Source organism: Bacillus sp. ISL-4 (genome assembly GCF_018613275.1).
GTDB lineage: Bacteria > Bacillota > Bacilli > Bacillales > DSM-1321 > Peribacillus > Peribacillus simplex_E.
The window spans coordinates 115,344-173,014 of record NZ_JAGGQN010000012.1 but is presented as its reverse complement, the minus strand read 5'-3'; the positions used below and the strand labels follow the sequence as shown (position 1 = coordinate 173,014).

The following is a 57,671-nucleotide window of genomic DNA, read 5'->3' as shown; positions in this document are numbered from 1 at the left end:
TAAGAGGTGTGGACATCTCACTCGGACCTGAAATGAAATCTACTGGTGAAGTAATGGGGAAAGATAGCACCCTTGAAAAGGCTCTATACAAAGGGCTGGTCGCTTCTGGTTTCAAAATTAAGGGGCATGGTTCGGTGTTATTGACGATATCTGATAAAGATAAGCAAGAAGCGCTACTTTTAGCAAGACGTTTCCATAATATCGGTTTCAAGCTGATAGCAACCAGCGGAACCGCTGCCTTATTGAAGCAATCCGGCATCCCGACTGCGATTGTCGGTAAAATTGGCGAAGAAGGTACAAACCTGCTGGATGTTATCCGGAATGGGGAAGCACAATTTGTCATAAATACTTTGACAAAAGGTAAGCAGCCGGCCCGAGATGGTTTCAGAATCCGACGTGAATCGGTTGAAAATGGAGTGACATGCCTAACATCACTTGATACGGCAGAAGCTATTTTAAGAGTGATAGAATCCATGACTTTCTCGGCAGAAGCAATGGGAAAAACGGAAAAAAGTCGTGAGGTGAGCTATATATGATCAAGAAGGAAAGAATGAAGGTGTTAAATCATAAGGAACTGGCCCCATCCATTTTTGAACTTACTCTGCAAGGTGAATTGGTTTCAGAGATGAATCAGCCAGGCCAGTTTGTCCAAGTTAAGACAACAGATGGCACTGAGCCATTGTTAAGACGCCCGATTTCAATTTCTTCTTACAACAACATTGAAAAACAGTTCACGATGATATACCGGGCTGAAGGTAAAGGAACGACGCTGTTATCACAGCGTAAAGAGGCGGAAGCGGTCGATATCCTTGGACCCCTTGGCAACGGATTTCCCGTTCATGAGGCCAAAGAGGGCGAAACGGCATTATTGGTTGGTGGCGGGATTGGGGTCCCGCCGCTGTATCAATTATCACGGATGTTGGTTGCGAAAGGTGTTAAGGTAATCCATGTATTGGGCTTCCAGACCAAGTCAGCCATTTTTTACGAAAAAGAGTTTAGTGAATTAGGTGATACCCATATTGCCACAGTGGATGGTTCATATGGGACAAAAGGATTTGTTACGACTGTAATAGACAACTTGGAGCAAGAGTTTGCAACGATCTTTTCATGCGGGCCTACACCAATGTTAAGAGCGTTGGAAGCGGCCTATCGTGAGAAAAAGCTTTACCTGTCCCTTGAGGAAAGGATGGGATGCGGCATCGGTGCATGCTTTGCCTGCGTGTGTCATACAGGGTATGATCCAACTGGTTTCAGTTATAAAAAGGTATGCAGTGATGGACCCGTATTCCGGGCAGGAGAGGTGGTATTATGAGCAGGCTTTCAGTTGAATTACCAGGATTAAACTTGAAAAACCCGGTCATGCCAGCATCTGGATGCTTTGGATTCGGCCGTGAATACAGTCAATTTTTCGACTTGGATATTCTTGGGGCGATCATGATCAAAGCGACCACCCCTGAGCCGAGGTTCGGTAACCCGACTCCGCGTGTTGCGGAAACCTCTTCGGGAATGCTGAATGCCATCGGTCTGCAGAATCCAGGTTTAGAAAAGGTCATCAGTGAAGAATTGGCCTGGCTAGGTGGGTATGATGTTCCCATCATCGCCAACGTTGCTGGTTCGCAAATAGCTGACTATGTAAAGGTAGCCAGTGATATAAGTAAGGTGGGGAATGTAAAAGCACTTGAATTGAATATCTCTTGTCCGAATGTAAAAGAAGGGGGCATTGCTTTCGGTACGGTGCCGGAAGTTGCCAAAGAGGTGACCAAGGCGGTCAAGGAAGTGTCTTCCGTCCCTGTATATGTGAAGCTTTCACCGAATGTCAGTAATATTGTGGAAATGGCCAAAGCCGTAGAAGAAGGCGGGGCCGACGGGTTGACAATGATAAATACATTAGTCGGCATGCGATTGGATTTAAGAACTGGCAGACCGATCCTTTCGAACAGAACGGGTGGGTTATCTGGTCCTGCAATAAAACCTGTTGCGCTCCGGATGATTTATGAGGTAAGCCAGCAAGTATCGATTCCAATAATCGGAATGGGCGGCATCGCTACAGCGGAAGACGTCATTGAATTTTTCTATGCGGGTGCAAGTGCTGTTGCGGTGGGAACCGCAAACTTCGTGGATCCCTTTGTATGTCCGACAATCATCGAAGAATTACCGAAATTGCTGGATGAGCTGGGATTTGACCATATTTCAGAATGTACCGGAAGGAGCTGGAAGCAGAATGAAACAGTCACTAATTATCGCGCTTGATTTCCCTGACTTCATTCAAACAGAAACATTCCTGAAACAGTTCCACTCGGAAAGACTGGCTGTAAAAGTGGGGATGGAATTATTTTATCAGAATGGACCATCAATAATCTCTTTCGTAAAAGAGCAAGGCCACGATGTGTTTTTGGACTTGAAACTTCATGATATTCCGAATACGGTCAAAATGGCCATGACAGGATTGGCAACTTTAGGGGCTGACATGGTCAATGTACATGCGGCGGGTGGACAAAAGATGATGGAAGCAGCCATCGAAGGCCTGGATAAGGGAACGTCCGCTGGTAAAAAACGGCCATTATGCATAGGGGTTACCCAACTGACGAGCACGTCACAAGAACAAATGAATGTTGAGCAAAACATTGCCGGATCCCTGGAGGATTCGGTCCTCCATTATGCAAAAGTTACTAAACAGGCAGGATTGGATGGCGTCGTCTGTTCCACACATGAGGTAAAAAACATACATGAACGCATCGGTCATGAATTCTTAACGGTCACACCTGGAATCCGAAATGCAGGGGGACAGACGCATGATCAAAAGAGAATTGCCACGCCTGAACAGGCTAGGGAATTTGGGGCGGATGCCATCGTTGTAGGGAGAGCCATAACGGGGGCGGAAGATCCATTACGGGCTTATTTGGATATGAAAGCAGCTTGGGAGGGAATATCATGTTAAATAAAAAGATAGCGGAACATCTATTGGAAATAAAAGCAGTGTACCTACAGCCGAATGACCCCTTTACTTGGGCATCTGGAATTCAATCACCCATTTATTGTGACAACCGTTTAACCCTTTCATACCCAGAGGTTCGCAATGAAATAGCGGAAGGATTGAAAGGATTGATTGAACAACATTTCCCTGAGGCTGAACTGATCGCAGGCACAGCAACTGCCGGCATTCCGCATGCAGCTTGGGTGAGTGAAAAATTAAATGCACCGATGTGCTATGTTCGATCCAAAGCCAAGGAGCACGGAAAGGGCAATCAAATCGAAGGCCGCGCTGTTCCAGGACAAAAAGTGGTGGTTGTGGAAGACTTGATTTCAACCGGCGGAAGTGTGATTACTGCTGTTAACGCGCTGAAAGAAGCAGGCTGTGATGTTCTAGGAGTCGTTTCGATCTTTACTTATGAATTGGAAAAGGGAAAAGAAAAATTCGATGCTGAGGGCATTATTAACCATTCGTTGAGTGACTACTCGACTTTGATAAAAGTCGCTAATGACAAAGGGTACGTCACGGCAGATGAATTGGAAAAGCTAAAAAAATGGCGGGAGAATCCGGCTGATACAGCTTGGATTTCTGCATGAAAATAAATAGAGGTGGCCCAATCACAAAGGATTGGGCCACCTCTATTTTTTTACCTTTCAATCCTTTACAGCTTCCTTTAGGCGTATGACAGTATCGGCATCAGGAGTAATATATACGGTCTGCTGCTGGTCGTAGATCACGAACCCGGGTTTGGAACCATTCGGTTTCTTAACATGGCGAACTTGTGTGAAGTCAACGGGTACTGAGCTCGATTGCTGTGCTTTACTGAAGAAAGCTGCTAATACGGCTGCCTCTTTTATCGTTTTTTCACTTGGCGATTCATTTCGAATCACAACATGTGAGCCAGGTATATCTTTGGTATGAAGCCATATTTCATCACGGCGTGCAAACTTATTCGTTAGATAATCATTTTGTTTATTATTCTTCCCGACAAAAATGAGATCTCCATCTGTAGCATAATATGTTTCAAGCTGCGGTTTTGCATTTGCAGGCTTTTTCATGCCTTTTTTCTTTTTTTGCCTAATGTATCCTTCCTCCTGAAGTTCTTCGCGAATCTCCTCTATATCTCTCGGTGAAGCTGATTGGAGCTGCTGATGCAAGGCTTCAAAGTAGGCCAATTCCAATTTTGTTTTTTCGATTTGTTCTTGGACGACTCCGACTGCATTTTTGGACTTTTGGTATCTGGAGAAGTACTTCTGTGCATTATCAGATGGATTTTTTAATGGGTCAAGCGGGATGGTGACCATACTTTGTTCTTCATCATAATAATTGACGACTTCTATTTCCTTCATGCCTTTTTTCATTTGATATAGATTAGCTGTAAGCAGCTCACCGAACAACTGATACTGTTCTCCGCGTTCCGTATCTTTTAATGTACGTTCGAGCTTCCCGATTTTTTTTGAGTTTTTTTCTATTTCATTAGTAATGAAACGTTCTACATCCTGGCTCTTTTGCTTAACCCGATCTCTTTCTGCCTTTCCGAAGTAATAGCGGTCGAGCATCTCACTCAATGAAGGAAACGTACGTTGATTCCCAGTCAGATGCTCTAGTGGAAGCATATAAAAAACTTCTTTATTTCCATCTTGTTTGATCATCGCAGTATAGTTTTGCTCCGAGATTTCTTGGATAATCTTTAAAAAAGCTGATGGAAGGGTCGTGCTGTTGGCAAGTCCAGCCAGGTAAACGGCTTCCTTTGCAACTAATGGTGAAACTCCAGAAAAATGCTCAACAAGCTGCCGATCCAGCTTTCCTGCATTGAAGTCAATATTCTTCCTTATATCGTCCTCGGTAGCCTCGAATGGATTCTTCTTTTCTTGTGCGGGCGGGGCCAAATATTCCTGGCCAGGCAATATCGCCCGATAACTGTTAACGGCATGTGAAACATGCTTAATGCTGTCCAAAATCATATTTCGTTCTTTATCGACTAAAACAATGTTGCTGTGACGCCCCATGATTTCGATGATTAACTGCTTTTGAGAGACATCACCAAGCTCATTGCGCCCCTTCACTTCAAAAATGATCATTCTATCAAGTTCATATTGATAAATATTTTCTATCGTATAGCCTTCGAGGTGTTTCCTAAGAAGCATACAGAACATGGGTGCCTCTTTGGGATTTTCATAACTCTCTTCGGTCATTTGCACCCTCGAATAACTTGGGTGGGCTGATAATAGGAGCTTATGGTTCTTACCTCCAGCACGAACAACCAGTATTACTTCATTTTTATAAGGCTGATGTACCTTATTGATTCGTCCACCTTTTAATAAAGAAGCGATTTCTTCCGTCATCGCTTTCGTGAATAATCCATCAAATGACATTCTATTTTTACTTCCTTTACATAAGATTTTCTAAGAACTCATTTTGGCTGCCCATTTTAGCTAATCCCAATTTTTTAGCGAACTGGGTGAAAAGCTGGGGTTGTTAGTTCAGGTAAATTGAATGGCTGCTTTTTTTGGTTCCAGAGATTAAATACAAATTTGGTCCATTCATCATGATTAGCGGTCGTTCATTCATTAAATTATCCGGATCGTTCTTCTTTCCGCAATTCTGTTTAATTATAGCATTATTTTGGACGAGTCTGAATAATCATGGAAGAAGAGCAGGTTGTTTTATGTATCGATAAGCAGGCAGGTGTTGGATGAGTAAAGCAAAAAGCGCCTGTTGAGATGTATACAGGAGCCTATTTCATTCTATTCAAAGGGATGTGTGATACTTGATGGAGTTCAAGGAGATGAATAATCAAGAAATGGAGAAAGCGCTTCAAACAAACGTTACACACGGTTTGGACGATGATGAAGTAAAGGACAGGCTGCGACAGCATGGCTTTAACGAATTGAGGGAAGGAGAAAAACAGTCAGCCATTCTTTTATTTTTCGCCCAATTCAAAGATTTCATGGTCATAGTTTTACTTGCCGCCACCTTAATCTCCGGGATATTGGGTGAATATATCGATGCGATTGCCATCATGGCGATTGTTTTTTTGAATGGATTACTTGGGTTTTTTCAAGAACGGAAGGCCGAGAAATCCCTGGATGCCCTAAAGGAAATGGCTGCGCCGCAAGTTAACGTACTTCGGGATGGCAAGTGGCTGAAAGTCCCATCGAGAGAAGTCGTAGTAGGGGATATCCTGAAGTTTTCGAGTGGTGACCGAATTGGTGCCGATTTACGGATCATCGACCAGTCAAGCCTTGAAATAGAAGAGTCTGCACTTACCGGCGAGTCACTCCCGGCCGTTAAATGTTCTGATCCATTGATGAATGAGGTTGAAGGTATCGGTGATCAGGAAAATATGGCTTTTATGGGAACGATGGTATCAAGAGGAAATGGGGTCGGAATCGTAATCGCTACAGGAATGAATACGGCGATGGGCAAGATTGCGGATCTCCTGCAAACTGCAGAAACAAAAGAAACACCGCTTCAACGGAGGTTGGAGCAGCTAGGCAAAATTTTGATCGTCACAGCTTTAATATTAACTGTAATCGTGGTCCTGACTGGCGTCATTCAAGGGCATGACCTCTATACGATGTTTTTGGCCGGGGTATCTTTGGCTGTTGCGGCGATTCCTGAAGGCTTGCCAGCCATTGTGACCGTAGCATTGTCTTTGGGTGTTCAGCGTATGATCAAACAAAAAGCGATTGTCCGCAAGCTTCCTGCCGTAGAAACGCTTGGCTGCGCAACGGTGATTTGCTCAGATAAGACAGGTACACTGACACAAAACAAAATGACGGTGACGAAGGTCTGGAGTGGAGGGAAAACTTGGGATGTCGGCGGTACTGGTTATAATCCTGTCGGGGAGTTTTCCTTAGAGGGAGTTTCAGTTGCCCCGAAAAACCATAATGCCTTGCTTCAAATAATTACATTCGGCATGCTCTGTAATAAAGCCGAGTTAAAGGAGAATGGTAAACGATATATTTTAGATGGTGATCCGACAGAAGGGGCGATGTTGGTCGCGGCAATGAAAGCGGGCTTGACGAAAGAACACTTGTCTAAGAGGTTTACGATAGTCAAGGAGTTTCCATTTGACTCGAGCCGCAAAATGATGAGTGTCATAGTGAAGGATGATAAAGATAATCATTTCGTCATCGTAAAAGGGGCCCCTGATGTATTGATTGCCCAGTCCGACACGATTCTTTGGGAAGGAAAGTCGGAAATATTGAATCAGAAGAGTAAGGAAAGGGTGCAAGAGGACATGAATGGGCTTGCCTCTCAGGCACTTCGAATGATTGCTGTTGGTTATAAACCCCTTTCAAAAGGAACGATTTTGCTGCATGAAACCGAAGCTGAGCGCAATTTGACCTTCATGGGACTGCAGGGCATGATCGACCCCCCACGTCCGGAAGTGAAGCAGGCAGTTAAGGAATGCCGGGATGCCGGGATCAAAACTGTCATGATTACTGGCGACCATGTAATAACAGCAAAGGCAATAGCTAAAGAACTTGGTATTTTAAAAGGAAAAGACCGTGTACTAGAAGGACGGCAATTGGCCGACATGGAAGTCGGGGAACTTGAGGAAGTTGTTGAAAGTGTTTCAGTATTTGCCCGCGTTTCCCCGGAACATAAGTTGAAAATCGTAAAAGCCCTGCAAAATAAAGGACATGTCGTTGCAATGACAGGGGATGGTGTCAATGATGCTCCTGCGATAAAATCAGCGGATATTGGTATATCCATGGGTATCACGGGTACTGATGTCGCTAAGGAAGCTTCTTCCTTGATATTGGTTGACGACAATTTTGCCACTATTAAATCGGCCATCAAAGAAGGCAGGAATATTTACGAAAACATCAGGAAGTTCATCCGTTATCTGCTTGCGTCCAATGTTGGGGAGATTTTGGTCATGTTTTTTGCGATGCTATGTGCCTTGCCATTACCTTTGATACCAATCCAGATCTTATTCGTGAACCTTGTTACCGACGGACTGCCTGCGATGGCATTGGGACTGGATTCCGCAGAAGAAGATGTAATGAAAAGAAATCCAAGAAATGCTAATGAAGGTGTTTTTGGAAGAGGGCTTGGCTGGAAGATCATCTCTCGTGGTTTTCTGATCGGGATTTCTACATTGATCGCATTTTATGTGGTATACCGTGCAAATCCGGATAATCTTGCTTATGCACAAACGATTGCGTTCGCTACCTTGGTACTAGCTCAGCTAATACATGTATTCGATTGCCGAAGCGAACGTTCGATCTTCTCGAGAAATCCATTCGGTAACCTTTATCTAGTGGGGGCGGTACTGTCCTCCCTATTATTAATGGTAGCCGTCATGTATGTGCAGCCTTTACAAACGATCTTTCATACAGTACCGATTTCGGGAAGGGATTGGCTATTAGTTATAGGGATGGCATCCATTCCAACTTTTTTACTGGCTGGAACCTTTTTAGCAAGAAAAGCACAATGATATATGATATAATCTTTAAGGTGGTAGAGTCATGCTCTATTGCCTTTTTATTTTTGTAGTATTTTATTTGTGAGCTTAAGTTTTCGTGCTGTAGCTAATATATAATGAAAGTTAAAGGCCAAATTACTACATTATGTTTGATAGGATGTGGAACCATGGTTACCAGTATGACGGGCTATGGAAGAGAAGAAGCGGAAAACGAACAGGTCAAGGTTTTTGCCGAAATTAAGACCGTAAACCATCGTTTTTGTGAATATACGATTCGGATGCCGCGCCAGCTTTTGGTTTTGGAAGAAAAGGTGAAGAAGAAGGCGAATCAATACATAAGAAGGGGACGGGTGGAAATCTTCATTTCAGTGGAAGGTGAGAGCCTAGTTTCCAAAAAGGTGAAGATCGATTGGAATCTTGCGGATCAGTATGTGGGTTTGATGGATGAAGTCAAGCGAAAGTACAATCTGGAAAGTTCCATTACATTACAGGATATGCTGCAACTTGAATCGATTTTCATAACGGAAGAAGTACCTGCGGTTCCTGCCGATTTGGAATCCCTGTTATTGAAGGCTGTCACGGGAGCATTGGAAAATCTGGAAAAAATGCGGAATCTGGAAGGTCAGGAACTGGCCTTGGACATGAAACGCCAGCTGAAAAGGTTCGGTGAGATTGTAGCAGGGGTCAAAATGCATGCACCTTCAGTCGTCGAGAAATATAAAGCCCGGTTGGAAATCAAACTGGCGGAGTTGACTGAAGGATTGATTGAAGATAGCCGCATTGTTACAGAAGCGGCCATTTTTGCTGATAAATGTGATATAAATGAAGAACTGACCAGACTCGATAGCCATGTACAGCAATTTTCAAGAACGCTTACCCATAGTGAACCAATTGGAAGAAAACTTGACTTCCTTGTCCAGGAAATGAACAGGGAAGTCAATACGATTGGATCAAAGGCAAATGATTCGGCCATTACCAAAGAAGTGGTGGAAATGAAAAGTCTTCTTGAAAAATTAAAGGAACAGGTTCAAAATATCGAGTAGTCGGTTTATGATGAACCTAACAAGGTGACAATAGATATGAATGGGGGACTAAAATGTCAATAAAGCTCATTAATATTGGTTTTGGGAATATCGTTTCCGCAAACCGGATCGTATCAATCGTGAGCCCGGAATCGGCTCCGATCAAAAGGATCATCCAAGACGCCCGGGACCGCGGATCCTTAATAGATGCTACATATGGTAGAAGAACCAGGGCCGTAATAATTACAGACAGCGACCATGTTATCTTATCTGCCGTTCAACCGGAAACGGTTGCTGCACGGCTCCAAGACAGAGATGACAGCGTAGAAGAGGGGTAACTGAAACAATATGAGAGAAAAAGGTTTATTAATCGTTTTGTCCGGTCCATCCGGTGTTGGTAAAGGAACTGTAAGGAAGGCGATTTTTTCTCAGCCAGGAACGGCATTCGAATATTCAATTTCGATGACGACACGGCTGCCTCGCCATGGTGAAGTGGACGGCGTGGACTATTTCTTCAAAAAACGCGAGGAATTCGAAGCACTTATCGAAGAAGGAAAATTGCTGGAATATGCTGAGTTCGTCGGTAATTATTATGGAACACCCGTGGATTATGTCCGTGAAACAATCGATTCCGGAAAAGATGTATTTCTGGAAATAGAAGTTCAAGGAGCTAAACAGGTCCGGGAGAAATTCCCTGAAGGACTTTTCATTTTCCTTGCTCCTCCGAGTTTGACTGAACTCGAAAGCCGCATCGTTACTCGCGGAACCGAGACGGAGGAAGCGATAAAAGGACGTATGAAGGTGGCTAAGGAAGAAATAGAACTTATGGATCTGTACGATTATGTTGTTGAAAATGATCATGTGGATTCCGCATGTGCGCGAATTAATGCAATTGTAATTGCCGAGCATTGCCGTCGGGAAAGAGTTGCTGTTTTATATAAAAAAATGTTGGAGGCGGAATAAATTATGTTATATCCATCAATTGATTCTCTATTACTTAAAATCGATTCTAAATACTCACTTGTATCAGTGGCGGCTAAACGCGCCAGGGAAATGCAAATTAAAGATAACTGCCTCATAAAACAACCGGTTTCCCATAAATCGGTAGGTCGTGCCCTTGAAGAAATTCATTCCGGTAAATTGACTTATGATAATTCTTACGAGGAAAACTAAGAGAACACATAGCTTGACCTATCGGGCCTGACACCCTAAAGCAAACAGGAGCGTTACATTTGGAGAGTGCTTCCTTCCTGCGGCCAAGGTGTCAGGCCTGTTTGTTTTGATTTTTTTATAAGTAACTAAAATCATTGGTTAAATCAGGTGATATATCGAATATCTGAGAGGATCTATAAGTTATTGCGCATTTCAAATGAAATTTCTTCGGTTTTCCGTCATAATTAGAAAAAATAGAATGTATAGTTAGGGGAAATTTGCATGCTTATCGATAAAAAAGTACTTCTTTGTGTCACCGGCGGGATTGCTGTATATAAGGCTGCTGCCCTGACAAGTAAATTAACTCAGGAAGGTGCGCATGTAAAAGTGATCATGAGTGAATCGGCACGTAAGTTCGTGACGCCGCTCACCTTTCAGGCACTTTCGAGAAATGATGTTTATACAGATACTTTTGATGAGAAGGATTCTTCAGTCATTGCCCACATCGACTTGGCTGATTGGGCTGATATCATCCTGTTGGCCCCAGCTACAGCCAATGTCATTGGCAAGGTGGCCAATGGAATCGCGGATGATATGATCACGACTACGCTACTGGCAACGGAAGCACCTGTTTGGGTTGCGCCGGCAATGAACGTGCACATGTACGCCCATCCAGCGGTTCAGAAAAATATGGAGACACTTCGGTCGTTTGGATATCAATTCATTGAACCGGGTGAAGGGTATTTGGCCTGCGGTTATGTAGGAAAAGGGCGATTGGAGGAACCGGAAACAATCGTGGAACATCTTAATCGATATTTCGGTGAACGCAAATCACAGAAACAGCCTCTTAAAGGAAAGAAATATTTGATAACGGCAGGACCGACTCGTGAAGCGATTGATCCGGTGCGTTACGTGACGAATCATTCCAGCGGCAAAATGGGCTATGCCCTAGCCGAAGAGGCAATTGAAATGGGTGCTGAAGTGACATTGATTACTGGCCCCGTGAACTTGACGCCACCTTTCAAGGCTAGAGTAATACCAGTGGAATCTGCAGCGGATATGTATGATGCGGTATTCGATCAGTTCGATTCCAGTGACGTCGTAATCATGACGGCTGCAGTGGCGGACTATAAACCAAAGATTTATCATGCTCAAAAGATGAAAAAGCAGCCAGGGGAAAATGTGATTGAATTTGAACGGACAAAGGATATCCTTAAGGAACTCGGTGAAAATAAAACTCATCAGATCTTGGTAGGTTTTGCGGCTGAAACGAACAACGTCGAAGAATACGCTAGAGGAAAATTAGTCAAAAAGAACGCAGATATGATCGTTGCCAATAATGTTACCGTCGGAGGGGCAGGATTTGGAACGGATACGAACATCGTGACCATTTACGATAAAGATGGAAGTGCGATCGAACTTCCAAAAATGAGTAAAGCGGATATAGCTAAAAGCATCCTGGCAGAAGTATCCCGCATGCAAAAGGAATGATGTCTTATGGATATAGCATCCGTCATCGTGGATGTACCTGCTAAACAAACGGATCGAGAATTCGACTATCGCATACCTGAAAAGTGGAACCAAGTCATCAAGCCCGGAATGCGGGTCATCGTCCCATTCGGTCCAAGAATGGTGCAGGGATTCGTCACAGGCTTAAAAGCTAAAAGCGACTTTGCGAAATTACGCAATATAAAGGAACCAATGGATTTGGAGCCTATCCTTAATGATGAATTGCTGCAGCTTGGTGACTGGTTGACTAAAGAGGCGATGTGTTTTAAAATTTCAGCGCTGCAGGCCATGCTTCCGGCAGCGATGAAAGCAAAGTATGAAAAAGTTATTAAAGTCGTTGAAGATAAAAAGGATCAGCTGCCTCTCTTCATTCAAAACCTTTTCGGAAAAAATGATTCAATATCTTGGAAAGACGTGATTGAAGGGGAGAACGCCTCCCTCTTCCAAAAGGAAATGCAAAATGGCAATCTTGAGCTCGTATATAATGTGAAAAACCGACTAAATAAGAAGACGGTCCGTGTCATTAAATCTTTGCTTTCCCCTAAGGAACTGAAAGAAATGGCATCAGCCATGTCCAGCCATGCAAAAAAACAACAGGAACTCCTTCAATACTTTATTGAACATCAAGAACCCATTCCGTTAAAGGAATTGCTTGAATTGATAAACACATCAAGCGGTACCGTCAAATCCCTAGTGTCAAAAGGGGCTTTGGCGGAAATGGATCAAGAAATATACCGTGATCCGTATGAAAACCGTGTGTTCGAAAAATCCACACCCTTTAAACTAACAGCTGAACAAACAGCTGCCTTGAAGCCCATCAACGAGAAAATACATCATGATGAACATGATGTCTTTCTTTTATATGGTGTAACAGGCAGCGGGAAGACGGAAGTGTATCTACAGGCAATTGCCTCTGTCATTGAAAAAGGGAAGGAAGCCATCATGCTTGTACCTGAAATCTCCTTAACGCCACAGACGGTGAAGCGGTTTAAGGAACGATTTGGTGAGCAGGTAGCTGTCATGCATAGCGGTTTATCCGTAGGTGAAAAATATGATGAATGGCGGAAAATTCACCGTAAGGAAGTTAAAGTGGTGGTGGGCGCGCGTTCAGCCGTGTTTGCTCCTTTTGAAAACCTGGGGCTGATCATCATTGATGAAGAACATGAATCCAGTTATAAGCAAGAAGAAACCCCAAGGTACCACGCCAGGGATGTTGCCATTGAAAGAGCAAAATCATATAAGTGTCCGGTAATTCTTGGCAGCGCCACACCTACACTTGAATCTTTTGCGCGTGCTAAGAAAAACGTCTATAAATTATTGACCCTTAGCCAGAGGATGAATAAAAGTGCGTTGCCAGCAGTGGATATTGTAGATATGAGGGAAGAACTAAGAACGGGAAACCGTTCCATGTTTTCGGAGCTGCTCTTTACCAAGCTGAAAGACCGGCTTGAGAAGGGAGAGCAAACAGTCCTGATGCTAAATAAAAGGGGACATTCTTCCTTTGTGATGTGCCGAAGCTGCGGGTTGGTCATCAACTGCCCTAATTGTGACATTTCACTTACTTATCATCGCTTTAATGATATAATGAAATGCCATTATTGTGGGTTTGAAGAGGGGATGCCTTCCGTTTGCCCTGAATGTGAAAGTGAACATATAAGGTTCTTCGGTACAGGCACTCAAAAGGTTGAAGAAGAGCTAGCAAAAATCCTCCCTGAAGCACGGGTCATACGAATGGATGTTGACACGACGAGCAAGAAAGGTTCACATGAGCGGTTGCTGAATGCTTTTGGTGAAGGGAAGGCCGATATATTGTTAGGTACCCAAATGATAGCCAAGGGCCTTGATTTTCCTAATATCACTCTTGTTGGAGTCCTATCAGCTGATACGATGCTACATCTGCCTGATTTCCGTTCTTCTGAAAAGACATTCCAGCTGCTGACACAGGTAAGCGGAAGGGCGGGACGTCATCAGCTACCGGGAGAAGTGGTCATCCAAACCTATACGCCTGAGCATTACAGCATCGAGCTTTCTGCCTTACAGGATTTTGATGCTTTTTATGAACGGGAGATGCATCTAAGGAGGCAAAGTCATTACCCTCCCTATTATTATGTTGTCCTTATAACCGTTTCACATGAAGACTTAATGAAGACGGTCAGTGTTACTGAAAAAATCACCAATTATTTAGGCTCACGATTGAATCGGGATTCTATCGTACTAGGTCCGGTTGCTTCGCCCATTAGTCGAATCAACAATAGATATCGCTATCAATGTCTGATAAAATACAAACGAGAGCCGGACCTTAATCAGCATCTACGCACACTTTTGGAGCATTACCAAAAAGAAACCGCTCAAAATCATCTGCAGATTTCAATAGATTTAAATCCACAGATCATGATGTAATTGTTTAAGAGATGGATGATTACCGCGAGCTGTTTCAGCTTGCGTTTTTATATAATGAAGTGTTGTTTTCATATCTAGGAGGGTACCTTTAATTTTGGCTATTTTACCGATTGTCTTGTTTCCTGAAAAAATTTTACAACAAAAATGCGATAAAGTAACAAGTTTTGATAAAAAGTTGGCAAAGCTGTTAAATAATATGTATGAAACGATGGTGGAGGCGGATGGCGTTGGACTTGCAGCACCTCAGGTTGGCGTGAAAAAGCAAGTGGCCGTCGTCGAACTAGAGGAAGGATCAGGTGCTATCGAACTGATTAATCCGGAAGTGCTGGAAGTGGAAGGCGAACAGACAGGTGTTGAAGGATGCTTGAGCTTCCCGAGTTTATATGGCGAAGTATCGCGTCCATACCGTGTCAAAGTCCGGGCACAAGACCGAAAAGGATCTTTTTTCGAGATAGAAGCGGAGGATTTCCTCGCGAGGGCCCTTCAGCACGAAATTGATCATCTGCAAGGAGTTTTATTTACAAGTAAGGTTTCCCGGTATATTTCGGAAGAAGAGTTAGAAAGGTTTGGAGAAGAATGACAAAAATTATATTTATGGGTACGCCGGACTTTTCAGTGCCGGTATTGAGAAGAATCATTGAAGAAGGGTATGATGTGATCGCTGTGGTCACACAGCCCGATCGTCCAGTAGGCCGCAAAAAGGTGCTGACGCCGCCGCCAGTTAAGGTCGAATCCGAAAAGCAGGGGATTCCCGTTTATCAGCCCGAAAAAATCCGTGAAAAAGAAGAACTTGAAAAAATCATTGCATTGAATCCTGACTTAGTGGTGACGGCGGCTTTCGGTCAAATCCTTCCGAATGAATTGCTGGATGCCCCTAAGTACGGCTGTATTAATGTACATGCCTCCCTGCTTCCTGAACTGCGTGGAGGGGCGCCAATTCATTATTCCATTTTACAAGGGAAAGAAAAAACGGGAATAACCATCATGTATATGGCGGAAAAATTGGATGCCGGTGATATATTGACTCAGGCGGAGGTTATTATAGAGGAAGAAGACAATGTAGGTTCACTGCATGATAAATTAAGCAAGATAGGGTCGGATTTACTTGCAGAGACGCTTCCGAAACTTATAAATCAGGAGTTACAGGCAATCAAGCAGGATGAGGCAAAAGCGTCCTTTGCGCCTAACATAAAACGGTCTGAGGAAAAAATCGACTGGTCGAAATCAGGGGAAGACATCTATAACCATGTACGTGGCCTGAATCCTTGGCCAGTTGCTTATACAACCTTAGACGGGGCCATTTTGAAAATTTGGCAGGTAAAGAAACTTGAAGATGGCAATCAGGCAGTGCCGGGCACGGTCATTGATGTACAAAGTGATGGTTTCATCGTTTCGACAGGCAATGAGACGGCAATACTAGTTACAGAACTGCAGCCTTCAGGGAAGAAAAAAATGCCGGCGAAAGATTATTTGCGCGGAGCCGGATCGTTCATTAAAGCAGGCATGAAGTTAGGAGAACAGAATGAAGCAAACTAAAAAGGGAGTACGTGAAATCGCTCTCGATATCTTGGAATCTGTAGAGAAAAACCAATCCTACAGTAACCTATTATTGAACAATTTGATTAAAAAGCACCAGTTATCCGCCGTGGACAGCGGACTGCTTACAGAAATAAGCTACGGTACCATACAGCGGAAGATGACTTTGGACTATTATTTGAACCCATATATTAAACAACCGAAAAAAACGCAAAGCTGGGTCATCAATTTACTTAGACTTTCCGTTTACCAAATGGTCTATTTAGATAAAGTGCCTGATCATGCAATCATTTTCGAGGCCGTCGAAATTTCCAAAAAGCGCGGGCATAAAGGTACATCTTCGATGGTAAATGGTGTACTTCGTAATATTCAAAGAAATGGTGTTCCTTCTTTAGGTGATATTAAAGATGATCTGGAACGGCTTTCCATAGAAGTAAGTCACCCAATTTGGTTGGTCAAGCGTTGGGTAGAGCAATTTGGTTATGAAAAAACCAAGGAAATGTGTGAAATCAACTTAACTGCGCCTTTACAGACGGGACGGGTTAATTTAAAGAAGATTTCACGCCGTGAACTGATCAGCATATTAACGGAAGAAGGATATGATGTTGAAGCAAGTGAAGTCGTTCCCGAAGCAATCGTCAGCTATAAAGGGAATCTTGCTCATTCAGAAAGCTACAAATTAGGGTATTTATCGATTCAGGACGAGAGTTCAATGCTTGTAGCCCATGCATTAGGTGCGAATGAAAATGATGCTGTACTCGATTGCTGTGCTGCACCTGGAGGGAAAACGACACATATCGCAGAAGGCTTGACCACTGGACAAGTATATGCGCTCGACCTTCATGAGCATAAGGTCAAGCTCATTAAAGAGCAGGCTGAGCGCCTAAAACTCAGAAACAATATTAAGACAATGGCCCTTGATAGCAGGAAAGTGCAAGAACACTTCAATAAGGAAGGGTTTGACAGGGTGCTGATCGATGCACCATGTTCCGGGTTGGGAGTCATGCGCCGGAAGCCTGATGTAAAGTACACTAAAACAAAAGATGATATAATGAAACTCTCAAGTATACAAAAACAATTATTGGAATCGGCTGCCCCGCTTGTCAAGCAAGGCGGACGGTTAGTATATAGTACCTGTACGGTGGATAAAGAAGAAAATGACAAAGTCGCTGCAGCATTTTTGGAAAACCATCCGGATTTTGAAAGCGATGCAACCTTGTCCACAAGAATGCCTGAAAGCGTTCAGCCATTTATCGAGGGTCATACGCTGCAAGTTTTTCCGCAATATTTTAGCAGTGACGGATTCTTTATTGCGAGTTTTAGAAAGAAGGTGCTGTAATGGCAGAAATCACTAAATCATCTAGAGTAAGAAAAGACACGACACCAGAAAAACCATCGATCTACTCATTAGAGCTTCACCAAATTAAAGAATGGCTTATTCAAAATGGAGAGAAGGCATTCCGGGCCGATCAAGTATATGACTGGCTTTATAAAAAGCGTGTCTCCAGTTTTGAAGATATGTCCAACCTTTCGAAAACATTACGGGATAAGCTGGAATCACAATTCACCTTCACGACATTGAAAACTTTGATTCAGCAAACGTCCAATGACGGAACGATGAAGTTTTTATTTGAACTCCATGATGGATATTCGATTGAAACGGTGCTGATGCGCCATGAATACGGAAACTCCATTTGCGTAACAACGCAGGTAGGATGTAGAATTGGCTGTACATTCTGTGCATCGACACTAGGCGGTTTAAAGCGTAATCTTGAATCAGGGGAAATTGTTGCCCAGGTCGTTAAAGTTCAGCAAGCACTTGACGAATTGGAAGAACGTATTAGTTCAGTCGTTATCATGGGAATCGGTGAACCGTTTGATAACTACGATAATATGATGTCATTTTTGAAGAATATAAACCATGAAAAGGGCTTGAACATCGGGGCGCGTCATATTACCGTTTCCACAAGTGGAATCATTCCTAAAATCTATAAGTTTGCCGAAGAAAGCATGCAAATAAACTTTGCTGTTTCCCTTCATGCACCGAATACGGAATTGAGAAGTAAATTGATGCCAATCAATAAGGCCTACAAGCTTCCAGACTTGATTGAATCCATCAAATACTATACAGAAAAAACAGGTCGCCGTGTAAGTTTTGAATATGGCCTATTCGGTGGCGAAAATGATACAGTGGAACACGCAGAAGAATTAGCAAGTTTAATAAAAGGGATAAAATGCCATGTTAACTTAATACCGGTTAACTATGTACCTGAACGCAACTATGTACGTACACCTCGGGAACAAATTTTTGAGTTTGAAAAAACATTGAAGAAGCGCGGCATTAATGTAACGATCCGAAGGGAACAAGGCAGTGATATTGACGCAGCCTGCGGCCAGCTTCGGGCCAAGGAGCGCAAAGAAGAGACGAGGTGACCCTATGAGGGCAATATTTAAGACAGACCGTGGAAAAGTCCGCCAGCATAATGAAGATAATGGCGGAATCTTTAAGAACTCGGAAGGCGTTCGCCTTGCCATCGTTGCAGATGGCATGGGCGGCCACCGTGCCGGGGATGTAGCCAGTGCAATGACGATAGACCTTCTGAAAAAGGGCTGGGAAGCATCTACAGGTATCGAAACGGCAAATGATGCCGAGGATTGGCTGAAGCATCAAATCGTCTTGGTCAATCAGTTGCTTTTTGAACATGCTGAAGCGAATACGGAATGTAAGGGCATGGGGACCACCATCGTTGCAGCCATTTGCACCGACAAGTTTGCTACCATTGCCAACATCGGGGACAGCCGATGTTATTTGTATAATGAGAGCGGTTTTAAGCAGGTTACGGAAGATCATTCACTTGTTAATGAATTGGTCCGTTCCGGGCAGATTTCGAAGGAAGATGCCGAAAACCACCCACGGAAAAATGTTTTATTACGAGCCCTGGGGACAGAAATGCAAGTGGAAATGGACATTATGACTGTCATCTTCGAAGAAAATGATTTACTATTGCTTTGTTCGGATGGATTAACGAATAAAGTGAGTGAACAGGAACTGGAAGAAACCATAACCAATGGACAGTCACTTGAAGAAAAGGCGAATTCATTAATAGATAAGGCCAATCACTACGGTGGGGAAGATAATATCACCCTTGTGCTTGTTCAATTTACTGAAGAAAGTGAAAGCAGGTGAATTGAATGTTGATTGGTAGAAGAATCAACGGCCGTTATAAACTGATCGAGATGGTCGGCGGCGGCGGTATGGCGAATGTTTACCTTGCAAGGGATATGATCTTAGATAGGGACGTTGCATTAAAAATCCTTCGCATGGACTTTAATAATGACGAAGAGTTCATCAAGCGCTTCAATCGGGAAGCCCAATCGGCAACCAGTTTGGCCCATCCCAATATCGTAAGTATTTATGATGTTGGTGAAGAAGATTCAATCTATTATATTGTAATGGAATACGTGGACGGTTTTACACTAAAGCAATACATACAAAAATATTATCCAATTCCAGTTGATGAAGCCCTGGATATCATGAAGCAAATCACGGCAGCGATTTCCCATGCCCATCATAATGGGATTATCCATCGTGACATCAAGCCACAGAACATTTTGATAGATAAAGAAGGAACCGTCAAGATTACGGACTTCGGCATTGCATTGGCCCTAAGTGCAACAAACATAACGCAGACCAACGCAGTCTTGGGCTCGGTTCATTACTTATCTCCGGAACAGGCCAGAGGCGGTATGGCCAATAAGAAATCGGACATTTATTCACTTGGTATCGTCATGTTTGAATTGTTGACGGGGAGATTGCCTTTTTCTGGTGAATCAGCCGTTTCGATAGCGCTTAAACATTTACAATCGGAAACTCCTTCGCCAAAACGCTGGAACTCTGAAATACCTCAGAGTGTGGAAAATATTATCCTGAAAGCGACAGCCAAAGATTCATATTACCGCTATGATAGCGTGGACTCAATGGAAGATGACATGCGGACTTCGCTTAATCCTGAGCGTTCAAATGAACTGCCTTTTGCCATTCCTGAAGATCATGATGCAACAAAAGCCATCCCCGTCATTACGGATGATCAGATTTCAAGCGTGGATGAGACAATCATAAGGGGTCCGGAAAAAAATACATTGGTCTATGCGGACGATGAAGAAAGTGAATCAGAAGCAGAGAGTAAATCGAAAAAGAAACCGAAAAAACAAAAGAAACAGAAAAAACAAAAAAATAAGTCGGGACATAAAGGTAAAAAACGAAATAACACGCCTGCGATCTTGGTGACCACCTTTTTAGTTCTCGCCCTGCTTGCTGTTTTATCTGTCACTGTTTTACCTCCCCTCCTTGTTTCGAAGGAAGTGACGATCCCGGACCTTAAAGGGGAAGAATTGGATGATGCCATGACTGAATTGCTTAAATTGCATTTGGAAGTTGGAGAAACGATCGAGATTGAAGATGAAGAGGTTGAAGCTGGTCATGTGATCAAAACCAACCCTAAGGAAGGTAAGACGGTCAAGGAAGGTGCAGTAATCGATATTTATCAAAGTATTGGTAAAGAGACGATTTCATTGTCCAGTTATGAAGGTCGAGACTATTCTGATGTTAAATCCCTGCTTGAAAAAATGGGTTTCAAAAACATAAGCGTGACCGAAAAATATGATGACAGTGCTGCCGGCACAATCATAGAACAATCGCCCTCGGGTGCCTCTGAGGTCGTACCATCCGAAACGGAGCTTGAGCTAACGGTCAGTAAAGGGGCAGATCTGCTGAGCTTGAAGAACTTAACGGGGTTCAATAAAGCTGGCCTTGATGATTATTCCAGTGAAAGTGGAATAAAGATCGATGTCGAAGAAGAAGTCTATGATGATTCGGTAGCAGAGGGGCTTGTCATTTCCCAGTCACCGGAACCTGCTACGAAGGTGGAAAAGGGCAGTACTGTTAAAGTGGTCATTTCAAAAGGGAAAGAAGAGATTCCTCCCAAGAGTGTAACGGAGGAAATCAAAATCGAGTATGATCCGGTTGAGCCAGGCAAAACGCAAAAAATACAAATTTTCATCGAGGATATCAACAATAGCATGACGGAGCCTCAAGAAACATTCTTTATCTTGGCAGATGCCAAAAGAACGATCGAATTAATGGTTTCCCCGGATAAGAAAGCAGGATATAAAGTCATGCGGGACAATCAGGTCATCATTGACGAATCCGTCTCATATCCAGAATAAATTTAATAATTAGGAGTGTGGTTATGCCCGAAGGAAAAATTATCAAAGCATTAAGTGGATTTTATTATGTCCTTGATGGTGAAGAGGTCTATCAATGCCGCGGACGGGGCGTGTTTAGGAAGAATAAGGTAACGCCGCTTGTGGGTGATTATGTGGTTTTTGAAGCGGAAAATAAAACGGACGGGACCGTGACCGAAATAAAACCGCGAAAGAATGAATTGATTCGTCCGCAAATCTCGAATGTAGACCAGGCAATCCTTGTCTTTTCAGCAGTTGAGCCTGATTTCAGTCCGGCATTGCTTGATCGATTCCTCGTACTGATCGAAGATAACGAAATCGAACCCATTATCGTCGTGACGAAACTTGACTTGGTTACAGATGAAAACCAAAAGAAATTGTCTCAGTATATCAAGGACTATCAGAAACTTGGCTATACTGTACTGGAAACATCTTCAGTTACTGTTGGAGGAATTGAAGGACTAGTGCCTTATTTAGAAGGAAAAACCAGTGTATTTGCCGGTCAGTCCGGCGTTGGGAAATCGTCTTTGCTGAATGCAATCAATCCTGACTTGGCTTTAAAGACGGATGATATTTCATCACACCTGGGACGTGGGAAGCATACCACCCGCCACGTTGAATTGATTCATATTGGCTCTGGACTTGTCGCAGATACTCCAGGGTTCAGTTCACTTGAATTCATGGAAATGGAAGCGGAACGGTTATCCTATTGCTTCCCGGAAATGCATAAGTATGGGGAAGACTGTAAATTCCGTGCCTGCCTGCACGATAAAGAACCGAAGTGTGCAGTGAAGGAAGCGGTTGATGCCGGGGAAATTCCACGTTATCGATATGAGCATTATATGCAATTCTTAGAAGAAATAAGAGATAGAAAGCCGAGGTATTAAAATGGTTAAAATCGCACCATCCATTTTATCAGCTGACTTTGCAAAATTGGGAGAAGAAATTCTTGATGTGGAAAGGGGCGGAGCGGATTTAATCCATGTGGATGTCATGGATGGGCATTTCGTGCCGAATATAACGATAGGCTCACTAATTGTTGATGCTATCCGCCCGGTGACAAAACTTCCGCTTGATGTTCATTTAATGATCGAACAACCTGATCGTTATATCGAGGCCTTTGCGAAAGCGGGAGCCGATTATATAACTGTACACGTAGAGGCATGCACTCATTTGCATCGGACTATACAATTGATTAAATCTTTTGGTGTAAAGGCAGGCGTGGTGCTTAATCCAGCCACTCCGGCTTCCTTGATCCAACCTATTATCGAAGATATTGACATGGTATTGTTGATGACGGTCAATCCGGGTTTTGGCGGGCAAAAGTTCATTAAATCCGTTCTGCCCAAAATTGCCGAAGTGAAGGCGATGGCAGAAATGTATAATCAAAACCTCGAAATAGAGATTGATGGTGGAGTGAATGAAGAAACGGCTAAACTATGTATTGAACAAGGGGCGACAGTCCTGGTGGCCGGCTCGGCAATATATAATCAAGAAGATCGACACGCAGCGATTCAAAAGATTCGGGGAAAGTGATATAAGCCGACACTATCATATTCGTATGATGGTGGTCGGCTTTTTTTAGCAATTAAACAAAGGCACCTTGGATATGATTAGATTTAGAAAAGGATGATTTTAATGATTATTAGTATAATGGCTGGAGGTCCGGAATGTTTTTGGCCGGATCTGACATGGTATGAGGAGAAGACTGATCTTTGGGTCGGGGTTGACAGAGGAGTATGGTCCTTGCTTGAAAAAGGTATCGAACCTAAGTACGGTTTTGGGGATTTTGATTCAGTTTCGGAAGGTGAATACAAGAAGATTGAGCAAAGGCTGGAACAAATCAATCTATATTCTTCGGAAAAGGATGAAACGGATTTAGAGATCGCATTTAAATGGGCAATAGGGCAAAAGCCAAGTGAAATTCATATCCTGGGCGCCACAGGGGGAAGAATGGACCATTTTCTTGGAAATATCCAGCTGCTCCAAAAAGAAAGTGTCCTCCCTTATCATGGCGATATAGAAATATACATAGTCGATCGGCAAAATATATTTACAGTTAAGACAGCGGGTTCATATGAGGTCATTGCTCTCGAAGATAAGAAATACTTGTCATTGCTCCCTGTAACGGCGGAAGTCACCGGCATTACACTTACGGGTTTCAAATACCCACTGAATGATGCAAGCGTGGTAATAGGTTCGACGCTTTGCATCAGCAATGAACTAATTTCCGAATCTGGGAATGTTTCATTTGAGAAAGGCATATTAATGGTGATAAGAAGCAGTGATTAAAATTCATGCTTAGAGCAGATTCGGATATAATTACGAACATCCTATATCCGCTTAAAAGCTTATGTTGTAATAGAAAAATTCCACTTCATCTTTAATTGTGGGATGCAAAGAGGAGGGGCATGATGAAATTTTATACGATTAAATTGCCAAAAGTTCTGGGCAGTTTGGTAAGGGCTATGCTCGGAGCGTTTAAAAAAGGCTGATACTTATCTACATGACACCTCTCAAATTCAGGGAGGTGTTATTTTTCGGTAAAAAGGGGAAGCCATCCATTAATGGGTGAAGGCTTTCTTCCTTGATGCAGACCAGCATTGATCAACGAATTGAAACCATCCCCATTAATACCGGCCATTACAAGTAAAAAGGCATCCTAAGAGGATGCCGTAACATTATACGCGTTCTACTTTGCCCGATTTAAGAGCTCTTGCAGAAACGTATACACGTTTAGGTTTACCGTCAACTAAAATACGTACTTTTTGAAGGTTAGCGCCCCATGTACGCTTGCTAGCGTTCATTGCGTGAGAGCGGCTGTTACCAGAACGAGTTCTTCTTCCAGTGATTACACATTTACGTGCCATGTTAAATTCCCTCCTAACTACAACAAGCTTAAGTTTTTCGCAGTCGTCTTAAGTCTTTGTAAAATACTTTAATAATTTATCATACCTACCGTTAGAATGCAATACTTCAGTTAATTACTTTCAAGAAAAAAACCTTGACATACATACTTCAAAATTGAATTATATATAGTACCGTATGACATTTACTTTTAAAAACATTGACATTATAGTAAAATGTCTTTAGTTGATTTGATTTTTTGGGAGGGAAAAGAAAATGTCTATCGAATTACAAACGAAGTATGGACAAATTGACATCTCTAATGATGTTATCGCTACTGTAGCAGGCGGAGCAGCCGTGGATTGCTACGGAATTATAGGAATGGCTTCCAAAAAACAATTTAAAGACGGCATTGCCGAAATTTTAAGAAAAGAAAACTTTACTAAGGGTGTAATAGTCCGTCAAGAAGAGGAAGAAGTTCATATCGATATGTATATTATCGTAAGTTATGGAACGAAAATCTCGGAAGTTGCACATAATGTGCAATCAAAGGTAAAGTATACCCTGGACAAAACTGTAGGATTAGCTGTTGATTCCGTCAACATTTTTGTACAGGGAGTTCGTGTGACGAACCCTTAAGTATAGGAGGAAAGTTTTGTGTCAATTACAAGTTTAAACGGAAAGCGCTTTGCAGAAATGATCATTCAAGGTGCCAACCATTTAGCGGCTAATGCCCAAATGGTTGATGCGTTGAATGTTTTCCCTGTTCCGGATGGAGATACAGGAACGAATATGAATTTATCGATGACTTCGGGAGCGAAGGAAGTGCAAAATAACGTCCAGGAACACATCGGGAAAGTGGGTACGTCCCTTTCAAGAGGACTGCTAATGGGCGCACGCGGCAATTCAGGAGTAATCCTTTCGCAACTGTTCCGCGGTTTTGCTAAAGCGATTGAACATAAATCGGAAATCAATAGTGAAGAATTTGCCCAAGCTTTTGAAGCAGGGGTTCAGACAGCTTATAAAGCTGTAATGAAACCTGTTGAAGGAACCATTTTAACGGTTGCAAAAGATGCAGCCAAGCAAGCGGTTTCATCAGCAGCAAGGCACCAAGACCTTATTCAAGTAATGGAAGAAATCGTTACGGAGGCCAATGCCTCATTAAAACGCACACCGGATCTTCTTCCAGTCTTAAAAGAAGTCGGAGTCGTTGATAGCGGTGGGCAAGGGCTGGTGTTCGTTTATGAAGGTTTCCTAGCTGAGCTGAAAGGTGAAGCCCTTCCAGTCCGATCTTCAAATGGTCCAAGCATGGACGACATGATCAGTGCCGAACATCACATGAATGTACAAGGGCATATGAATACGGAAGATATCGTGTATGGCTACTGTACGGAATTCATGGTCCGATTGGAAAGTGAAAAACTTGCCAATAGACCATTTGATGAAGAAAAATTCAGAAATGATTTAAGTGAATACGGAGATTCATTATTAGTCATCTCAGATGATGAAGTCGTCAAAGTACATATTCACTCGGAACAGCCTGGCACGTGCCTGAATTATGGACAGCAATATGGCAGTTTAATAAAAATGAAAATCGATAATATGCGTGAACAGCATACTGCGATTGTCGGTGGGACGAATACACCGCTTCAAACTAAACCGTCCACCAAAGAGAAGTACGCTGTAGTGTCAGTGGCGATGGGTGCTGGCATCAGCGAATTATTCAAAAGCATCGGCGCTAAGTCCATCATTGAAGGCGGACAAACGATGAATCCTAGCACGGAAGATATCGTTAAAGCTGTCGAAGAGGCATATGCAGATCATGTCATCATCTTACCTAATAATAAAAATATCATCATGGCGGCCAATCAGGCTGCAGATGTGCTTGGGGATCATGTGACTGTCATTCCAACGAAAACAGTACCACAGGGAATGGCTGCATTGTTGGCATTTAACCCTTCACTTGATGCTGAAGAGAATAAAAAAGCGATGATCGAAGCCCTTTCGCATGTGAAAACGGGCCAGATTACTTATGCTGTCCGGGATACAAACATTGACGGTCTAGCAATCGAGACCGGGGACTTCATGGGAATTGCTGAAGGCACCATCAAAGTGAAGGATAAAGACATGACTCAGGCGGCAAAAGATCTTCTCACCGATATGATTGACGAAGATTCGGAAATCCTTACCATTTTATATGGGGAAGATGCCACTGCTGAAGATGTCGAAGGTCTTGTTGCGTTTTGTAATGAGCATTTCGAAGACGTTGAAGTTGAAATCCATAATGGGAAACAACCTTTATATTCTTTTATTTTTTCAATTGAATAAGTAGAGGATCATGAAGATAAGGGAGACTTATTCGTCATAATTTTTGAAGGATCCTGAAAAAAATAAAAGGCAATAAACTGCATATGTCATTAGGCTATGCAGTTTTATTTTTTTGAAAAGAAGGATTACGGACAGCGTGATTGTAATTACAATATATCAGGCTTTATTATTTAACTACTCCCAGTGTGAAGAAGGAGGAGCAAATCATGAAATTTAGAAGTGTATTCGATATAATTGGTCCTGTTATGATCGGCCCCTCTAGTTCCCATACAGCAGGAGCTGCAAGGATCGGTAGGGTTGCCAGGAATTTATTCGACCGGGAACCAAAATGGGCCCATATTTCTTTTTACGGATCGTTTGCCAAAACCTATAAAGGCCATGGAACGGATGTAGCCATTGTAGGAGGCTTACTTGATTTTGATACATTTGATGAGAGAATCAAAGAATCGCTGGAACTAGCCCGCAAAAAGAAGATGAAAATTACTTTTCGGGAAGAAGAAGCAGTACCGGAACATCCCAATACTGCAAAAATAACAGTTGGTGATGATGATGGTGAACTGGAACTTGTCGGAATATCGATTGGCGGGGGAAAGATCGAAATCGTCGAACTGAATGGGTTTAAATTGAGGCTCTCCGGGCACAACCCTGCAATACTCGTCGTTCATGATGATCGATTTGGTGCCATTGCCAATGTTTCAAACATATTAGCCAAGCATCAAATCAATATTGGCCAGATGGAAGTCTCCCGAAAAGAGAAAGGGAAGATGGCCTTGATGACGATTGAAGTGGACCATAACCTGGAAGATAACGTCATCGCTGAAATTACGGCACTCCCCAACATCACTCAAGTAGCAAGGATTGTGGATTGACAGGGCAATCGTTTCCACTTAGGAAGGAGAATGAATCATGTTTCGAAATGTAGCGGAATTAGTAGAATTAGCTGAATCAAAGCAGAAAAGAATTTCAACGCTGATGATAGAGCAGGAAATGGAAGTAACGGGAAAAGGCCGTGAAGAAATTATCCGCCAGATGGGAGTCAACCTGGATGTAATGGAACAGGCTGTTGAAAAAGGACTTCAAGGTGTACGGTCCGTTTCCGGCCTGACGGGAGGGGATGCAGTTCTTCTTCAGAATTACATTAAATCCGGAAATTCCTTATCCGGTGAACTGCTGTTGGATGCGGTAAGCAAAGCCGTGGCAACAAACGAAGTGAACGCGGCCATGGGAACGATTTGTGCGACGCCGACTGCCGGATCTGCTGGTGTTGTGCCTGGAACACTTTTTGCTTTGCAAAATAAATTAAAACCGACTCGGGAACAAAAAATTGAGTTCCTATTTACAGCAGGGGCTTTTGGTTTTGTTGTTGCGAATAATGCTTCGATCTCTGGAGCCGCAGGGGGCTGTCAGGCGGAGGTCGGTTCTGCCTCGGGCATGGCAGCGGCAGCCATCGTTGAAATGGCAGGTGGGACACCGGCACAAAGTGCAGAGGCGATGGCGATCACATTAAAGAACATGCTTGGTCTTGTATGTGACCCTGTTGCTGGGCTTGTGGAAGTGCCTTGTGTGAAGCGGAATGCCATGGGTGCAGCCAATGCAATGGTTGCCGCAGATATGGCGTTAGCAGGGATCACAAGCCGCATACCGTGTGATGAAGTAATTGATGCGATGTATAAAATCGGGCAAACGATGCCATCGGCACTTAGGGAAACTGCACAAGGAGGTTTAGCGGCTACACCGACTGGGCGGGAGTTGGAAGCGAAAATCTTTGGCTTACCGCTGAATAAGAAGTGAAAGCAACTATACAGGAACCCATAACAGCAGTAAAAGGAATTGGGGCCGAAACGGCGGCAACGTTGGGGGAAATGGGGATCCATACCGTCGCGGATCTCCTTGAGCATCTCCCATATCGCTATGAAGATTACCGGTTGAGGGATTTGGAAACGGTCGAGCACGATGAGCGGGTTACCGTGGAAGGTAAGGTTCATACGGTGCCCACTTTAGGATACTTTGGAAAGAAAAAATCCAGGCTTACGATTAAAGTATTGACTGGGAGATATTTAGTAAATGTCATTTTTTTTAACCAGCCATACCTGAAGCAAAAGCTCGCGATAGGTGAAACCGTAACGGTTACAGGAAAGTGGGATCGTCATCGCCAAACCATTACAGGGTCGGAATGCCACGTTGGTGATCGTAGCCAGGAGAAAGAGTTCGAACCGGTGTACTCAGTGAAAGGCAGCATTACGGTCAAGGGACTCCGCCGCTTTATCTCCAATGCATTTTCTGAATATGAGGCAATGATAGAAGAGAATCTGCCCCCGCAATTACTGGCGGCATACAAACTGATGCCGCGTAACGATGCTCTTCGTACAATGCATTTCCCTCTATCGGCCAATGAGGTGAAAAAGGCTCGACGCCGTTTTGTGTATGAAGAATTTTTATTGTTTCAACTTAAAATGCAGGCACTTCGTAAAGTTCAGAGGGAGCAGTCAAAAGGGATAGGACAGGAGTTTGACATGGAGCAGCTGGAAGCCTTCATTGGAACTCTCCCTTTTCCTTTGACGAACGCTCAAAATAGGGTCGTCGAGGAAATAATGAATGACATGAAATCTCCTTACCGGATGAATCGTCTACTTCAAGGGGATGTCGGGTCTGGAAAAACGGTGGTTGCCGCCATATGCCTGAAGGCGACGATTACAGCAGGTTTCCAAGGTGCACTTATGGTCCCGACGGAAATCTTGGCTGAGCAGCATGCACAATCCCTGAAGGCAATGTTGGAACCGAGTGGAGTAAAGGTCGCATTGTTGACAAGTTCGGTAAAAGGCAAAAAACGCAAGGAACTATTGCAAATGTTGGAATCCGGTGAGCTAGATCTATTGATAGGAACTCATGCATTGATACAGGATGAAGTGAATTTCCGGAATCTAGGTCTTGTCATAACGGATGAACAACATCGTTTCGGAGTGGAACAGCGCCGCATCCTTCGTGAAAAAGGTACGAATCCAGATGTCCTTTTCATGACGGCTACACCGATTCCGCGAACGCTTGCAATTACAGTGTTTGGGGAAATGGACGTCTCCACGATCGATGAAATGCCTGCCGGGCGAAAAGCGATAGAAACCTATTGGGCGAAACACCAAATGCTTGATCGGATCTTAACCTTTTTCGAAAAGGAACTAAAGAAAGGGAGACAGGCTTACGTCATCTGTCCCTTGATTGAGGAGTCGGAGAAACTCGATTCTTTACAGAATGTTCTCGATGTTCATGCAATGCTGACACAATACTTTGCGAACAGGTACAAAGTGGGCCTTATGCATGGAAGGCTGCCCGCGGATGAAAAAGACGAAGTGATGCAGCAGTTTAGTGCCAATGAAGCACAAATCCTTGTTTCCACGACGGTTGTCGAAGTTGGGGTGAATGTTCCAAATGCAACGGTAATGGTCATTTATGATGCGGAACGGTTTGGGCTTTCACAGTTGCATCAGTTACGCGGAAGAGTTGGACGGGGGAGTGATCAATCCTTTTGCATACTGCTGGCTGATCCGAAAACGGAAGTCGGCAAAGAACGGATGAAAATAATGACCGAGACAAACGATGGTTTTGCCCTTTCCGAAAAAGACTTGGAACTTCGTGGCCCCGGGGACTTCTTCGGTAAAAAACAAAGCGGCCTTCCTGAGTTCAAGGTAGCCGACATGGTCCATGATTACAGGACCCTGGAGGTAGCAAGGACGGATGCAGCAAAATTGATTGCCTCCCAAAGCTTTTGGCATTCCCCGGAGTATGCTCCGCTTCGGAACTATTTAGAGGGGACGGGCGTATTCACGGGAGAAAAGCTGGACTGAACTGAATGAAAAACCAATAGCAGATTGTGAGATTTTACGCAATATCTTGCAATCTGTTTTTAAAATATATATACTACTATTAGTACCTAGTCATAATACTACGGATGGTGACCTTCAAATGCGAAGAAATAAGAAGGAACGCCAGCAATTATTAATCGAAACGATTAAACAGAATCCTTTTGTAACGGATGAGGAGCTGGCTGAAAAATATTCGGTGAGCGTCCAGACCATTAGGCTTGACCGTCTTGAATTATCGATACCGGAATTGCGTGAGCGTATTAAAAGCGTGGCCGAGAAAAAATTCAGTGACGAAATCAGGGCATTGCCTTTGGATGAGATCATCGGGGAAGTAATTGACCTTAATTTAGATGATAATGCAATTTCGATTTTGGATATAAATAAAGAGCATGTCTTTAAGCGGAATGGAATTGCAAGGGGACATCACCTTTTTGCCCAAGCGAATTCATTGGCTGTAGCAGTCATAAATGATGAACTGGCATTGACTGCAAAAGCATCCATTTTATTTACTCGTTCTGTAAAGGAAAATGAAAGAGTGGTAGCTAAAGCGAGGGTTAAAAGCGTGGACCACACCAATGATCGTTCCGTGGTGGAAGTCAGAAGCTACGTGGGTAATGAACTGGTTTTTAAAGGCGAGTTCGAAATGTATCGCTCTTAACTTTCTAGTAAAGGATGTAAGAAAATGAAGATTACGATAGATGCCATGGGTGGCGATAATGCTCCCGAGGCACAGGTTTTGGGAGCGATGAAAGCTGTCGAGAATTTTTCCGATGTGGAAATCACCTTGATAGGCAATCAAGCTGAAATTAACCAATACTTAGCGAAACATGATCGTATAAGGGTTATACATACTGATGAAAAAATATTGAGTACCGATGAACCGGTTCGTGCGGTCCGGCGCAAGAAAAGCGCCTCGATGGTGTTGGCTGCACAGCAAGTGGCTGACGGGGAAGCAGATGCATGCATTTCCTCAGGCAATACGGGGGCGCTAATGGCTGCGGGCTTGTTTGTGGTCGGAAGGATAGAAGGAATTGAACGTCCGGCATTAGCTCCCACCCTTCCGACAATCGATGGTAAAGGTTTTGTGCTACTGGATGTAGGTGCGAACTCCGATGCGAAACCGGAGCATCTCCTTCAATTCGCCATAATGGGGTCTGTTTATGCCCAAAAAGTGCGGGGAATCGAAAAGCCCCGTGTCGGATTACTTAATATTGGCACAGAAGAAAAAAAAGGGAATGAATTGACAAAGCATGCCTTTACATTACTGCAGCAATCATCGGAGATATCCTTTATAGGTAACGTAGAGGCAAGGGACCTCCTGAACGGGCCGGCAGATGTTGTCGTAACGGACGGCTTCACGGGAAATATGGTATTAAAGACGCTTGAAGGCACTGCTATGGGCGTATTCAAAATGGTGAAAACGGCTTTGATGAGCAATCTCAAGAGTAAGTTGGCCGCAGCAATGGTAAAGCCTGAACTAAAAGGCATAAAAAATAAAATGGATTACTCGGAGTATGGCGGTGCCGGCCTATTCGGTTTGAAGGCCCCTGTCATTAAGGCTCATGGTTCTTCAGATGCGAATGCGGTCTATCATGCAATACGCCAGACACGCGATATGGTTGGAAATTACGTCATATCGACAATTGCGGAGACGATAGAAAAACAATAATAATTCAAAGAGGCAGGGGAGTAACAGATGGGTAAAATTGCTTTTGTCTTTCCAGGACAAGGTTCACAATCAATAGGAATGGGGCATGGCTTATTTCAAGAAAACGAGCGTGCTCAGCAAATTTTTCGAACAGCTGATGAAAAACTTGATTTTCCACTTTCCGAATTGATCTTTAATGGTACACAACAAGAATTAACGGTGACTTATAATGCACAGCCTGCTTTATTGACCACGAGTTATGCTTTTGTCAAGGAGTTGGAAGAAGCGGGGATCAAACCCGATTATACAGCCGGGCACAGTTTAGGTGAATATACGGCATTAGTGGCATCTGGTGCAATTTCTTTTGAGGATGCCGTATATACAGTGCGTAAGCGTGGAGAATTCATGGAAGCTGCGGTACCGAATGGTCAAGGCTCAATGGCTGCGATTTTGGGAATGGACCGAGAAGCTCTATCTGAAGTCACTTCTGAAATTACGGCCACAGGGGAATCCGTTCAATTGGCCAATATTAACTGTCCAGGGCAAATCGTCATTTCAGGCACCTCGGAAGGGGTTAAACTTGCGAGTGCAAAAGCCAAGGAAAATGGCGCTAAACGGGCTCTTCCTCTTGAAGTTAGTGGACCGTTCCATTCGGAATTGATGAAACCGGCAGCAGAAAAGTTACAGGGTGTCCTCGATGAAGTAAGCTTCAAACAGGCGGAAATTCCAGTTATTTCAAACGTAACGGCTAAGCCCATTACAGCACCTGCCGAAATAAAAGAAAAATTAATCGAACAACTGTATTCACCGGTCCTTTGGGAGGACAGTGTGAAAAATCTACTTGAATTGGGCGTGGATACGTTCATCGAGGTGGGCCCTGGGAAAGTATTGGGCGGATTGATAAAGAAAATTGATCGTTCCGTTCAAATTCACTCGGTATCCGATATAGATACTCTAACTAAAACAATCGAAACATTGAAGGGGGGACAAGCATGATCCTCGAAGGAAAAAAAGCACTTGTAACGGGAGCTTCACGGGGTATAGGCAGGGAAGTTGCATTAGAACTTGCCCGTCAGGGAGCAGATGTTGCCATCAACTATTCTGGCAGTGAAGCTAAAGCGAATGAAGTGGTTGACGAAATCAAGGCATTGGGCCGTAAAGCATTCGCCATACAATGCGATGTTGCAAATAGTGAATCGGTGACAAGCATGATCAAAGAGGTCGTCGAACAGTTTGGCAGAGTGGATATCCTGGTCAATAATGCTGGCATCACACGTGATAACCTATTGATGCGTATGAAAGAAGATGAATGGGATTCAGTGATTAATACGAATCTTAAAGGCGTGTTCCTATGCACCAAAGCGGTTACAAGGCAAATGATGAAACAGCGTAGCGGCAGGATCATCAACATGGCATCGATCGTCGGCGTCAGCGGAAATGCAGGGCAGGCTAATTATGTAGCGGCTAAAGCTGGTGTGATCGGCCTGACTAAAACCACGGCAAAGGAACTTGCTTCAAGAGGCATTACGGTCAATGCGATTGCCCCAGGTTTCATCTCAACGGATATGACTGGTGAATTGCCTGAAGACGTCCAAAAAGCCATGCTGGACCAAATTCCGCTTGCACGGTTCGGTGACCCTAAAGATATTGCTGCAGTGGCTTTATTCCTCGCTTCTGAGGCCAGCAAATATATGACTGGGCAAACTCTTCATGTAGATGGCGGCATGGTCATGTAAGTTTTCTTTGATTTTTTTCGAAATTAATTTATAATGTTTTGAGGGGAGGTGAACACATTGGCAGATGTATTAGAAAGAGTAACTAAAATCGTTGTAGATCGTTTGAACGTAGAAGAATCAGAGGTAAAACTTGAAGCTTCTTTCAAAGAAGATCTTGGTGCCGATTCCCTTGATGTAGTTGAACTAGTCATGGAATTTGAAGACGAGTTTGATATGGAAATTTCGGACGATGACGCTGAAAAAATCGCCACAGTAGGTGATGCTGTGAATTACATACAAAGCACTATGTAATGAATTGTCATTTGACTAAAAGCTCCGTTTTTTAACGGGGCTTTCTCTTATTGCTTAAAGAAGTTTGATGTAGCGGCAGATAAGGAAATGAGCATGTACACGGTAAGTTTCGCCTGCATGACAGTGGTCTTTTGCCATTAGTTTTCTTTGAGCGGATAATAATGTATGATGGTACATAGGAAAGCTTGACAGGAATTCCTGCCAGGTTTCTTTTTATATATTGGAAAAATATGCTTTTTGAACCGTTGTGGAGGGTTTTGTGTGATGCGTAGGAACGGAAATAATCGTAAACCATCAATCAAGGATAATAAATTTAAACAGTTGCAAGAAAATCTGGGTTTTCATTTTAAAGATGAAAATCTATTAAAACAAGCTTTTACGCATTCATCTTATGTGAATGAGCATCGCCGTAAGCCTTATGAAGATAATGAAAGGCTTGAATTCTTAGGGGACGCTGTACTTGAATTGACCATCTCTAAATACTTATATCAAAAATATCCGATGATGAGCGAAGGTGAACTTACCAAACTAAGGGCAGCCATTGTGTGTGAGCCTTCACTTGTTGCTTTTGCAAATAGCCTTTCTTACGGGGAATATGTATTACTCGGAAAAGGGGAAGAAATGACAGGTGGAAGAGAACGCCCTGCCATGCTTGCGGATGTATTCGAAGCCTATATTGGTGCTTTGTACCTTGATCAAGGATTAGAGCCGGTTGTGCAGTTTTTGACGAATGTCGTGTTTCCGAAGATAGACGAGGGTGCTTTTTCTCATGTGATGGATTATAAGAGCCAGCTTCAGGAGCTGATCCAGCGGGATGCCATCGGTGTCCTGCAATATAAGATCTTGCAGGAAAAAGGACCGGCTCATAATCGGGAGTTTGTTTCGACCGTCTCCCTTAATGGGGAAGAGCTGGGCTCTGGAATAGGAAAGTCCAAAAAAGAAGCGGAGCAGCATGCTGCCGAGCATGCATTGATCGTTTTAAAAGATAAAAAATCAACAAGATAGTTTAACAGTAGAGGGGGAAAGGTCATGTTCCTCAAACGTTTGGACGTTGTAGGATTTAAATCTTTCGCAGAGAAAATTTCGATTGATTTTGTACCTGGTGTCACGGCAGTGGTTGGACCAAACGGAAGCGGTAAAAGTAATGTGACCGATGCAGTCCGATGGGTACTTGGAGAGCAGTCTGCGAAATCACTGCGTGGAGCAAAAATGGAAGATATCATCTTTTCGGGAAGTGACACGAGGAAGGCGTTGAATTTTGCGGAAGTATCATTGACCCTTGATAACGAGACCAATTCCCTACCGATCGACTTTCATGAAGTCAGTGTGACAAGGCGTGTATATCGATCGGGAGAAAGTGAATTTTTCATTAATAATCAAGGTTGCCGTCTGAAAGACATCATAGACCTTTTCATGGATTCTGGTCTTGGGAGAGAAGCATTTTCCATCATCAGCCAAGGGAAAGTGGAAGAAATCCTAAGCAGTAAGGCTGAAGAAAGACGAGTGATCTTTGAAGAGGCAGCCGGTGTCCTGAAGTATAAAACTAGAAAACGAAAAGCAGAATCGAAGCTGACGGAAACACAGGATAACTTAAACCGTGTCCATGATATCCTCCATGAATTGGAGGGGCAGGTGGAGCCGTTAAAAATTCAGTCTTCCCTCGCCAAGGAATTTTTGGCGAAGAAAGAAGAGCTTGAGCAAATAGAAGTGGCTTTAACCGTTTTTGAAATAGAAGAGCTTTATGAAAAATGGGAAAAACTGTCACAAGAACTCGAAAAACATAATGAAATGGAACAGCAAATGGCAGGACAGCTTCATGACAGAGAAGCGCATCTTAAAAAACAAAGGGATAGTCTTGCGACGCTTGAGACATCGATCAATGGACTTCAGGAAATTCTCCTGAATGCCAGCGAAGAACTTGAAAAGCTTGAAGGCCGTAAAGAGGTTTTGAAAGAACGTAAAAAAAATGCTGCCCAAAACAAGTCACAGCTAGAAAAGGCGATTGTGGAGGGTGAGGCTGCCGTCGAGCGTTTGGCTTTGCAAAAGGAAAGAGAAACGGAAATCCTGAATGCACTGAACTTGGAAGTGAAGGGGATTTCTGAAACCTTACATGAAAAACAAAAAAGCCTAGGCCTTTTCAATAGTGATATTGAAGCGATGATCGAAGCAAAAAAGAGTGACTATATCGAGTGGTTGAACAAGCAGGCATCGGCTAAAAACGAAAAACAATACCTGCTCCAGCAATTAACGCAGCAGGAACATAAAAATGCTAAACTTGATATGGAAAATGAAAAGTTCTTAACCGAAAGAATGGATATCACTGCTAAAAAAATGGAATATTCACAGCTGATGGAAAATATAACTAAGCAGCTTGAAGAGCATGTCACTTATTTCCGAAATCAGCAGAATAAATTGAATGCTGCAAAAGATACGTATCAAAAACAAGAAACCACCCTTTATAAGGCCTATCAATTCCTTCAACAGGCAAAATCTCGTAAGGAACTTCTTGAAGAAATGGAAGATGATTATGCAGGCTTTTTTCAGGGTGTAAAAGAGGTTTTGAAAGCGAAAGAAACCCTTCGAGGCATTGAAGGGGCAGTTGCGGAATTGATAAAGGTTCCAAAGGAATATGAAACGGCCATCGAAACGGCTCTGGGCGGAGCGATGCAGCATGTTGTCGTGGAACGCGAAGAACATGCACGGGAAGCCATTTCCTTCTTGAAGAAAAATAGGTATGGGCGTGCGACGTTCTTGCCTTTATCAGTCATAAAGGCAAGAGAGATATCAGCTAACCAACTATCGATGCTTAAGAGTCATCCGGCTTTTGTGGGGACGGGTTCATCATTGATCCAATATGATGATAGGCATGCAGCGATTGCTGAAAACCTATTAGGAACCGTGATGATCACAACTGATTTAAAAGGTGCAAATGACCTAGCGAAAATGATGCAGCACCGTTTCCGCTTCGTAACACTTGAAGGTGATATCGTCAATCCAGGTGGTTCAATGACTGGTGGAGCCTTAAAGCAAAAAACGACGTCCCTGCTTTCAAGGAAAACGGAATTGGAAGAGCTCCATCAAAAACTTGCTGCCATGGAAGCTAAAACGAATCAGCTAGAAAAGCAAGTCAAACAGCTCAAAGTGGATGTGGGTGTTCAAGAGCAAACGCTTGAACAAACCAGAAAAACAGGAGAGAGACTTCGATTACAAGAACAAACCCTTAAGGGCGAATTCCGTGAAGTGGAGCTGCAGGAAAGAAATGTGAATGAACGGCTGCATCTTTATGATTTGGATAAAAATTCATATTTGGAAGAACAACAGCAAAAAACAGCAAGACTTGAAGAGCTGGAAGAACTTTTGGAATCGTGTAAAACTGAGATTGAAGGGCTGGACCGGTTGATTTCCGAAATGACCGAACAAAAGCAATCTCAACAATCCTCAAAAGAGAGCCTTGCTGAAGAAACGAATGAACTGAGGGTAATGCTTGCCTCTAAGCGCGGCCAGCTGCAAAACCAAAAAGAGAAGATGGAACGCATTGAATCGGATCTTTCAAAGGAAACAAGCAGGCTTGCCGAAAACAAAGATGATTTAGGGCTCCTGACTAATGAAATGACAGACAGTTCAAGCGGGGAAGAGTCCCTGGAAGATATGGCTCAGCAGAAATTGCTCGATAAAAATGGGGCAATTGAAGGAATCGCCATAAAAAAACAGGAAAAAAACGAGCTTCTAACGGAAGTTGAAACGCTTGAACTGTCCTTGAAAGAAGAAAATCGACTTTATAGAGGCATTGTCGAAGTGATAAAGGATGAAGAAGTGAAATTAACTCGTCTTGATGTCGAACTGGAAAATCGCCTCGACCACTTGAGAGAAGAATATACCCTTTCCTTTGAAGGTGCTAAAGAACAGTATCCATTGATGATGCCTGCAGAAGAGGCTCAAAAAAGGGTGAAGCTCATCAAGCTTGCAATCGAGGAACTGGGGACGGTGAATCTAGGTGCAATTGATGAATACGCACGTGTAGCTGAACGCTATGAATTCCTTCTTAGTCAAAAGGAAGACCTTCAACAGGCGAAAGATACATTATTCCAAGTCATCGATGAAATGGATGATGAAATGAAGCGGCGCTTTGCGGATACCTTCTATTCGATCCGTGAAGAATTCGAACAAGTCTTCAAAGCTTTATTCGGCGGAGGCAGAGCGGAGCTGAAGCTGACAAATCCGGATGATTTACTAAATACAGGAGTAGATATCATTGCACAGCCTCCTGGGAAAAAACTGCAAAATTTGAGCCTCTTATCCGGGGGAGAACGAGCATTGACAGCCATAGCCCTTTTATTCTCCATTCTAAAAGTGCGTCCGGTGCCTTTCTGTATCCTTGATGAAGTCGAGGCAGCGCTTGATGAGGCGAATGTCCTCCGGTTCAGTCAATTTTTAAGGAAGTTCAGCAGGGAAACACAGTTCATCGTGATTACTCACCGCAAAGGCACGATGGAAGAGGCGGATGTCCTATATGGCATTACGATGCAGGAGTCAGGCGTCTCCAAACTTGTTTCAGTCCGGATGGAAGAATCAGAAAACTTTATTGAAGTTTAAAATTCATGAATTAGAGGAAGTGGGACAATGAGTTTTTTCAAAAAGCTAAAAGAGAAATTTACGACCCAGGAAGAAAAAGAAAAATCAGTTGAAGCAGAAGTATCCATAGGGGAAAAATTCAAGCAAGGTTTGACAAAGACGAGGAATTCCTTTACTGGAAGGGTTAATGAACTTGTTGCCCGTTACCGAAAAGTGGATGAGGACTTTTTTGAAGAACTTGAAGAAATCCTAATACAGGCTGATGTGGGCTTTGATACTGTGATGGAACTGATTGATCAATTAAAAATGGAAGTCAAGCTTCGCAATATCTCTGATACGAGGGAAGTGCAGTCCGTTATTTCCGAAAAGCTTGTTGAAATCTACCAAGGTGATGATGAAGCGACTTCAAGCCTGAATATACAAGAAGAAGGTTTGACGGTCATTTTGTTTGTAGGGGTTAATGGGGTAGGTAAAACGACGACCATTGGTAAACTTGCCCATAAATTCAAAACGGAAGGTAAATCTGTCGTATTGGCTGCCGGGGATACCTTCCGTGCTGGTGCGATTGAACAACTTGAGGTTTGGGGAGAGCGTGTCGGTGTCAGTGTAATCAAACAGGGTGAGGGCTCTGACCCTGCAGCGGTCATGTTCGATGCCATTCAGGCCGCCAAGGCACGAAAAGCGGATATCCTGATCTGTGACACTGCCGGTCGCTTGCAGAATAAAGTGAATTTAATGAAGGAATTGGAAAAGGTGAAACGTGTAATTGAACGTGAAGTACCAGGTGCACCACACGAGGTATTGCTTGCCCTTGATGCTACAACTGGACAAAATGCCCTTATTCAGGCCAAGACATTCAAGGAAGCGACCAATGTTTCCGGTATTGTTTTAACAAAGCTTGATGGCACCGCAAAAGGTGGAATTGTTTTGGCAATTCGTAATGAATTGGCCATTCCCGTTAAATTTGTCGGGCTAGGTGAAAAAATGGACGATCTACAGGAATTCGATGCTGAGAAATATGTTTATGGCCTTTTTGCTGATATCATCGATAAAGAAGAGATTTAGAAAAATTGTAAGCCAGAAGAGAAGATATTTCTCTTCTGGTTTTTTGTTCACAGTGGTTATTTGGAGTAGCAATTGCAGAAAGGTCTAAAAAAAGGATGAAAAAAGAAAAAAATAATGCTTTGCAAACAAGTGGTAAGGAGTTTAACTTGACATCAAATAAACTAGGCTTTACAATATAAACTTGTAAAGGGTTTTCACTTAACAGCAGGGAGGCTTGCTAAGATGCTTGAAAAGACAACGCGGATTAATTATTTGTATGACTTTTACCAATCGTTGTTAACAGAGAAGCAGCAGAGCTACATGTCCCTCTACTATCTGGATGATTACTCTCTTGGCGAGATTGCCGAAGAATACGAAGTCAGTAGGCAGGCAGTCTATGATAATATAAAAAGAACGGAAGCGATGCTTGAGGAATATGAAGCAAAGCTTTTGTTATTTCAAAAATTTCAAGAGCGTAACCAGTGGATTGCGAATATGAAGGGACTCATAGAAAAGGATTCCTTTTCAAAAGAGGAGCTGCTTGACGCAATCACAACGCTTGAGAAGTTGGATTAGGAGGCGGCAATATGGCATTTGAAGGATTGGCCGACCGACTGCAGAGCACGATGCAAAAAATCCGCGGAAAAGGGAAGGTCAACGAAGCGGACGTAAAAGAAATGATGCGTGAAGTTCGATTGGCCCTGCTTGAAGCGGATGTTAACTTTAAAGTCGTGAAGGATTTTGTAAAACGTGTCAGTGAACGTTCGGTAGGTCAGGAAGTGCTGAAAAGCTTAACCCCCGGTCAACAGGTAATTAAAGTAGTTAAGGAAGAATTGACGGAGCTGATGGGCGGCGAACAAAGCAAGATTGCCGTTGCCTCGAAACCACCGACTGTCATTATGATGGTAGGGCTTCAGGGTGCTGGTAAAACGACGACCACCGGAAAGCTTGCCAATCTTCTGAGGAAAAAATACAACCGCAAGCCATTGCTCGTTGCGGCTGATATTTACCGTCCGGCGGCGATTAAGCAGCTTGAAACACTTGGCAAACAATTAAGCATGCCTGTTTTCTCCCTTGGGGACCAGGTCAGCCCTGTTGAAATTGCCAAACAGGCAATTGAAAAAGCTAAGGAAGAACATCATGATTATGTGTTGATTGATACCGCAGGCCGCCTTCATGTTGATGAAAACTTGATGGGCGAACTAAAGGATATCAAAGAGTTGACAAAACCTGATGAAATTTTCCTGGTTGTCGATGCGATGACAGGTCAAGATGCGGTCAATGTTGCCCAAAGCTTCAATGAACAGCTAGGCCTGACTGGAGTCGTCTTAACGAAACTTGATGGGGATACACGTGGTGGTGCGGCACTTTCAATTCGTTCAGTCACCAACACGCCGATTAAATTCGTCGGTATGGGGGAAAAATTGGATGCACTTGAAGCGTTCCATCCAGAACGGATGGCGTCAAGGATTCTCGGCATGGGTGATGTATTGACCCTTATCGAAAAAGCACAGGCCAATGTAGATGAAGAAAAAGCGAAAGAATTAGAGAAAAAGATGCGTACAGCCACTTTTACCTTTGATGATTTCCTTGATCAGCTTGGTCAGGTGCGGAATATGGGACCGCTTGATGATATTCTGAAAATGATTCCCGGTGCGAATAAAATGAAAGGGATGGACAACCTTCAGATCGATGAGAAACAGATCGGTCATGTGGAAGCTATCATCCGTTCAATGACTACGCATGAAAAGGAACATCCGGAAACCATGAATGCATCCCGCAAGAAACGGATTGCCAAGGGAAGCGGCAGGTCGATTCAAGAAGTGAACCGTCTACTGAAGCAATTCGAAGAAATGAAAAAGATGATGAAACAGGTTACGAACATGCAAAAAGGAAAGAAAAAGGGATTCAAATTCCCGTTCATGTAAGGTTTATTTTAGGTCGAAACTGAAGCGAAATACAGGTCGAAGCCATGTATTTCAACACTTTTTTCACCTGTTAAGAAAAAAACCTTTACAAACATGCAAGACATTTGATATTATACTATCTTGTGTGAAACTATTCGGAGGTGCTTATTTAAAATGGCAGTAAAAATTCGCTTAAAACGTATGGGAGCTAAAAAATCTCCTTTCTATCGTATTGTAGTTGCAGATTCTCGTTCACCACGTGACGGACGTTACATTGAAGTGGTAGGAACTTATAACCCGGTGACTCAACCAGCTAAAGTTGAAATCAACGAAGAGCTTGCTCTTAAATGGTTACAAGATGGAGCTAAACCATCTGATACAGTTCGTAACTTATTCTCTACACAAGGCATCATGGAAAAATTCCATGTTGCAAAAAACAGCAAGTAATCGACGGTAGTTGATGAAAGCACTGATTGAAACGATTGTTTCAGCACTTGTGGATTATCCGGAAGAGGTCATCGTGACCTCCAAGGAAGAATCCGACCGGATTGTTTATATCCTCTCCGTTCATAAAGAGGACATGGGCAAGGTGATCGGTAAACAAGGGCGTGTTGCTAAGGCGATTCGGACTGTGGTATATGCAGCAGGATCTTCACAGCAGAAGAAAATCTATTTGGAGATTTCCGAATAAGGAGGGTTAATACCCCTCCTTTTTTTGTACTTCAAGAAGATGAAATTCCGACTTGGATCCTAATTGAATAGACCAGGACTTTAAACTTTACGCCTTTTTAAGACGCATCTTTTACCGATTTACGTTATACTTAAGAGAATGACCCCCATTTCAAAAAGATTACCCCATCATACATATTTTTTGAAGGAAATAAGAAATCATAGATAATAGGAGGTGCTGGAATGAAAATTCTCCAAAATGTAATCGTTAACCAAGTATTAACGGAATCCAGCAAGAATCAGCTCCTCGAGAAATACAAGTCAAAACGCCTTCAGCTTCAAAAAGAGAGTGAACAGCTTCGCTTTGAACTGAAAAAACTTGAAAAAACAAGAACTCTCCAACCTGCTAGTCTCCGTGCTCATTTTGAAAAAGAAATAAACCAGAGGCAAGAAAAAATTAAACTGCTTGAATTTCAAATGGAGCAGTTGGAGATCCTTCCCGCAGGTAGTGAATTGAAGGAACGGGAAGTTCAAAGTATCATTGATGTTGAAATTGGGGCAGATTGGGACGAAATTATGGCAACGAAGACCATTGTCATTAAAGATGGAATCGTCTCGGAAATTCGTTAGAGGTGAAAGAATGGAAAAATGGTTTAATGTAGGTAAAATTGTCAACACACATGGCCTTTTAGGAGAAGTCCGTGTTATTTCTTCAACAGACTTTCCAGAAAAACGATACAAAGTGGGAAATACTCTGTATTTGTTTAGGGACACGGAGAAAAAACCTTTGCCGCTTGTCATCAGGTCGCATCGCACTCATAAAAACTTTAACCTGTTGACGTTCGAGGACTATTATAACGTCGGACAGGTCGAAGCTTTTAAAAACGGGGTCCTGAAAGTCAAGGAAGCGCAGCTTGGTAAATTGGACGAAGGTGAGTTCTACTTCCATGAAATCATCGGCTGTTCGGTATTTACGGATGAAGGCATGGAAGTTGGGGAAATCATTGAGGTTCTTACGCCTGGTGCCAATGATGTTTGGGTCATTAAGAAAGCTGGCAGTAAGGACATCCTGATCCCGTATATTGATCAAATTGTAAAAGAAGTGGATATTTCTGCTAAAAAGGTCATCATTACACCGATGGAAGGACTTTTGGACTGATGAAAATCGATGTGCTTTCGCTTTTTCCAGAAATGTTCGAAGGGGTATTTGGTTCGTCAATCTTAAAAAAGGCTGCGGAAAAGCAGGCTGTCAGCTACAAGGTGACCAACTTTCGAGATTATGCAGATAATAAACATTCGACGGTAGACGATTATCCGTATGGCGGCGGTGCCGGAATGGTATTGAAGGCACAACCGATCTTTGATGCTGTGGAAGCTCTAAAAGGGCAAGGTGAGCTAACCCCAAGGGTAGTCCTGCTTTGTCCCCAGGGAGAGCGTTATACGCAGAAAAAAGCCGAAGAGTTTGCTGAAGAGGAACATCTCATTTTCATTTGCGGGCATTATGAAGGGTATGATGAGCGTATCCGGGAGCATGTCGTCACTGATGAAATATCGATTGGTGACTTTGTGCTTACAGGTGGGGAATTGGGTGCAATGGTCATAATTGACAGCGTTGTGCGCTTGCTGCCTGGCGTTCTTGGAAATGTTGACTCCCCGATTCTTGATTCCTATTCTTCTGGTTTGTTAGAGCATCCCCATTATACTAGACCTGCAGATTTCCGGGGGATGAAAGTTCCCGATCCGCTAATATCCGGGAATCATAAAAAAATCGATGAATGGCGGATGAAGGAATCTCTGCGCAGAACTTGGATTCGACGTCCGGATTTGCTCGATAGTTATGAACTATCGGAAGTTGAAAAAAAATTATTATCCGAGATTAAAAAAGAAGACTGATGTCTATTGCATCGACGTTTATAGTGTGATAGGATATAACTTGTGACTTGGGCAAAATGCTCAGTCTTATAACGATGTTCCGCTGCAAACAATAAGTATTTGCAAGAGCGTCCAGGAGGAGTTGAAATCGATGCAAAATCTTATTAACGAAATCACAAAAGAACAACTTCGCTCAGATCTTCCATCATTCAGACCTGGTGACACAGTACGTGTACACGTAAAGGTTATTGAAGGAACTCGCGAACGTATCCAGTTGTTTGAAGGCGTTGTAATCAAACGTCGTGGCGGCGGAGTTAGTGAAACTTTCACAGTACGTAAGATCTCTTACGGCGTTGGAGTAGAACGTGCTTTCCCTGTTCACACACCAAAAATTGCGAAACTAGAAGTTATCCGTCACGGTAAAGTACGTCGTGCGAAACTTTATTACCTACGCGAACTTCGTGGTAAAAAAGCACGTATTAAAGAAATTCGTCGTTAATCCTTCGAATATCTTCATGCGGGTTTACCATGATCCACATAAGGTGAATAACCAAACAGTATTATGCAAAAAAAGGGAGCTTGTTAATCAGGCTCCCTTTTTGCACTTTAAGAAACGATGAATACACATACGGTGAAAACTATATAGAATCCTGCTCGCTATAGCGTCCGCAACATGTTAAAATAATTGTTGATATGCTTCAAAAAGGGTGGGTAAGGATGGCGAAAAAGAAAAATGAATTGTGGGAATGGACGAAGGCGGTCATAATCGCGGTTATAGCGGCGACGCTGATTCGTTATTTCCTTCTGGCTCCTATTGTTGTGGACGGTAATTCCATGATGCCGACATTAAAGGATACGGACCGCATGATCGTTAATAAAATCTCCTATTCGATTGGCGAACCGAAAAGATTCGACATTATCGTTTTCGAAGCTCCAGAAGGCAAAGATTACATAAAGCGGGTCATCGGATTGCCAGGGGAAAAAGTGGAATATAGAGATGATACTCTTTACGTGAATGGAAAAGCTTATGATGAGCCATACTTGGATGAATATAAAGAACAATTGATTGATGGCGGGGATTTGACGGAACCTTTTACATTAAGTGATGTCATAGAACAAGGAACGGTACCTGAGGACACTCTATTTGTCCTAGGGGATAATCGTCGTTTTAGTAAGGATAGCCGCCATATTGGCGTAGGTGTTGTTCCTTACGATAAAGTGTTAGGGAAAACTAAATTAGTTTATTGGCCGATTGAAGACTTTCGATTGGCGGAATAGTAGGAAGGTGGATTCCATTGACAATACAGTGGTTCCCTGGCCATATGGCCAAAGCAAGACGGGAAGTAACAGAGAAATTAAAACTGATCGACATCATCTTTGAACTTGTGGATGCCCGGATTCCGGCATCTTCACGAAATCCGATGATCGATGAAATCATTCAGCATAAACCGAGGGTTATCCTTTTGAATAAAGCTGATATGGCAGATACGGTAAAAACCAATTTGTGGCTTGAGCATTATAAATCGCAGGGGAAAACGGCGATTGCCATTAATTCGCAGGCAGGAAACGGTTTAAACCAGATTACAGCTGCCGCCAAAAAACTTTTAAAAGAGAAGTATGAGCGGATGGAATCAAGAGGAATAAAGCCGAGAGCGATCCGTGCCATGATAGTCGGCATTCCGAACGTGGGGAAATCGACACTAATCAATCGACTTGCCAAAAAGAACATTGCCAAAACAGGGAATACTCCTGGCGTCACGAAAGCGCAGCAATGGATAAAAGTTGGTAAGGAATTGGAATTGCTGGATACGCCGGGGATTCTCTGGCCGAAATTCGAGGATCAAGAAGTTGGTTTGAAGCTGGCATTGACAGGTGCGATCAAGGATACGATTTTAAACTTGCACGAAGTCTCTTTATACGGTCTTCGCTTTTTGGAAAAAGAATATCCGGATAGAATGAAATCCCGTTATAACCTGGATGTAATCCCGCAGGAAACGCTCGAATTGTTCGATGCGGTCGGAAAGTTCAGGGGCTGTTTGGCATCTGGGGGCTTTATCGATTATGATAAAACCGCAGAGTTGGTCGTACGTGAAATCCGTTCAGAAAAGATGGGCCCGCTTACGTTTGAGGTCCCATTGGATTATGAAGAGGTTGATACCCCCGATTAACATGAAGTGATACGGAGCTGGAGTTGGATGTCGAAAAGATATTTCTTTTTGATGTCTCTTTTCCGCTCCGTATTTTTGTTTGAACTGAAAAAAGGAAGCAAGACTGCCGATAATTAATATGATGGGTGATAAAAGATGATAACTGCAATGAGCATTAAGGAAATCTCCTCAAAGTTAATGACAATAAGAGAGCCCGAAGATTCATTTTTACAAGAATGCCGGGAGGACGGAAGAAAGGGAGTAACCGATTTAGTAAGCAAATGGCAAAGAGCATATGAAAAAGAACAACATCTAAGGGATGCTTTCACGGAAATGGCAGAGTTTGAACGGCAATTGCGAAAACAGGGGTTTTCTATTTTGGCTGGTATCGATGAAGTGGGAAGAGGACCGCTCGCAGGGCCAGTTGTGACGAGTGCAGTCATCTTGCCTGAATCTTTTTATTTGCCGGGTCTTAATGATTCTAAAAAAATTCCAGAGTCAAAAAGGGAACGGTTTTATGAGATGATTTTTAAGGAAGCACTATCAATAGGTGTGGGTGTTGTACATAGTGAAGTTATTGATGAAATCAATATATACCAAGCCACGAAAAAGGCGATGGTGGCCGCAGTGAACGATTTGTCAGAACTTCCTGATCATTTGTTGATTGATGCGATGGAACTGGATGTGCCGATTCCACAGCTTTCACTCATAAAGGGGGACGCAAGAAGCATTAGCATCTCTGCGGCATCTATAATAGCGAAAGTGACCCGTGATAGGATGATGAAGGAATATGGTGAAAAATATCCCGAATATGGTTTCGAAAAGCACATGGGTTACGGGACGAGCCAACATTTAGAAGCACTCGGCACGCACGGGCTTACACCTTGGCATAGAAGAAGTTTTGCACCAGTTAAAGAAATCGCTGCACGAATGAAGGGCTAAGGGGGGATGAGTGGTGCAATCCATAACAAGCGGCAAACCCGTTTCTTCACCCATTGCCAGTACTAGTGGCCACTTGGCTGGATCCCGATTCAACGCCAGAAATGAAATCCGGTGCATTTGCCCTGCTTCAAAAGACGGGTTTAATTCCAAAGGGGATAACAGAATCTGTCTTTCTGGAAAACTTAATGGATGGTGCTGAGGCAAGGTCCGGTATGGCCAAGATTTCAGTGATTGATAAATTACACCAAGGATTGCAGTTGCTTTCCGGGGCAAAAAGCGGTGCATTTGCAAAAGTTGAAGAGATCGAAACGACCATTAATCGCATATTTAACGGTCATGATCACCTGCCAGCTGATATCCACTCGATACAGAGAAAAAACATTTCTGCAGAAAAACTTTCCCCTCTTGCTTTTCATTTACTCCAGAGTGCTTTTACCGAAGCAACAACTAAAAGGCAATAGGCGGAAAAATAGAAGTGAATGACCTTATAGGCTACTTGAATATGGATACAGAGCAAATAGAGGAGTCGAAGGGTTAAGGTGGCTGAATTACTGTTTCAGTCGCTTAATAAGCTTCCTGAGGCCCAATACGTTAGGATTAATGAGAAGCTTGTCCTTTCACGTGTACTGGAAGCCGAGTTTCAAACAATCGATTTCACCAATGGGCCTTCCGTTGCAAACCAACTAAAAGAAATGACCAAGGTCCTTGGCCTTCAGCTGGAACATGCACTCATTAATCTTTCTGGAGATGATATGAAGGAGATCCAGAATGATTTAGAGACACTTAAACCGCTGCTGCTTAAATTGCTGAATGAGCAAATTCCGGCATCTATCAAGGAGATGGCAGAACAAATCCTAAATCGGATTACTGCGCAACAGATCCTTTCACAGGAAAATGGGCCGATTCAGAATTTGCTCCTGACACTTCCACTCAATTTGGGATCGATTCAAACGGACCTAACTTTACAATGGAGCGGAAGGAAAACAAAAGATGGCAAAATAGACCCGGATTACTGCCGAGTCCTATTTTATTTAGAATTGGAACGTCTTAAAGAAACGGTCATCGACATGCAGGTTCAAAACCGAATCATAAAAGTGACAGTCATCAATGGGCATGGTGCGGTCCTTGAAGAGGCAGCCGGTCAATATCTTGACATCCTAAGAGAGAATCTCGGAAAAATGGATTACAGATTATCAGGGGTTTCATTTGTAAAACCCGTGAATGAAAAAGAGCGGGACCTAAGGGTAAAACCGATTCCTTTTTCAGAAGCCGGTTCATATAGCGGAGTGGATATTCGAATATGATAAATGATCTACGAAAAGAAGCCATTGCCTTAAAGTATGATCAAAGAACATCCAAAGCGCTAGTCATATTGGCGAAGGGGAAAGGTAAAACGGCTGAAAATATTCTGGAAAAGGCCATGAAACTGGATATACCGGTCCAGAGGGACGAATCGCTTGCTGCACTTTTAGGCCAATTTGATATAAATCAAACGATTCCCGAAGAATTATATGGAGCAGTTGCAGAGATATTTGCATTCATTTATAAAGTTGACAAGGAAATGAATCGGTAGGATCCTAGTTATCCATGAGATTTCACCAAATGGAGTTCTGTTGGTTTATGTAGAATATTAGGGAAATCACTGGTGTATTTTCATTATATTAAAAAAATACTAAACTTTTTACAAAAGGACAAGGCAATGGCTTTGTCCTTTTGCTTTTATTTAGGGTCAGTCAAAGGATAACCGTAATTTCTCATGAAAAAATCTCTGGGTCAATATGATGAAAAGGCTTTCACGATAACGTTTTCACTAGATTTATAACTGTAATGACTTTTTTGTACAGAGCAAAAATAAATGATCTTAATAAGAAAAAAACCAATTGCAAAGAAGTTTTTTTCCATTTTACACAGGGGTATGGAAGTATATTATAATAATATTTTAAAAATTTTGTGAAAGAAAATTATGCACGAAGGAGAATTTTGTTGTAATATGATAGAGAAAACACGCATTAAATTCCAAAGTTGTTTTTTAGTAGATAAGGAGGATGGGAAATGAATATCCATGAGTATCAGGGGAAAGAGATATTGCGACAATACGGGGTATCCGTTCCAAATGGCCGGGTTGCCTTTACTGTTGATGAAGCAGTGGAAGCAGCGAAGGAGTTAGGTACGGAAGTTGTTGTCGTAAAAGCTCAAATTCATGCGGGCGGCCGCGGGAAAGCCGGCGGAGTCAAGGTAGCGAAGAATCTTGATGAAGCACGTACATATGCAGAAGAAATTCTTGGCAAGACGTTGGTGACCCATCAAACAGGACCTGCAGGCAAGGAAGTTAAGCGTTTACTTATTGAAGAGGGCTGCGACATTACGAAAGAGTATTATATCGGGCTGGTCCTTGACCGTGCTACGAACAGTGTCGTGTTGATGGCTTCTGAAGAAGGCGGAACGGAAATTGAGGAAGTGGCCGAAAAGACGCCAGAGAAAATTTTCAAAGAAGTAATCGATCCGGTTGTCGGCCTGACTGGCTTCCAAGCACGGAGAATTGCATTCAATATCAATATTCCGGCTTCACTTATAAATAAAGCTTCCAAGCTGATGGTTAACTTATATACTGCTTTCGTTGAAAAAGATTGCTCAATCGCAGAAATCAACCCATTAGTGGTTACGGGCGACGGCAATGTAATGGCACTTGATGCTAAATTGAATTTTGATGATAATGCGATTTACCGCCAAAAAGACATCGCGGAATTCCGTGATTTGGATGAAGAGGATGCAAAAGAGATTGAAGCATCCAAACATGGCCTTAGTTACATATCGCTTGACGGAAATATCGGATGCATGGTTAATGGTGCCGGGCTTGCTATGGCGACGATGGACATCATTAAACATTATATGGGAGATCCGGCTAACTTCCTTGACGTTGGTGGCGGAGCCACTGAGGAAAAAGTGAAAGAGGCTTTCAAAATCATCCTTTCCGATAAAAATGTTAAAGGCATCTTCGTTAATATCTTCGGAGGAATCATGAAATGTGACATCATAGCAACAGGCGTCGTGGCTGCTGCTAAAGAGCTTGGCCTGGATGTCCCTCTTGTTGTTCGTCTTGAAGGAACGAATGTGGACCTTGGCAAAAAGATTCTAAAAGAGTCAGGTTTAAATATTACGGCTGCTGAATCAATGGCTGATGGAGCACAAAAAATAGTATCACTTGTAGGATAATAGGCAGGGGGGAACATAATGAGCGTTTATATTAATAAAGATACGAAAGTGATCGTTCAGGGAATCACTGGTGCAACAGCATTATTTCATACAAAACAAATGTTGGAATACGGCACGAAAATCGTTGGAGGAGTCACTCCGGGTAAAGGTGGAACAGAAGCGGAAGGGGTACCTGTATTCAATACAGTTTCCGAAGCTGTCACTGAAACCGGAGCGAATGCTTCCGTTATCTATGTACCGGCGCCATTTGCTGCCGATGCAATTCTGGAAGCCGTAGACGCAGAACTTGATCTTGCCATTTGTATCACGGAACATATTCCTGTCCTGGATATGGTCAAGGTTAAGCGGTACATGGAAGGCAAAAAAACTCGCTTGATTGGACCGAACTGTCCAGGTGTCATTACTCCTGAAGAGTGTAAGATTGGTATCATGCCAGGATATATCCACAAAAAAGGCCATGTAGGTGTAGTTTCACGTTCTGGAACTTTAACGTACGAAGCCGTTCACCAATTATCACAAGCAGGCATCGGGCAATCTTCGGCTGTCGGTATCGGTGGGGATCCAGTTAACGGAACGGATTTCATTGACGTATTGAAGGCATTCAATGATGATCCGGAAACACATGCTGTGATCATGATCGGGGAAATCGGCGGAACGGCAGAAGAAGAAGCGGCAATCTGGGTGAAGGAAAATATGACTAAGCCAGTTGTTGGTTTCATTGGTGGCCGTACGGCTCCTGCCGGTAAACGCATGGGACATGCTGGTGCCATTATCTCAGGAGGAAAAGGAACTGCTGACGAGAAAATCCGCGTTATGAACGAATGTGGAATTAAAGTTGCCGAAACTCCATCCGTAATGGGTGAAACATTGATTTCCGTCTTGAAAGAAAAAGAGATATACGAACCTTGTAAAACACATTAATTTAAGCTGGGCCGACCTTTTTTGGGTCGGTCTTATTTTCCTCCAATTTCCTCGGGAGACACCAAGTACATCACTATCAACCTACCTTTAAAAATATCCGATTAGGGGCGTCTCAAATTGAATAAACAAGAAAAGTTAATCCATCTCCATCATTGCCGCGGGGCAGGATGGAAATCAATCCAAACAATCATGTACAAAGACCCGTCATTATCTTCCCTGTTCACGACGGATTACGTTGAATGGGCAAAAATGCTCCCTATCCCTTCAAATAAGCTTAACCTCTTTCTCAAAGATTTACATTCACTCAATACCATCGATAAACTTAAAAATTACGAAGATAGCCAAATCCACTGTTTGACGATCTTCGATGATGACTATCCTTTTTTGCTGAAGCAAATATTCGATCCTCCGTGGGTTCTTTATTATAAAGGTGATAAGAAGCTTTTAACAAGGAAGAATACGCTAGGTGTTGTTGGAACACGTAAGCCGACCTCGTATGGTCTGGAGGCCTTAAAATCGATTCTATTACCGCTTGTAAAGAAAAAGTTCGTGATTATAAGCGGAGTGGCGGCTGGAATCGATGCAGAGTCACATAAGATCACATTAAGGGAAGGCGGAGATACGATTGGGGTTTTAGGAGGGGGGCTTATGCAAATATATCCGAAATCCAATGTTACCCTTGCTGAAGAAATCTTCAATAAAGGCCTACTTATATCTGAGACTCCACCGAAAATGAAGGCGGAACCTTGGATGTTTCCGCTTAGGAATCGAATCATCAGTGGATTATCACAGGGAGTATTCGTGGTCGAGGCAAAAGAAAGAAGCGGTTCCCTTATTACGGCACAAGCTGCTTTGGAACACGGCAGGGAGGTATTTGCGCTTCCTGGCAATGTTACGAGCCCTGAATCACTGGGGACCAATCAATTGATTTCCGATGGTGCCAAACTTGTTTTGAGTTACAGGCAGATCGAGGAAGAGTTTTGAACAATATAATATAGAAGATAGACGGAGAATCAAACGGGAAAAAAGAAAAAAAGGTGCTTTTTTAGAAGGATGGGTTGAATTATTAGACAAAAAGGTTGAAAATATTGTAAAACTGTTATAAGTTTTGCAAATGGCACCTCTTGTCAAAATACCTATTAATAAATGAATCAGCATGCTTTGAAAAGTAAAGAGGTGTTGACAAATGATTTTTGAATGATTAATAATAGTGAAGATTTATATTACCTCTTTGAGGAGGATTTATTGGATGTCAGAATACTTAGTGATTGTGGAATCGCCCGCAAAGGCGAAAACAATAGAACGTTACTTGGGAAAAAAATATAAAGTAAAAGCTTCCATGGGGCATGTTCGAGATTTGCCTAAAAGTCAAATGGGTGTCGATGTTGAACATGAATATGAACCTAAATATATAACTATACGCGGCAAAGGCCCGGTTTTAAAAGAATTGAAAACCGCTGCGAAAAAAGCGAAAAAAATTTATCTCGCGGCTGACCCCGACAGGGAAGGGGAAGCCATTGCCTGGCATTTGGCTCACAGTCTTGATGTTGACGTTAACTCAGATTGCCGCGTGGTATTCAACGAGATCACGAAAGAGGCTATCAAAGAATCATTTAAATCGCCGAGGCCAATAAATATGAAATTGGTTGATGCCCAGCAGGCAAGAAGGGTCTTGGATCGTTTAGTCGGATACAATATAAGCCCGCTTTTGTGGAAAAAGGTGAAAAAAGGCTTAAGCGCGGGACGGGTCCAATCGGTTGCTGTACGGATGATCATTGACCGGGAGAAGGAAATCAAAGATTTTATCCCGGAAGAGTATTGGACAATCAAGGCTGATTTTGTAAAAGGAAAAGAACAGTTTGAAGGTTCCTTCTTCAGCCTTGGCGGCGAGAAGAAGGAATTAAATACCGAAGAGGACGTCAAAAAAGTGCTCGCTTCTTTAAATGGCGGCGAATTTACGATAGGAGCTGTGGCAAAAAAGGAAAGAAGGCGCAATCCAGCTTCCCCTTTTACAACTTCTTCCCTGCAACAGGAAGCGGCACGTAAATTGAATTTCCGTGCAAAGAAAACCATGATGCTTGCTCAGCAGCTTTATGAAGGAATCGAGCTTGGCAAGGAGGGTACAGTCGGGTTAATCACTTATATGAGAACCGATTCAACCCGGATTTCCGATGTTGCGAAAGAGGAAGTCCATACCTTCATTCAAAATAATTATGGTAAAGATTATGTTCAGGTTGAACAGCGCAAGGAGAAAAAACAAACTAATGCCCAGGACGCCCATGAAGCAGTCAGGCCAACAAGCACATTACGTGAACCGGGTGTAGTCAAGGAGTTCTTATCCAGAGATCAATTCCGTCTTTATAAATTGATATGGGAACGATTCGTTTCTAGTCAAATGTCTTCGGCAGTCATGGATACGATGAGCATCGACCTGCATAACGAAGATGTCATCTTCAGGGCGAATGGTTCAAAAATTAAATTTCCGGGTTTCATGAAGGTATATGTTGAAGGGTCCGATGACTCGGTGGAAGAAAAGGAAAATGCACTTCCGAATGTGAAAAAAGGAGATCAATTCTTTTCAAAAGATATCGAGCCGAAGCAGCATTTCACACAGCCTCCGCCCCGATATACTGAAGCCCGTCTTGTCAAAACCCTAGAGGAACTGGGAATAGGCCGTCCTTCTACATATGCCCCTACCTTGGATACGATTCAAAAACGGGGCTATGTTACCTTGGATAATAAACGGTTCATCCCGACAGAGCTTGGTGAGATCGTTCTTGAATTGATACGCGAGTTCTTCCCGGATATTCTTGATGCAGAGTTCACTGCCAAGATGGAACAGGAATTTGACAGCGTCGAGGAAGGCAGTATCGAATGGATAAAGGTCATTGATGAATTTTATAAAGAATTTGCAGTTCATCTGGCTAAAGCCGAAGTCGAGATGGAGAAAATTGAAATTAAAGATGAACCTGCTGGTGAAGATTGCGTGGAATGCGGACATGGGATGGTCTTTAAGATGGGGCGTTATGGAAAGTTCATGGCATGCAGTAATTTCCCGGATTGCCGTAACACAAAGCCAATCGTTAAAGAAATCGGTGTCAAATGTCCAAAATGTAAAGAAGGAAACATCATTGAAAGGAAAAGTAAAAAACGCCGCATATTTTACGGGTGTGATACCTACCCTGGATGTGACTTCATATCATGGGATAAACCGCTGCCGCGGAGTTGTCCAAAATGTGAAGGTACACTTGTTGAGAAAAAACTCAAAAAAGGCGTCCAGGTCCAGTGTATGGATTGTGATTTCAAAGAAATGCCCCAAGCATAGAAATGACCGTGAAATCGTTTACTTTCCCTATGAACTATCGAAAAACCCTAAATATAAATTGACTCGGCATCTGCCGGGTTTCTTTATGTTCAGGAAAGTATGATATCATGATACTATGTGGATTCGCTTCCAAGAAGAAAATGGATAAAGCTTGAAACTTTTTTATTTAGGCCATGTGATGTAAAATTCAGTGGACAAGTACATTCTTTTAAAGATATAATTCCTATTTGCGTCCGTTACCCTTTTTAAAAAGATGGATTGCAGGAAGAATGCCGGCTTTGTGGCATATGCTTTAAAATTATCGTTAGCAGGAATGAGTATTTCGGGTATAAATACATAGATATCGTTAAAAATGAAACTTTTATGAAAGCAGTTTTAATGATAAATGATCCTGTCTTATCATATCTATACATGGAGGTTCGAAAAATGAAAGAAACAAAAGTAAGTGTAATCGGTGCTGGGCTTGCTGGAAGTGAAGCGGCGTGGCAGTTAGCTAAAAGAGGAATTAAAGTCGATCTATATGAAATGCGCCCTGTAAAACAAACGCCAGCCCATCATACCGATAAATTCGCTGAACTTGTTTGTTCCAATTCACTTCGGGCAAATACTTTAACAAATGCAGTTGGTGTATTAAAAGAAGAAATGCGTATCCTGCATTCGGTCATCATGTCCGCAGCAGATGCTTGTGCTGTACCGGCTGGCGGTGCTTTAGCTGTTGATCGTCATGAATTTGCCGGTCTTGTTACGGAAAGGGTCAAAAATCATCCAAATGTGACGGTCATTAATGAAGAAGTGACGGAAATTCCGGAAGGTCCTACCGTCATTGCAACCGGTCCGCTTACAAGTCAGTCACTATCTGACAGCTTAAAGCAAATCATGGATGAAGAATACTTGTACTTCTATGATGCTGCCGCGCCAATTCTTGAAAAAGACAGCATCAACTTGGATAAAGTATATTTGAAATCCCGTTATGATAAAGGGGAAGCAGCTTATTTGAACTGTCCGATGACGGAAGAAGAGTTTGACCGCTTTTATGAAGCATTGATCGCTGCTGAAACAGTACCACTTAAAGAATTCGAAAAGGAAATCTTTTTTGAAGGCTGCATGCCCATTGAAGTGATGGCATCACGTGGGAAGAAAACGATGTTATTTGGTCCATTGAAGCCAGTTGGTTTAGAAGATCCAAAAACGGGAAAACGTCCTTTTGCTGTAGTTCAATTGCGTCAAGATGATGCGGCAGGAACACTTTACAATATTGTTGGTTTTCAGACACATTTGAAATGGGGGCCGCAAAAAGAAGTATTGCAGCTTATACCTGGTTTGGAAAATGCAGAAATTGTGCGTTATGGAGTTATGCATCGAAACACATTCATAAACTCACCTAATGTATTAAAGCCAACGTATCAATTCAAGAATCGGGATGATTTATTCTTTGCCGGTCAGATGACTGGTGTCGAAGGGTATGTAGAATCTGCTGCATCAGGACTTGTTGCAGGTATCAATGCAGCAAGGATCGTCCAAGGATTGGAGCCTATCATATTCCCTGCGGAGACGACGATGGGCAGCATGGCAAGGTACATAACGTCGACGAATGGTAAGAGCTTCCAACCGATGAATGCCAACTTTGGATTGCTTCCAGACCTAGAAGTGAGAATCAAATCCAAAAAAGAGCGGAACGAAACGCATGCTAAACGCGCTTTGGACACAATTCAGAACTTTGTGAAAAATTTGTAAAATATTTGCCTGCTGTTTTAAAGTATGATACTATTTATTAGCCTTTGCGAGGTGTTTCCATGATTAATCAAAAAAAGGCATTATCATCCTTCATCGAATATTTACAGATTGAAAAAAACAGTTCACAATACACCATTGAAAATTACAAACGTGATATTCACGAATTTTTTCTGTTCCTTAATGAACAGGGCATTGAGGATATCACGTCCGTTGAATATTTTGATGTCCGGTTATATTTAACGAATTTATATGAGAAAAACCTTTCTAAGCGCACTGTAGCAAGAAAAACTTCTTGCTTGCGGAGCCTTTATAGATTTTTACTACGTGAAGGTGATGTGAAAGATAATCCTTTTTCTTTGGCTTCTTTACCTAAAAAGGATCAAAGACTGCCACGATTTCTTTATGAGAAGGAAATAAATCAGTTGTTTTCTTCTTTAAAGAAAGATTCACCGATAGGAATAAGGAACAATGCCTTACTGGAATTATTGTATGCTACAGGAATTCGTGTAAGTGAATGTTGTGAGATTAAACTGCAGGATATCGATCTTTCCTTAGGGACGGTACTGATTCATGGAAAAGGAAAAAAGGATCGCTACGTTCCGGTTGGTAGCTATGCACAGGAAGCGATAGATTTATACATACGTACAGCCAGGATGGAATTGACTTCGTCTGACGCCAAGGCGCATGTTTATTTATTTGTTAATTTTCGTGGAGACCCTCTGACACCTAGGGGAGTTCGCTATATATTGAATGAATTGATTAAAAAGTCAGCCGCAGATGGAAGTCTTCATCCCCATATGCTAAGGCATTCGTTTGCTACACACCTATTGAATAATGGGGCGGACATTCGCACGGTTCAAGAATTGCTTGGTCATTCTAAAATTTCATCAACGCAAGTGTATACGCATGTTACAAAAGACCAATTGAAAAAAGTCTACAATGCATCACATCCGCGGCCTTAAATGTTGAAAGGGGACACTTTATGACAACGATATTTGCAGTGCATCATAAAGGTGAATGTGCCATGTCCGGTGATGGGCAGGTTACTTTAGGAAATTCAGTAGTGATGAAGCATACGGCGAGGAAAGTAAGAAAAATCTTTAATGGTAATGTCCTTGCAGGTTTTGCAGGTTCCGTTGCAGATGCTTTCACTTTATTTGAGATGTTCGAAGCTAAACTTGAAGAGTATAATGGCAATCTTCAGCGCGCTGCCGTCGAAATGGCAAAGCAATGGAGAAGTGACAATGTATTGAGAAAGCTGGAAGCCATGCTAGTCGTGATGGATAAGAACCATTTGCTGCTCGTTTCTGGCACCGGGGAAGTAATTGAACCGGATGACGGGAT

The 57,671-nt window shown here is 42.8% G+C and carries 58 protein-coding genes (2 of these 58 cut by a window edge); 56 read left to right on the top strand and 2 right to left on the bottom strand.

What is annotated here, in order from left to right:
- The 5 genes in view from carB to pyrE are tightly spaced (each overlapping or abutting the next) and all read left to right on the top strand, a layout consistent with a single transcriptional unit that may run on beyond the window.
- On the top strand, positions 1 to 536 hold the 3' portion of the coding sequence (carB, locus tag J7J00_RS10230; protein WP_214790365.1) for a carbamoyl-phosphate synthase large subunit. The gene continues 2,671 nt to the left of window position 1, outside the view; 536 of the gene's 3,207 nt are visible here — the last part of the coding sequence; the start codon falls outside the window, past its left edge; its stop codon occupies positions 534 to 536.
- Positions 533 to 1,312 carry a dihydroorotate dehydrogenase electron transfer subunit gene (locus J7J00_RS10225; protein ID WP_214790363.1) on the top strand — a complete coding sequence of 260 codons (780 nt, stop codon included), beginning with the start codon at positions 533 to 535 and terminating at the stop codon, positions 1,310 to 1,312. Before carB ends, J7J00_RS10225 begins: the two co-directional genes overlap by 4 nt.
- Positions 1,309 to 2,250, top strand: a complete 942-nt coding sequence (locus J7J00_RS10220) for a dihydroorotate dehydrogenase (RefSeq protein WP_214790361.1) — start codon at positions 1,309 to 1,311, stop codon at positions 2,248 to 2,250. The genes J7J00_RS10225 and J7J00_RS10220 overlap by 4 nt, the downstream gene beginning before the upstream one ends.
- Entirely contained in the window at positions 2,222 to 2,938 is a 717-nt protein-coding gene (pyrF, locus tag J7J00_RS10215; RefSeq protein WP_214790359.1) for an orotidine-5'-phosphate decarboxylase, read from the top strand. Before J7J00_RS10220 ends, pyrF begins: the two co-directional genes overlap by 29 nt.
- Positions 2,932 to 3,567 carry an orotate phosphoribosyltransferase gene (gene pyrE, locus J7J00_RS10210; RefSeq protein WP_214790356.1) on the top strand — a complete coding sequence of 212 codons (636 nt, stop codon included), beginning with the start codon at positions 2,932 to 2,934 and terminating at the stop codon, positions 3,565 to 3,567. Before pyrF ends, pyrE begins: the two co-directional genes overlap by 7 nt.
- A 57-nt stretch (positions 3,568 to 3,624) precedes the next feature.
- Here the strand turns inward: pyrE and J7J00_RS10205 are convergent, their stop codons facing one another.
- Complete coding sequence (locus tag J7J00_RS10205; RefSeq protein WP_214790354.1) at positions 3,625 to 5,346, bottom strand: Rqc2 family fibronectin-binding protein; 1,722 nt, start codon at positions 5,344 to 5,346, stop codon at positions 3,625 to 3,627.
- A gap of 398 nt (positions 5,347 to 5,744) precedes the next feature.
- Here J7J00_RS10205 and J7J00_RS10200 point away from each other — a divergent pair, with 398 nt between their 5' ends.
- The 17 genes from J7J00_RS10200 to spoVM all read left to right on the top strand — a co-directional run bounded on the left by J7J00_RS10200 (position 5,745) and on the right by spoVM (position 23,769).
- Positions 5,745 to 8,423, top strand: a complete 2,679-nt coding sequence (locus J7J00_RS10200; RefSeq protein ID WP_214790776.1) for a calcium-translocating P-type ATPase, SERCA-type — start codon at positions 5,745 to 5,747, stop codon at positions 8,421 to 8,423.
- Between the two features lie 155 nt (positions 8,424 to 8,578).
- Positions 8,579 to 9,454, top strand: coding sequence for a YicC/YloC family endoribonuclease (locus J7J00_RS10195; protein ID WP_214790352.1), 876 nt, complete (start codon positions 8,579 to 8,581; stop codon positions 9,452 to 9,454).
- Between the two features lie 53 nt (positions 9,455 to 9,507).
- Complete coding sequence (gene remA / locus J7J00_RS10190; protein WP_034313813.1) at positions 9,508 to 9,771, top strand: extracellular matrix/biofilm regulator RemA; 264 nt, start codon at positions 9,508 to 9,510, stop codon at positions 9,769 to 9,771.
- 10 nt (positions 9,772 to 9,781) lie between these two features.
- Complete coding sequence (gmk, locus tag J7J00_RS10185) at positions 9,782 to 10,396, top strand: guanylate kinase (protein ID WP_207437517.1); 615 nt, start codon at positions 9,782 to 9,784, stop codon at positions 10,394 to 10,396.
- 3 nt (positions 10,397 to 10,399) lie between these two features.
- The gene (gene rpoZ / locus J7J00_RS10180; RefSeq protein ID WP_214790350.1) at positions 10,400 to 10,606 is read left to right on the top strand and encodes a DNA-directed RNA polymerase subunit omega; all 207 of its coding nucleotides are present in this window, start codon (positions 10,400 to 10,402) and stop codon (positions 10,604 to 10,606) included.
- Positions 10,607 to 10,867: 261 nt separating this feature from the next.
- Positions 10,868 to 12,076, top strand: a complete 1,209-nt coding sequence (gene coaBC / locus J7J00_RS10175; protein ID WP_214790348.1) for a bifunctional phosphopantothenoylcysteine decarboxylase/phosphopantothenate--cysteine ligase CoaBC — start codon at positions 10,868 to 10,870, stop codon at positions 12,074 to 12,076.
- Between the two features lie 6 nt (positions 12,077 to 12,082).
- Complete coding sequence (gene priA / locus J7J00_RS10170; protein ID WP_214790346.1) at positions 12,083 to 14,494, top strand: primosomal protein N'; 2,412 nt, start codon at positions 12,083 to 12,085, stop codon at positions 14,492 to 14,494.
- Positions 14,495 to 14,588: 94 nt separating this feature from the next.
- On the top strand, positions 14,589 to 15,074 hold the full coding sequence (gene def / locus J7J00_RS10165) for a peptide deformylase (protein WP_214790344.1): 486 nt from the start codon (positions 14,589 to 14,591) through the stop codon (positions 15,072 to 15,074).
- Positions 15,071 to 16,030, top strand: coding sequence for a methionyl-tRNA formyltransferase (gene fmt / locus J7J00_RS10160; protein ID WP_214790342.1), 960 nt, complete (start codon positions 15,071 to 15,073; stop codon positions 16,028 to 16,030). The genes def and fmt overlap by 4 nt, the downstream gene beginning before the upstream one ends.
- Positions 16,017 to 17,369: a 16S rRNA (cytosine(967)-C(5))-methyltransferase RsmB gene (gene rsmB, locus J7J00_RS10155; RefSeq protein WP_214790340.1), complete on the top strand. Its 1,353-nt coding sequence runs from the start codon at positions 16,017 to 16,019 to the stop codon at positions 17,367 to 17,369. Before fmt ends, rsmB begins: the two co-directional genes overlap by 14 nt.
- Positions 17,369 to 18,463 carry a dual-specificity RNA methyltransferase RlmN gene (gene rlmN / locus J7J00_RS10150; protein ID WP_214790338.1) on the top strand — a complete coding sequence of 365 codons (1,095 nt, stop codon included), beginning with the start codon at positions 17,369 to 17,371 and terminating at the stop codon, positions 18,461 to 18,463. Before rsmB ends, rlmN begins: the two co-directional genes overlap by 1 nt.
- Before the next feature lie 4 nt (positions 18,464 to 18,467).
- Entirely contained in the window at positions 18,468 to 19,217 is a 750-nt protein-coding gene (locus tag J7J00_RS10145) for a Stp1/IreP family PP2C-type Ser/Thr phosphatase (RefSeq protein WP_214790336.1), read from the top strand.
- A 5-nt stretch (positions 19,218 to 19,222) separates the two neighbouring features.
- Positions 19,223 to 21,256, top strand: a complete 2,034-nt coding sequence (gene pknB / locus J7J00_RS10140; protein ID WP_214790334.1) for a Stk1 family PASTA domain-containing Ser/Thr kinase — start codon at positions 19,223 to 19,225, stop codon at positions 21,254 to 21,256.
- 23 nt (positions 21,257 to 21,279) lie between these two features.
- The gene (gene rsgA / locus J7J00_RS10135; RefSeq protein ID WP_214790332.1) at positions 21,280 to 22,161 is read left to right on the top strand and encodes a ribosome small subunit-dependent GTPase A; all 882 of its coding nucleotides are present in this window, start codon (positions 21,280 to 21,282) and stop codon (positions 22,159 to 22,161) included.
- 1 nt (position 22,162) lies between these two features.
- Positions 22,163 to 22,810: a ribulose-phosphate 3-epimerase gene (gene rpe / locus J7J00_RS10130; RefSeq protein WP_098371047.1), complete on the top strand. Its 648-nt coding sequence runs from the start codon at positions 22,163 to 22,165 to the stop codon at positions 22,808 to 22,810.
- A gap of 102 nt (positions 22,811 to 22,912) precedes the next feature.
- On the top strand, positions 22,913 to 23,566 hold the full coding sequence (locus J7J00_RS10125; protein WP_214790330.1) for a thiamine diphosphokinase: 654 nt from the start codon (positions 22,913 to 22,915) through the stop codon (positions 23,564 to 23,566).
- A 122-nt stretch (positions 23,567 to 23,688) separates the two neighbouring features.
- Positions 23,689 to 23,769 (top strand): stage V sporulation protein SpoVM, encoded by an 81-nt coding sequence (gene spoVM, locus J7J00_RS10120; RefSeq protein ID WP_034313769.1) that lies wholly within the window; start codon positions 23,689 to 23,691, stop codon positions 23,767 to 23,769.
- A 186-nt stretch (positions 23,770 to 23,955) separates the two neighbouring features.
- Here spoVM and rpmB read toward each other — a convergent pair whose 3' ends face one another.
- Complete coding sequence (rpmB, locus tag J7J00_RS10115) at positions 23,956 to 24,144, bottom strand: 50S ribosomal protein L28 (RefSeq protein ID WP_034313767.1); 189 nt, start codon at positions 24,142 to 24,144, stop codon at positions 23,956 to 23,958.
- A 253-nt stretch (positions 24,145 to 24,397) separates the two neighbouring features.
- On the opposite strand from rpmB, the gene J7J00_RS10110 reads away from it, so the two are divergent.
- From J7J00_RS10110 to hslV, 34 genes are all read left to right on the top strand, one after another.
- Positions 24,398 to 24,760, top strand: coding sequence for an Asp23/Gls24 family envelope stress response protein (locus J7J00_RS10110; RefSeq protein ID WP_048684651.1), 363 nt, complete (start codon positions 24,398 to 24,400; stop codon positions 24,758 to 24,760).
- 18 nt (positions 24,761 to 24,778) lie between these two features.
- Positions 24,779 to 26,449 carry a DAK2 domain-containing protein gene (locus J7J00_RS10105; protein WP_214790328.1) on the top strand — a complete coding sequence of 557 codons (1,671 nt, stop codon included), beginning with the start codon at positions 24,779 to 24,781 and terminating at the stop codon, positions 26,447 to 26,449.
- 206 nt (positions 26,450 to 26,655) lie between these two features.
- The gene (sdaAB, locus tag J7J00_RS10100; protein WP_214790326.1) at positions 26,656 to 27,318 is read left to right on the top strand and encodes an L-serine ammonia-lyase, iron-sulfur-dependent subunit beta; all 663 of its coding nucleotides are present in this window, start codon (positions 26,656 to 26,658) and stop codon (positions 27,316 to 27,318) included.
- A gap of 37 nt (positions 27,319 to 27,355) precedes the next feature.
- Positions 27,356 to 28,240, top strand: coding sequence for an L-serine ammonia-lyase, iron-sulfur-dependent, subunit alpha (sdaAA, locus tag J7J00_RS10095; RefSeq protein ID WP_214790324.1), 885 nt, complete (start codon positions 27,356 to 27,358; stop codon positions 28,238 to 28,240).
- Positions 28,237 to 30,288 carry an ATP-dependent DNA helicase RecG gene (gene recG / locus J7J00_RS10090; RefSeq protein ID WP_214790322.1) on the top strand — a complete coding sequence of 684 codons (2,052 nt, stop codon included), beginning with the start codon at positions 28,237 to 28,239 and terminating at the stop codon, positions 30,286 to 30,288. Before sdaAA ends, recG begins: the two co-directional genes overlap by 4 nt.
- Before the next feature lie 118 nt (positions 30,289 to 30,406).
- Positions 30,407 to 30,964, top strand: coding sequence for a transcription factor FapR (gene fapR / locus J7J00_RS10085; RefSeq protein ID WP_098371041.1), 558 nt, complete (start codon positions 30,407 to 30,409; stop codon positions 30,962 to 30,964).
- A gap of 24 nt (positions 30,965 to 30,988) precedes the next feature.
- On the top strand, positions 30,989 to 31,975 hold the full coding sequence (gene plsX, locus J7J00_RS10080; protein ID WP_214790320.1) for a phosphate acyltransferase PlsX: 987 nt from the start codon (positions 30,989 to 30,991) through the stop codon (positions 31,973 to 31,975).
- Between the two features lie 27 nt (positions 31,976 to 32,002).
- Positions 32,003 to 32,950 (top strand): ACP S-malonyltransferase, encoded by a 948-nt coding sequence (gene fabD, locus J7J00_RS10075; RefSeq protein WP_214790318.1) that lies wholly within the window; start codon positions 32,003 to 32,005, stop codon positions 32,948 to 32,950.
- On the top strand, positions 32,950 to 33,690 hold the full coding sequence (gene fabG, locus J7J00_RS10070) for a 3-oxoacyl-[acyl-carrier-protein] reductase (RefSeq protein WP_214790774.1): 741 nt from the start codon (positions 32,950 to 32,952) through the stop codon (positions 33,688 to 33,690). Before fabD ends, fabG begins: the two co-directional genes overlap by 1 nt.
- Positions 33,691 to 33,747: 57 nt before the next feature.
- Positions 33,748 to 33,981, top strand: a complete 234-nt coding sequence (locus J7J00_RS10065; RefSeq protein ID WP_034313729.1) for an acyl carrier protein — start codon at positions 33,748 to 33,750, stop codon at positions 33,979 to 33,981.
- Between the two features lie 264 nt (positions 33,982 to 34,245).
- A complete protein-coding gene (gene rnc, locus J7J00_RS10060; RefSeq protein WP_214790772.1) occupies positions 34,246 to 34,986 on the top strand; it encodes a ribonuclease III in 741 nt (246 codons plus the stop codon).
- A 24-nt stretch (positions 34,987 to 35,010) separates the two neighbouring features.
- Positions 35,011 to 38,574, top strand: a complete 3,564-nt coding sequence (smc, locus tag J7J00_RS10055; protein ID WP_214790316.1) for a chromosome segregation protein SMC — start codon at positions 35,011 to 35,013, stop codon at positions 38,572 to 38,574.
- Between the two features lie 27 nt (positions 38,575 to 38,601).
- On the top strand, positions 38,602 to 39,618 hold the full coding sequence (ftsY, locus tag J7J00_RS10050; RefSeq protein ID WP_098371035.1) for a signal recognition particle-docking protein FtsY: 1,017 nt from the start codon (positions 38,602 to 38,604) through the stop codon (positions 39,616 to 39,618).
- Between the two features lie 222 nt (positions 39,619 to 39,840).
- Positions 39,841 to 40,173 (top strand): putative DNA-binding protein, encoded by a 333-nt coding sequence (locus J7J00_RS10045; RefSeq protein WP_076366571.1) that lies wholly within the window; start codon positions 39,841 to 39,843, stop codon positions 40,171 to 40,173.
- Between the two features lie 11 nt (positions 40,174 to 40,184).
- Entirely contained in the window at positions 40,185 to 41,525 is a 1,341-nt protein-coding gene (ffh, locus tag J7J00_RS10040; protein WP_214790314.1) for a signal recognition particle protein, read from the top strand.
- 153 nt (positions 41,526 to 41,678) lie between these two features.
- Complete coding sequence (rpsP, locus tag J7J00_RS10035) at positions 41,679 to 41,951, top strand: 30S ribosomal protein S16 (protein WP_034313715.1); 273 nt, start codon at positions 41,679 to 41,681, stop codon at positions 41,949 to 41,951.
- A 13-nt stretch (positions 41,952 to 41,964) separates the two neighbouring features.
- Positions 41,965 to 42,195, top strand: a complete 231-nt coding sequence (locus J7J00_RS10030) for a KH domain-containing protein (protein WP_048684915.1) — start codon at positions 41,965 to 41,967, stop codon at positions 42,193 to 42,195.
- Positions 42,196 to 42,416: 221 nt separating this feature from the next.
- Positions 42,417 to 42,803 (top strand): YlqD family protein, encoded by a 387-nt coding sequence (locus J7J00_RS10025; protein ID WP_034313711.1) that lies wholly within the window; start codon positions 42,417 to 42,419, stop codon positions 42,801 to 42,803.
- 10 nt (positions 42,804 to 42,813) lie between these two features.
- A complete protein-coding gene (gene rimM / locus J7J00_RS10020) occupies positions 42,814 to 43,332 on the top strand; it encodes a ribosome maturation factor RimM (RefSeq protein ID WP_214790312.1) in 519 nt (172 codons plus the stop codon).
- Positions 43,332 to 44,066, top strand: a complete 735-nt coding sequence (trmD, locus tag J7J00_RS10015) for a tRNA (guanosine(37)-N1)-methyltransferase TrmD (protein ID WP_048684912.1) — start codon at positions 43,332 to 43,334, stop codon at positions 44,064 to 44,066. The genes rimM and trmD overlap by 1 nt, the downstream gene beginning before the upstream one ends.
- 130 nt (positions 44,067 to 44,196) lie before the next feature.
- Positions 44,197 to 44,544, top strand: a complete 348-nt coding sequence (gene rplS, locus J7J00_RS10010) for a 50S ribosomal protein L19 (RefSeq protein ID WP_034313702.1) — start codon at positions 44,197 to 44,199, stop codon at positions 44,542 to 44,544.
- Positions 44,545 to 44,762: 218 nt separating this feature from the next.
- The gene (lepB, locus tag J7J00_RS10005) at positions 44,763 to 45,323 is read left to right on the top strand and encodes a signal peptidase I (protein ID WP_076366561.1); all 561 of its coding nucleotides are present in this window, start codon (positions 44,763 to 44,765) and stop codon (positions 45,321 to 45,323) included.
- A 17-nt stretch (positions 45,324 to 45,340) separates the two neighbouring features.
- Positions 45,341 to 46,213 carry a ribosome biogenesis GTPase YlqF gene (ylqF, locus tag J7J00_RS10000; protein WP_214790310.1) on the top strand — a complete coding sequence of 291 codons (873 nt, stop codon included), beginning with the start codon at positions 45,341 to 45,343 and terminating at the stop codon, positions 46,211 to 46,213.
- A 138-nt stretch (positions 46,214 to 46,351) separates the two neighbouring features.
- On the top strand, positions 46,352 to 47,134 hold the full coding sequence (locus J7J00_RS09995) for a ribonuclease HII (protein WP_396020532.1): 783 nt from the start codon (positions 46,352 to 46,354) through the stop codon (positions 47,132 to 47,134).
- Positions 47,135 to 47,187: 53 nt separating this feature from the next.
- Positions 47,188 to 47,595 carry a hypothetical protein gene (locus tag J7J00_RS09990; RefSeq protein ID WP_214790308.1) on the top strand — a complete coding sequence of 136 codons (408 nt, stop codon included), beginning with the start codon at positions 47,188 to 47,190 and terminating at the stop codon, positions 47,593 to 47,595.
- Between the two features lie 78 nt (positions 47,596 to 47,673).
- The gene (locus J7J00_RS09985) at positions 47,674 to 48,438 is read left to right on the top strand and encodes a hypothetical protein (protein ID WP_214790306.1); all 765 of its coding nucleotides are present in this window, start codon (positions 47,674 to 47,676) and stop codon (positions 48,436 to 48,438) included.
- Positions 48,435 to 48,707, top strand: coding sequence for an EscU/YscU/HrcU family type III secretion system export apparatus switch protein (locus J7J00_RS09980; protein ID WP_214790304.1), 273 nt, complete (start codon positions 48,435 to 48,437; stop codon positions 48,705 to 48,707). Before J7J00_RS09985 ends, J7J00_RS09980 begins: the two co-directional genes overlap by 4 nt.
- Before the next feature lie 479 nt (positions 48,708 to 49,186).
- A complete protein-coding gene (sucC, locus tag J7J00_RS09975) occupies positions 49,187 to 50,347 on the top strand; it encodes an ADP-forming succinate--CoA ligase subunit beta (RefSeq protein ID WP_076366553.1) in 1,161 nt (386 codons plus the stop codon).
- 18 nt (positions 50,348 to 50,365) lie between these two features.
- Positions 50,366 to 51,268: a succinate--CoA ligase subunit alpha gene (sucD, locus tag J7J00_RS09970; RefSeq protein WP_214790302.1), complete on the top strand. Its 903-nt coding sequence runs from the start codon at positions 50,366 to 50,368 to the stop codon at positions 51,266 to 51,268.
- 117 nt (positions 51,269 to 51,385) lie between these two features.
- Positions 51,386 to 52,252 (top strand): DNA-processing protein DprA, encoded by an 867-nt coding sequence (gene dprA, locus J7J00_RS09965; RefSeq protein ID WP_286201272.1) that lies wholly within the window; start codon positions 51,386 to 51,388, stop codon positions 52,250 to 52,252.
- 265 nt (positions 52,253 to 52,517) lie between these two features.
- Positions 52,518 to 54,593 carry a type I DNA topoisomerase gene (gene topA, locus J7J00_RS09960; RefSeq protein WP_214790300.1) on the top strand — a complete coding sequence of 692 codons (2,076 nt, stop codon included), beginning with the start codon at positions 52,518 to 52,520 and terminating at the stop codon, positions 54,591 to 54,593.
- 426 nt (positions 54,594 to 55,019) lie between these two features.
- Positions 55,020 to 56,327: an FADH(2)-oxidizing methylenetetrahydrofolate--tRNA-(uracil(54)-C(5))-methyltransferase TrmFO gene (gene trmFO, locus J7J00_RS09955; protein WP_214790298.1), complete on the top strand. Its 1,308-nt coding sequence runs from the start codon at positions 55,020 to 55,022 to the stop codon at positions 56,325 to 56,327.
- A 59-nt stretch (positions 56,328 to 56,386) separates the two neighbouring features.
- Positions 56,387 to 57,289, top strand: a complete 903-nt coding sequence (xerC, locus tag J7J00_RS09950) for a tyrosine recombinase XerC (protein ID WP_214790296.1) — start codon at positions 56,387 to 56,389, stop codon at positions 57,287 to 57,289.
- 20 nt (positions 57,290 to 57,309) lie between these two features.
- Positions 57,310 to 57,671, top strand: partial view of an HslVU peptidase proteolytic subunit gene (hslV, locus tag J7J00_RS09945; protein ID WP_214790294.1) — the 5' portion only. 166 nt of this gene lie beyond the right edge of the window; 362 of the gene's 528 nt are visible here — the first part of the coding sequence; it begins with the start codon at positions 57,310 to 57,312; its stop codon lies off the right edge, out of view.

Bases quoted from the DNA above. Each gene is read 5' to 3' on its own strand.
- remA (WP_034313813.1), top strand. From the start codon at position 9,508: ATGTCAATAAAGCTCATTAATATTGGTTTTGGGAATATCGTTTCCGCA.
- J7J00_RS10195 (WP_214790352.1), top strand. From the start codon at position 8,579: ATGGTTACCAGTATGACGGGCTATGGAAGAGAAGAAGCGGAAAACGAA.
- gmk (WP_207437517.1), top strand. From the start codon at position 9,782: ATGAGAGAAAAAGGTTTATTAATCGTTTTGTCCGGTCCATCCGGTGTT.
- trmFO (WP_214790298.1), top strand. From the start codon at position 55,020: ATGAAAGAAACAAAAGTAAGTGTAATCGGTGCTGGGCTTGCTGGAAGT.
- sdaAB (WP_214790326.1), top strand. From the start codon at position 26,656: ATGAAATTTAGAAGTGTATTCGATATAATTGGTCCTGTTATGATCGGC.
- rpmB (WP_034313767.1), bottom strand. From the start codon at position 24,144: ATGGCACGTAAATGTGTAATCACTGGAAGAAGAACTCGTTCTGGTAAC.
- ftsY (WP_098371035.1), top strand. From the start codon at position 38,602: ATGAGTTTTTTCAAAAAGCTAAAAGAGAAATTTACGACCCAGGAAGAA.
- rnc (WP_214790772.1), top strand. From the start codon at position 34,246: ATGCGTAGGAACGGAAATAATCGTAAACCATCAATCAAGGATAATAAA.
- rpoZ (WP_214790350.1), top strand. From the start codon at position 10,400: ATGTTATATCCATCAATTGATTCTCTATTACTTAAAATCGATTCTAAA.
- sucC (WP_076366553.1), top strand. From the start codon at position 49,187: ATGAATATCCATGAGTATCAGGGGAAAGAGATATTGCGACAATACGGG.
- J7J00_RS10200 (WP_214790776.1), top strand. From the start codon at position 5,745: ATGGAGTTCAAGGAGATGAATAATCAAGAAATGGAGAAAGCGCTTCAA.
- J7J00_RS09980 (WP_214790304.1), top strand. From the start codon at position 48,435: ATGATAAATGATCTACGAAAAGAAGCCATTGCCTTAAAGTATGATCAA.
- topA (WP_214790300.1), top strand. From the start codon at position 52,518: ATGTCAGAATACTTAGTGATTGTGGAATCGCCCGCAAAGGCGAAAACA.
- pyrF (WP_214790359.1), top strand. From the start codon at position 2,222: ATGAAACAGTCACTAATTATCGCGCTTGATTTCCCTGACTTCATTCAA.
- fapR (WP_098371041.1), top strand. From the start codon at position 30,407: ATGCGAAGAAATAAGAAGGAACGCCAGCAATTATTAATCGAAACGATT.
- lepB (WP_076366561.1), top strand. From the start codon at position 44,763: ATGGCGAAAAAGAAAAATGAATTGTGGGAATGGACGAAGGCGGTCATA.
- pknB (WP_214790334.1), top strand. From the start codon at position 19,223: ATGTTGATTGGTAGAAGAATCAACGGCCGTTATAAACTGATCGAGATG.
- pyrE (WP_214790356.1), top strand. From the start codon at position 2,932: ATGTTAAATAAAAAGATAGCGGAACATCTATTGGAAATAAAAGCAGTG.
- J7J00_RS10030 (WP_048684915.1), top strand. From the start codon at position 41,965: ATGAAAGCACTGATTGAAACGATTGTTTCAGCACTTGTGGATTATCCG.
- J7J00_RS10125 (WP_214790330.1), top strand. From the start codon at position 22,913: ATGATTATTAGTATAATGGCTGGAGGTCCGGAATGTTTTTGGCCGGAT.
- coaBC (WP_214790348.1), top strand. From the start codon at position 10,868: ATGCTTATCGATAAAAAAGTACTTCTTTGTGTCACCGGCGGGATTGCT.
- rpe (WP_098371047.1), top strand. From the start codon at position 22,163: ATGGTTAAAATCGCACCATCCATTTTATCAGCTGACTTTGCAAAATTG.
- spoVM (WP_034313769.1), top strand. From the start codon at position 23,689: ATGAAATTTTATACGATTAAATTGCCAAAAGTTCTGGGCAGTTTGGTA.
- rimM (WP_214790312.1), top strand. From the start codon at position 42,814: ATGGAAAAATGGTTTAATGTAGGTAAAATTGTCAACACACATGGCCTT.
- rsmB (WP_214790340.1), top strand. From the start codon at position 16,017: ATGAAGCAAACTAAAAAGGGAGTACGTGAAATCGCTCTCGATATCTTG.
- J7J00_RS10220 (WP_214790361.1), top strand. From the start codon at position 1,309: ATGAGCAGGCTTTCAGTTGAATTACCAGGATTAAACTTGAAAAACCCG.
- smc (WP_214790316.1), top strand. From the start codon at position 35,011: ATGTTCCTCAAACGTTTGGACGTTGTAGGATTTAAATCTTTCGCAGAG.
- rplS (WP_034313702.1), top strand. From the start codon at position 44,197: ATGCAAAATCTTATTAACGAAATCACAAAAGAACAACTTCGCTCAGAT.
- plsX (WP_214790320.1), top strand. From the start codon at position 30,989: ATGAAGATTACGATAGATGCCATGGGTGGCGATAATGCTCCCGAGGCA.
- priA (WP_214790346.1), top strand. From the start codon at position 12,083: ATGGATATAGCATCCGTCATCGTGGATGTACCTGCTAAACAAACGGAT.
- rsgA (WP_214790332.1), top strand. From the start codon at position 21,280: ATGCCCGAAGGAAAAATTATCAAAGCATTAAGTGGATTTTATTATGTC.
- rpsP (WP_034313715.1), top strand. From the start codon at position 41,679: ATGGCAGTAAAAATTCGCTTAAAACGTATGGGAGCTAAAAAATCTCCT.
- sdaAA (WP_214790324.1), top strand. From the start codon at position 27,356: ATGTTTCGAAATGTAGCGGAATTAGTAGAATTAGCTGAATCAAAGCAG.
- fmt (WP_214790342.1), top strand. From the start codon at position 15,071: ATGACAAAAATTATATTTATGGGTACGCCGGACTTTTCAGTGCCGGTA.
- sucD (WP_214790302.1), top strand. From the start codon at position 50,366: ATGAGCGTTTATATTAATAAAGATACGAAAGTGATCGTTCAGGGAATC.
- xerC (WP_214790296.1), top strand. From the start codon at position 56,387: ATGATTAATCAAAAAAAGGCATTATCATCCTTCATCGAATATTTACAG.
- rlmN (WP_214790338.1), top strand. From the start codon at position 17,369: ATGGCAGAAATCACTAAATCATCTAGAGTAAGAAAAGACACGACACCA.
- trmD (WP_048684912.1), top strand. From the start codon at position 43,332: ATGAAAATCGATGTGCTTTCGCTTTTTCCAGAAATGTTCGAAGGGGTA.
- J7J00_RS10225 (WP_214790363.1), top strand. From the start codon at position 533: ATGATCAAGAAGGAAAGAATGAAGGTGTTAAATCATAAGGAACTGGCC.
- fabD (WP_214790318.1), top strand. From the start codon at position 32,003: ATGGGTAAAATTGCTTTTGTCTTTCCAGGACAAGGTTCACAATCAATA.
- J7J00_RS10110 (WP_048684651.1), top strand. From the start codon at position 24,398: ATGTCTATCGAATTACAAACGAAGTATGGACAAATTGACATCTCTAAT.
- J7J00_RS10145 (WP_214790336.1), top strand. From the start codon at position 18,468: ATGAGGGCAATATTTAAGACAGACCGTGGAAAAGTCCGCCAGCATAAT.
- ffh (WP_214790314.1), top strand. From the start codon at position 40,185: ATGGCATTTGAAGGATTGGCCGACCGACTGCAGAGCACGATGCAAAAA.
- J7J00_RS10045 (WP_076366571.1), top strand. From the start codon at position 39,841: ATGCTTGAAAAGACAACGCGGATTAATTATTTGTATGACTTTTACCAA.
- J7J00_RS10205 (WP_214790354.1), bottom strand. From the start codon at position 5,346: ATGTCATTTGATGGATTATTCACGAAAGCGATGACGGAAGAAATCGCT.
- J7J00_RS10025 (WP_034313711.1), top strand. From the start codon at position 42,417: ATGAAAATTCTCCAAAATGTAATCGTTAACCAAGTATTAACGGAATCC.